The sequence below is a fragment of the Moritella dasanensis ArB 0140 genome, from assembly GCF_000276805.1.
GTDB lineage: Bacteria > Pseudomonadota > Gammaproteobacteria > Enterobacterales > Moritellaceae > Moritella > Moritella dasanensis.
Genome location: NZ_AKXQ01000001.1, coordinates 115344 through 173014, shown reverse-complemented (window position 1 = coordinate 173014; position 57671 = coordinate 115344). Strand labels below are relative to the sequence as shown.

Genomic DNA, 57671 nt, shown 5'->3' with positions numbered 1-57671 from the left:
CTGCACAGGCGCTGCTGGATAATCGGTTACTTTCGGGTTTTCACAGTCTTCAACAATGGTACAATTTTCAAATTCATCACGATCAAAACTAGTACCAAAATCAACACGCACCATATCGTATTTATCCATGATTGCCGTTGGTGACCAATAATAACCAAACCACGCTTCTTTATTTTCATACGCTTTAACCATCGAACCCGCTAAACCTGCGCCGGAACCTGGATCAACTAAATCAAAGCCGTAATCAGCAAGGTCCATCGCATTGAATAAGTTAGTCGTTGAGATCTGACAAGTCCAGCCAGCAGGACAAGCCATGAAAGCAGAACGCGTTGGATCTTCAGGGTGCTGGAATAACTTCGCATTGGCTTTAATACCCGCTAGCGTCGCTAAAGACGGATCTTTTTCAACCATATACTTAGGTACCCAAAAACCAGAAACTGCACCGTCAGAGAGTAAATCACCTGCCACAACAATGCGCCCTTCTTCACCGCCTTTTGCTAATGTCGCTCTGATCTGATTAGTCCAAAATTCAGGGGCAATATCAGGGGTATTTTTTTCAATCATCGACGTTGCTGTGATCGTTGAGTTACCTGGCACAATTTCAACGTCGCAAGCGTAGCCATGTTCTAGAATAAACGCATCAATATTAGCAACCAAGGTAGCGCTACCTAAGTTCATATCGGCGATGGTCACTGAACCGCATTCAGCAGTAAGCGTATTGTCTACTGCAAAAGAATTAAAAGACGCCATGGTCAACAGCAATGCTAAGGGTGCTTTTTTAAGCATCATAAAACCTCAAATTAAACTGGGTGTATTGAATATAGATGACGTTATTGTACTGCACTAATTTAAAGACCAGTTTAACCTTTAGTGAAAAATGTTAACTTGTCGCCAAAATTCAGCCAGTTAATTACTAATAGCAATATCGTTGGCGCTTATTCAAACATACACAATACTTAGATCAGCCATATGTATAAGGATGTTAAGTGTGAAGCGAGAATCAATGGAATTTGATGTTGTCATTGTCGGAGCTGGACCTGCCGGATTATCTGCCGCCTGTCGCTTACGTCAACTTGCACTAGACACTGATACAGAACTCAGTGTTTGCGTCCTCGAAAAAGCCGCCGAGATTGGCGGGCATACCCTTGCAGGCACCATCTTTGAAACCCGCGCATTAGACGAACTGTTTCCAGACTGGCAAAACTTAGACTCCCCCGTTACCTGCCATGTAAAGCGCGATGAAACATGGCTACTCAAAAATGCTACTACAGCCCGCCGCGTGCCAAGCATGTTAGTACCATCCAGTTTAGACAACAAACACAACTATATCATCAGCCTTGGCGACCTGTGTATTTGGCTAGCCAAACAAGCTGAACAACTGGGCGTCGAAATATTCACTGGTTTTGCCGCCAATGAATTCATCTTTGCTGAAGATAATAGCGTCAAAGGCGTGATCACCGGAGACATGGGACGTGATAAAAACGGCGAACAGAAAGAAAATTTCATGCCAGGGATGGAACTCATTGGCAAATATACATTAGTCACTGAAGGCTCTCGCGGCCATTTAGGCAAACAATTAATCGAGAAGTACCAATTAGATAAAGACGCCGATCCACAGCATTACGGACTCGGCATTAAAGAGTTGTGGCAGATAGACCCAAATATTCATCAACCGGGATTAGTCATTCACAGTATCGGCTGGCCATTAGCGGAACACGGTGCGACAGGGGGAGCTTTTTTATATCACGTCGGTAAAGATCAGGCTTATGTCGGTCTCATCACTGATTTGAACTATCAAAATCCTTATCTCAGCCCTTTCGAAGAATTCCAACGGCTTAAATTACACCCTGCAGTGAGTCGCTATTTAAAAGGCGGGAAACGACTAGCTTACGGCGCGAGAACTGTAACCAAAGGTGGTTATAACTGTTTACCGAAGATGGTATTCCCCGGCGGATTATTACTCGGTTGTGATGCCGGTACATTGAACGTGGCTAAATTAAAAGGCACTCATACCGCCATGAAAACAGGTATGGTCGGTGCTGAAGCCGTGTTTTCCGCAATGGCATTGACACGCTATAAAGCCAACGAAAGCACTGAACAAGCAACTGATAAAGCGACAGAAACCAGTAATAGCCTCGAACACTTCACCTTATTATATGAAGCATCTTGGGTTTACCAAGAGTTATATCAATCACGTAATTTTGCGCCGATCACGCATCGCTGTAATGCCATGCTAGGCGTCACCTGGTTTGAGCAAAACATATTGCACAAAAGCTTACCCTTTACCCTGCACGACTCAAAACCAGATCACAGCCAATTACAAAAAGTCACCCGATCGTCAGCCATCACGTATCCGAAACCAGATAACATCTTAACCTTTGACCGTTTAAGTTCGGTATTTTTAGCCAACATCCAACATGATGCCGACCAACCAAACCACCTTAAACTGACCGACCCGAGTATCCCTATGTGCACCAACCTGCCCCGTTTTGCAGAACCCGCGCAACGATATTGCCCTGCGGCAGTATATGAAATAGTCACGGTTGATAAAGAAGTTAAATTCCAAATAAATGCGCAAAACTGTATCCACTGTAAAGCGTGCGACATAAAAGACCCGTCGCAGAACATTGTATGGACACCACCAGAAGGCGGTAGCGGTCCCAACTATTCAGGAATGTAGAGCACATACTGGCGTATGAAAAAAAAGCGCTACTAATCAGTGATTAGTAGCGCTTTAATGTGAGTTGATCAATCAACGTAGTGAGTTACGCGATTAACCAACTTTATCTAACTTTACCGGATTAAGCTTTACGACTTGTGCATTGACGTAGTCAGCAACAGCGGCTTGTTGGGCTTTGTCTAAATACAAACCAAGCTTAGTACGACGCCACAATACATCTTCCGCTTTCTTGGCAAATTCTGTTTCAATCAAGTAATCAATTTCGCGGCTGTAAACACCGTGACCAAAGTTAATACCGAAATCAGCTTCAGATTTACAATCAGCGAATAATTTCCAAGTATCGGTACCAAACTGATTCACATAACGCTTCGCAATTTCAGGGTCTAGCCATAAGTGCTGTGAACAGATGTTGGCAACTAACTGTGTACGAGGGTAGTTAAAATCACCGCCCGGCAACGGCGTATCAGCTGTCCATGAATCACCTAACTTATCAAAGTACGGCGAAATTAGTTTCATTGCTGACTCAGCTAACTTACGGTAAGTCGTTAACTTGCCACCGAAGATAGATAGCAATGGCGCTTGTGTGCCTTCTTGCTCTAGTTCCAGTGTGTAATCACGTGTGATTGCTTGTGGAGATGAAGATTCGTCATCACACAGTGGACGTACGCCACTGTAAGTCCAAACAACATCGCTTGGCGCAAGTTGTTTCACAAAATGTTCGTTTACAACGTCAATCAGGTAATCAACTTCGTCATCAGAGATCGCGACTTTACGTGGGTCGCCAACGTATTCAACGTCAGTTGTACCTATGATTGAGAAGTCTTCCATGTAAGGGATCGCAAACACAATACGGTTATCTTTGTTTTGTAGAATGTAAGCTTGTTCTTCATCGTGGATACGTGGCACCACAATGTGTGAACCTTTAACCAAACGAATGTTACGTGGTGACTCTTCTTCCATGCTGTCATCGAAGAATTGCTTCACCCAAGGACCGGCCGCATTAACTAATGCACGCGCAGTACGCTCGAAACGCACGTTTGTTTGATCGTTTACAATTGTTACTTGCCATAAACCGTCTTTACGCACGGCTTTTTCTACACGGCAATAGTTTTCAACTTCAGCGCCGTTACGTTGTGCTGCCATCGCATTTAGAATAACTAAACGTGCATCATCAACCCAACAATCTGAATATTCAAAACCTTTGGTAATTTCTTTTTTAAGTAAACCTGATTTCGCTAAGTTAACTTGGTTACTACCGGGCAACGTTGTACGTTTACCCAAGTTGTCATACAAGAACAAACCCGCACGAATTAATAACGCAGGACGTAAGAAAGGACGATGTGGTAAACGGAAACGCATTGGTTTAACAATGTGTGGCGCTTTCTTCAGTAATACTTCACGCTCTGCAAGTGATTCTGATACCAGACGAAACTCGTAATGCTCAAGGTAACGTAAACCACCATGTATCAACTTAGAACTTGCTGATGACGTTGCTGAAGCAAAATCGGCTGCTTCATATAAACCCACAGTAAGCCCACGGCCTGCCGCATCTGCTGCAATACCAGCACCATTAATACCGCCGCCTACGACGATCAAATCTAGTACTTCACTGTTCACATTATTGGTCATTACTTTCTGGTTTCCATTATTCATACTTAACTCACTTTAATACATTCTTGTCTGAGCGAACGACCGCTTTCGAACATCTGCAACTAATATAGAACACTTCGGTATTAAAATCACCATTTACTTTCGCAATCGCGCATTTATTTTTACATTTCGAACATTTACTTTTGATTTAAAGCCTAATTCAATGCTCGAATAGCTATTAAACATGAAAAACATGTCAAGTTGATGACAAAAATAGCCTACTTTTATCAAAACGCACAAAAAAAAGAGCGCCACGACATAAACATTGCTATTTATATAATGGCGCTCTTTGTATTTAGATTAAGATGATGGCCTATTGGCAATCAAATTTAAACACGATTACAGTAAATCGTCTTCTTCGTCATGTCCTTCAGACCATGATTGTGCTGCTTTAACAGCACGCTTCCAACCACGGTAACGACGTTGACGTTTAACATCATCATCATGTGGTTCGAATGATTTTTCGATAACGGCTTTATCAGACAATTCATCGAGACCATCCCAGAAACCAACAGCTAAACCAGCAAGATAAGCCGCGCCTAATGCTGTTACTTCAGTGACAGCTGGACGTAATACAGTTGTATCTAATACGTCAGATTGGAATTGCATTAGGAAGTTATTCGCTACCGCACCGCCATCGACACGCAGCTCAGCCAATTTAATGCCTGAATCCGCTTGCATCGCATCAAGTACGTCACGTGTTTGATACGCAATACTTTCTAATGTTGCGCGGATAATGTGGTTTGCACCAACACCACGCGTTAGACCAACAATCGTACCACGAGCATATGCATCCCAGTACGGTGCGCCTAAACCTGTGAACGCAGGCACAACATAAACACCGTTTGATGAATCTACTTTAGTTGCAAAATATTCAGAATCTTTCGCATCAGAAAGTAATTTCATTTCATCACGTAGCCATTGGATAGAAGCACCACCCATGAATACCGCGCCTTCTAGTGCGTATGCGACTTCACCACGTGGACCACATGCCAAGGTAGTTAGTAGACCGTTTTTAGACGTTACTTTTTCTTTACCCGTGTTCATTAATAAGAAACAACCAGTACCGTAGGTGTTTTTCGCTTGACCTTGTTCTACACACATTTGACCATAAAGTGCAGCTTGCTGATCACCGGCGATACCAGCGATTGGGGTACGCGTACCGCCTTTACCACCTAAGTTCATTTGGCCGTATACTTCTGAAGACGATTTCACTTCAGCCATCATTGATAGTGGAATATCAAGGATCTTAAGTAGTTTTTCGTCCCACTGTAGCGTATTGATGTTAAACAACATTGTACGTGATGCGTTAGTGTGATCAGTTACATGTACGCGTCCTTGTGTCATTTTCCAAACTAACCAAGTATCAACAGTACCGAATAATAGTTTACCGGCTTCAGCGTCTTCACGAGCACCCTCGACATTATCAAGGATCCATTTAATTTTTGTACCTGAGAAGTACGGGTCAACAACAAGACCGGTATTTTCACGTACGTACTCTTCGAAGCCTGCATCTTGTGCTTTTAATTTGTCACAGATATCAGCAGTACGACGACATTGCCATACGATTGCGTTGTAAACCGGCTTGCCTGTTTCTTTGTTCCAAACAATCGTTGTTTCACGTTGGTTAGTAATACCGATACCGGCAATTTCAGCACTGGTGATACCTGTTTTCGCTAACGTTTCAACGAGTACTGAGCTCTGAGTTGCATAGATTTCAAGTGGATCATGCTCAACCCAACCGGCTTGCGGATAGATTTGCGTAAACTCACGTTGAGATACACTGACAATATTTGCATCGTGGTCAAGAATAACGGCACGAGAACTAGTTGTTCCTTGGTCTAAAGCAATAATGTATTTTTTCTCAGTCATTACGAAGTCCTTTTAATTTCATTTGGTATGAGTACTTCATCGTTAATTTAACATGAGTACTTATGTTTAATTATATACCTAAGCGATAATCAAAGTCGCTCAGGCGTTATTCAAAATTTATGCGGTATTATGTTTCAATGTCGCGAACTTATACTTCAGCCGCTTTAGCTTCAACTGATTCTTCATCACACTGGTTTGGAATAGTGCAACCATGACCTGCTGATGGTAGGTATTGACCAATCACTTTTGGATATAACCAACCGCCGAAACATGCACCTACAATTGGACCTAAGATTGGTACAATGAAGTAAGGAATTTCTTTAGCGCCAGTTAATGCAAAATCCCAACCCGCGAAGTAAGCGAATAATTTAGGACCAAAGTCACGTGCAGGGTTCATTGCGAAACCAGTTAGTGGACCTAAAGAGCCACCGATAACCGCGATTAGCACACCGATAAGCACAGGGTTCATTGCGCCACGTGGTTCGCCGTTGCTTTCATCACCTAATGCTAAGATAGCGAACATTAATACCGCAGTAATCACAAATTCAACCGCAAATGCGCCAATGAATGTTAATGATGGGTGTGGATAAGTTGAGAAGATACCCGCTGTCGATAATGCTGCTTCACTATTACGTAGGAAACCGTTAGCAATTTCGTAGTCAGTAAATAAGTTGCTATATAAACCGTATACTAACGCTGCAGAGCAGAAAGCACCCGCGAGTTGCGAGAATATATAAGGTAATACTTTGCTTTTATCAAATCCGTGAAATGCTGCAAGCGCAATCGTCACGGCTGGGTTAATGTGAGCACCAGAAACACCAGCAGTACAGTAAATAGCAATTGCTACACCCATACCCCAGATAATACTGATTTCCCATTGACCAAAACTAGCGCCAGTTAATACCAGTGCGGCTACGCAGCCAACACCAAAAAAGATTAACAGTCCAGTACCAATAAACTCAGCAAGGCATTCGCCCATCAGAGTATGCTGTTTATTGTTAGCCATGATTCATTCCTTTGTTTTATTTTATGTAGGGTGTACACAATGTTCGTGTGGATTTGAATTTACACTTTTAATACATAATTAAAACAAATAAAGAATAAAAGTGAGCGTTCGAGCACGAAAATATGTTCAAATGAGACAGCCTGTATCATATTCACTAACAAAACACGCTATACAGCGTTGGTTTGACCAAGATCAAAGCATACTTTATTTATCATTAAACGATAGTTTGCAACATAAATTAACACTTTATTGGTAGTAAAGTAGTGTTTTATATAAAAACAAGCTAATACAAGAGTATGGGAAATAATAGCGGATGGCGTAAATGTAATAAAGCGAACATCTGTAAGGTGAAACAATTAAAACGAACAAAATACGGTTAAACCAGTAACTGGCTTAACCGTATCAATCACACCGCGATAAAAGCAGCGGGCCCTTATTTACAGTAACCCGATTGCTGTAACCCTATTGTGGGATAGCAGAGTGATCGCTTGGCTTTGATGTCGCAGTTTTAATGAGCATATAAATACACATAGTTAACATGCAAACACCAAGGTACATAATCAAGCCATTATTATAGTGCTTAAAGCCTTGTGCCAAAACCGGACCGGCCACAGAACCGGCGCTATAACTCAACAGCATGATCTCTGTCGCCGCTACAATTTTACTCACGCCTAAGCTGTCACACGCTAACGAGATAGCAACTGGATAGAGTGAAAATACACTCGCACCCAATAACATATAGCTTGAGTTCAACAATACCGAGTTATGCGCCTTTAATATGCCGATAACACCAAGCAAACCGACTAAGCAAAATAATGACATTAATAATGTCTTACTCATTTTAGGTGATAAGTAGCTCACGATTGGTTGTACTAACATGCCGCCCAAAATAATAATCGCCATTAGCATACCCGTTTGTTCTGCACTGCCCGTTTGCGCTTTGATATACAAAGGCATTAACCCATAAATAGGTGCCATTAACATGCCAGAAACTAAACAACCCAAAATTGCAGGACGGCTTAATGCCTTTAGCTCTGCGAATCTGATCTTTTGGTGTCCAGTGCAATCAGGTTGCCCGGCCTTGATTAATAACGGCGGTAAAATGGCTATCAACAACACACCGATAACCACGCTGTAAGGAAATATGCCTTCTACACCGATTGGCACAAGTCCCAATTGGCCTAGTGCATTACCACCGTATAAAGACGTCATGTATAAACCCAAACGTTTCGCACGTTGTTTTGCGGTATCAGCCATTAATAACCAAGACTCAACAACAACGAATACTCCTGCAACCGCGATACCGGCAATAAAACGCGCCGCCAACCAAGTTGCAGCACTTGGCATTGCGATCATCAAAAAGATCGTCAATAACAGCACACTTAAAAACAAAATAAACGCAAGGCGATGGCCTATTCTTGCCACTACACCTTCTATCTGTAATGAACCAATCAATAGCCCCAAATAAAAGATACTTGCCAACCAAGGTGTCAATGTAAGACTGAGTCCAAATGATTGCAAAGATAACGGAATTAGGCTCATTAAAAAGCCAGATGCAATAGCAAAAAATGACAAACCAACAACAGGTACAAAAGTACTATTTCGTGAGTTTGTGCAGGCGAATGTTCCCACCTTGTATCCTCGAGTTAAATTGTTAAAATATAGGTTAAGCCGCTATATGTGTACCAGACACTGGTTACTGCATATTTCGGCGAGACTTTAATCCTAAATCAACTGGAAGTAAAGATTATTCTTATTAAAATATAAAATACTTTATGAATGGTAAACCCGTGTTTAACGACTACATTTCAAACAGTTACGGGAATGTTAATGTTTTTCATTATCTACTTTCATTACTTACCCTAAAATGAAACCCATACAATGAACAATAAAATGTCAAAGCACTGTTTAAACAACACTACTTCGCATTAAAGCGACATAACAACACAGTTAACATCAAGTTATAGACGTTTTATAATATGCATTTAAAATGAATGAGTTAAGGGTTTTCAATATAAAACCTTGATGCACAGCTATCCCTACAGATGATATTTTTGTTGTGTCAGCGATTCAAGCTATATTGGGCGAGGTAATAGAGTTCAGGTAATAAGTGAGGTCGAGGTGACGAGGAATAGTGACGATGACGATGAATAGTAACGGTGAAAACCGACTGCCAGCATATCATAAATGGCTGACAGTCAAAATCATCGGGAGGTTAACAAATATAGCGAAGCACTGACTGACTCAGCAGCGTGAGAAACTAAGCATCCAACGGTTCATTACTACTAAAATCAGCATAGAGCACGCGATTCTTGCCCGCGACCTTCGCCGCATACAAGAGTTCATCAGCCTGTTTAATCACGCTTTTTATGGATTTAATTTGATCAATTGATGACGTAGTTACAGCCCCACCAGACAGGGTTACATGAAATTCAGTTTCGTCACTATAATGCGGTAAGTTAGCGACCGCATCACAGATACGTTCAAAGATATCGATTTGTTTATTGTCGTTGTTATACGCAATCAACAAACCAAACTCTTCCCCCCCAAGGCGAACTAACACGTCTTTATCACGGATCTGCTGCTTAATCGCTGTCGTAACACGAACCAGTACATCATCACCGACAAGGTAGCCATAAGTATCGTTAACATGCTTAAAGTTATCTAAATCGATAATCAAGAAAGAATAAAACTGATGGCGTTCGACATTTTTCAGTTTAGCCATAAAGCCGCGGCGGTTTAACAGTCCAGTCAAAGGATCATGGCATGATTCTCTCGCTAATATCTTAGACGTAATGCGTAGTTTCAAGGTATATAAGAACCAAGCAGCAAGGACAATGGCAACAAAATAAAACGTAATATCAACAAGACTGTTTTTAATTAAATATCTGAATTTATCACTCACACTGTCGGGCATAACCAAACGTAAATGCGTGTTGAAACCATCATAACTTAGCGGTTCACTGAGCATGCCAAGATCGGCACTCGGATTTTCGTCATTAATAATATCGAAATCAGAGTGAATACCGGCAACTAATTCTGCCCATAAGATATCCATGTTAAGCACACCATAGAAGGTCTTGTCCATGAAAATGGCAATCGAAAAAGTTAATACCTGTTTATTTAGATTCAGGTCTGCATAAGGCCCAGTAATGAAGATTTGATTACCGCGGTCTTCGACATCCACGTTCAATATTTTTTGCATATATGGTCGGGTAAATAGCGCTGTTTCAAACCCGTCACGTTTTAGCACTAAGCCATTATATTTCGGAGAGCTAATAACAAATTTATCCATCGAGATGAAATACAAGCTAATGACATCACTTGAACGTCCAGCAAGAAAGGTCATCATCGGTGCAATTTTGATGGTTTCTTTGATCTTATGATGAAGAGTAGAGTTTGCCTCACAGCCCGTTTTATCGCTGACAACTAAGAAGTTAGTTTCAAAGTCATACATTTGCTCACGCGTTGGCTTCTTCGCTATCTGGCAAATATCATCATCTGCATAGGTGAATGTTAGCTGGTTATCATCGATTAATTCAGCATTTGAACGGCTCAGCTGCGACATTCCATATTGAATCGCTTGCAGTTGATAAAACAACTCCCCTAAGCGTCGTTCTGCGATCTGAAATGATTGATTGAAGTTATCTCGTTGTTTTATTTCAGAGCGGTTAACCTGATAAGAAATGATAGCGCTAATGATAACAACTAAATAAAGAGTGACTCTAACTTTCACAATACATCCGTTAACCACATTTTTTATGCGGATTATTTTGGGATAGTGATGATATACCCATTCAATTGTTATTCCTAGCGTTAACAATGTAAGAGTATGTCACTGATATAGGATGTTAGCTAAAACTGTATATTAGAAGCGCAATATAGTAAAAACAAGGCCTCCCTAGAGAGTATAGTAGAGGCCTTGATATGATTAATTCATGTGTTATGACCAGAATAGCCAAGCCACGATTGACAAGATAAAGATACAAATCAAGTTAAGGTAGATACCGACACGCATCATCTCGGATTGCTTAATATGCCCGGTACTAAATACAATCGCATTAGGCGGTGTTGCAACCGGTAACATAAAGGCACAAGACGCCGCAATCGCAATTAATGCCGACAGCACGACGGGTGACATGCCCAGTACTTCAGCCACACCCGCAAACACCGGAATCAACAGTGCTGCACTGGCCGTGTTACTGGCAAACTCCGTCAACATGACCACAAACGCAACCACGGTTAAGATAACGATCACCATACCCGCCTGGGACAGTACATCACTCAGGCTTTCTGCTAAAAATACGCTGGTACCCGTTGCCTTTAAGATATTACTTAAACAAATACCACCACCAAATAACAGCAGTACGCCCCAATCCGTGGTTTTCTCGATATCCTTCCAGTTAACGACCCGCGCGACACCGACTAGAACAATCGCCATCAGTGCAACTAAGGTATCAAACTTCGAAAAACCACCGAGCATGGCATTAATCGGTTTACTGAATATCCATAAACTCACCGTCAACGAGAAGATAGCAAGGGTGACAATTTTACCTTTATCCCACGCAATTGGTTGATGGTCTAATTCAAAGACTTCATTCAAGTTAGGTTTCAATAACATGTACAGTACACCGACTGTCACTGGTAATAGGATTAGCGTAATTGGCACGCCGTAAGCCATCCACTCGGTGAAGCTTAAACCAAGGTGCGCTGCCGCAATCGCATTCGGTGGGCTGCCTACAATCGTGGCAATACCACCAATACTGGCGCAATAAGCAATACCGAGTAACACAAATACATAAGTATTGTGACCCGTTTTGGTATTCACTTTATTCAGTACACCCAGCACTAACGGCAACATCATTGCGGTTGTCGCGGTATTACTGATCCACATAGACAGACCCGCCGTTACGCCAAATAGCATAAACACAGCGACATCCATTCGACCTTTTGACAGCACCAATACTTTATCGGCAATGGCTTTATCGAGTTCTTGTCGATGTAAAGCAGCCGCAAGTGCAAAACCACCGAGGAACAAAAAGATAATCGGATTTGAAAAGTTATTGAGTGCCGTTTGAGTATTAAACACCCCAAAGACCACAGCAAGTACAGGCACTAAAATCGCGGTAATACTGACGTGTAAAGCTTCCGTTAACCACAATATGGCAATAAAACTGAGTATACTAAGCCCGAGCACTACGTCTTTTTCAAACGGTAAAAAGTTGTATAACAGGGCAAATAAAATAACATCTAAGATAATAATAATGCTGTTTTTATTTGTTAGCCACTCCATTGTGTTTGTGGGTAGCGGTAGACTTTCATTGTGGTTCATCTCGTTCCATCCTCCTAATGAATATGCATTTGCAAGTACTCCAATAGGGTTATTTTTACATACTATTTAATCAGATTGTTGTTATTCGGGCTAATAATCAGGGATGAAAGGACAGGAATATTCAATAAAGCGAGTTCACTCACAGTTTACATGGTTATTGCTATTTTTTAACCAGTAACGCTCAAATGAAAAACAAAAAATTAACACCGTTATATACATTTATTATGTAAATGAAAGTGTTCCTTCGACAAATATTTGACACCACATAGGTTAATATCACCTCATCATAACAATTCGTTCGCGCCATCATTGAGTTCCCGATGAACACACTCGCTTATGGATCGGTGAATGATACCGTAAATTATGATTACCCCACTTTCCATAAAGTAATTTATATACTGAGACAACCTTAACATCTTTAAGGTTGTTAAGTGCTTGTAATAAAAGAAATTGCATATAATACAGGCACTAATGACTATGTTACCGCATTGAAAACACAGCCATAAAGTGTTAGTTTAGCGCTATAATTTAATACCAATTTATTTTAATGGGATATTATCACTTTCAATGAATTTATCTTTATTTCGCAAGCTAGTGCTCTTTATTACAATGCTTGTTTCTTGCCACGTCAACGCTCTGGATACCGTTAATCTGGATCTAAGATGGGATCACCAATTTCAATTCGCCGGTTATTACGCCGCACTTGAGAAGGGTTATTACCAAGATGAAGGCATCAAAGTCAATTTGCGGGCTGGCTCTGCAAATAAAAATAATATTGACGAAGTTATTAGCGGCCGTGCCGACTTTTCAGTTAGCAACAGCGAACTTATTCTTGCACGCTTGCAAGGTAAACCGGTTGTCGCGCTATCAGCGCTATTCCAATACTCTCCAGAGATCTTACTTAGCTTAAAAAGCAGCGCTATTAATTCCCCCTCAGACCTAAAAAACAAGATAATTGCAACAAACAGTGGTCAACTAGAACCACATTTATTAACCATGTTAGAAATGCAGGGCGGCGCTCTAGGTAAATCCCTCTCGGTAATAAAAAAGTCTGACTTTGAGCTAGATTCGCTCATTACACGTAAGGTAGATGTGATAACGAGCTACTTAACCAACCAGCCTTATACGCTCAATAAAATGGGCATTGATTATAAAGTCATGGATCCGCAAGTATACGGTATTAATTTTTACAGTGATTTTCTATTTACCAGTGAACAATTCATTTCTAAAAACTATCGTTTGGTCAAGCGTTTTAAACGCGCTTCATTACGAGGCTGGGAATATGCACTGGCAAACCCAGATGAAATTATTACTGTCATCTTAGCTAAATATCCCACCTCTAAATCTGCAGCAGCCCTGCGTTATGAAGCGCAAATGATGGTCGCATTGATGCGTAATGATCTTGTCGAATTAGGTCATATAAACCCAGCACGCATTAACGCCATGGCAGAGTCAACGATTAAGTTCAGCGAGCAAAGTTATGACCTGACGACAATGGATGGTTTTCTTACCTCAACAGAAGATAAAAATATTCAACAGTTCCAATGGCGATTACGTTTTCTGCTCTTATTTTTCATTATTGCAGCCTGTATCATTGGCCTTTATTTTCGCTTGCATAAAAAATTGCGTCACGAAATCAAAGAACACCAATTGTTAACGCGTCAATTAAAGGCAGCTGTTAATACCGACCCACTAAGCGGTATATATAATCGTCGTAAATTTGCCAAATGCTACAAGCACGAAACAGAGCGTTCACTGCGCTATGGTGGTAAGTTTAGTATTGTCATGATCGACATCGATACCTTTAAGCAAACTAATGATACTTATGGTCATGAATTTGGTGATGAAGTCATTAAAAAAGTCGCGGGCATCCTTGCTGATGGCGTACGAGATATAGATACCTGTGCCCGTTATGGCGGCGAGGAATTTATCCTACTATTACCAAACACGGACGAATATGCATCTGGTATTTTAGCTGAGCGCTTGCGTAAAAAAATTGAACAATGTCTCTTTATCGCACCAAATAATGACACAGTTACGATCACTTGCTCATTCGGTGTCGCACAATTCCAAGGCAATTTAGACCCTACATCCCGTTTTGTCACACAAAGCAGCCAGCATGAAGGCACTATTGCCTGTGCCGATAAAGCCTTGTATTTCGCCAAGAAAAATAGCCGGAATCGTGTTTGTTATTGGACTGAGATCGCCGAAGCAGTGGATAAAATCGCATAATTTAAAATGTTATCGTATAGAAATATTAACTTTTTAACGAAAATTTGATGTGTAGCGTTGGTTTGGTCTATCTTAATGTGTAACATTCGACACTTGGGCCAGCATCCAGAATGCCTTGTATGTTAGTCAGTGTTTAATTTAATAAAGGATAGCAAGTTTGAATTTAATGTTCATTGAAATGGGTATTCTACTGTTTGTATTTTCAATGATTGTTTATGCAATTATCAGACAAACAAAAAAAATGATATCAACGAAAAAACGTAAAATTTTGTCGACATACTACAAACGTATAACAGACACCGAAGCGGTGTTAAAATATGCCACGCAGCTTTCTTTCAATACGCGTCTTATTATTCTATTACATGAACGCGTTATTTCATCACTGCATGCAGTTTTAGCCGTTGACCCTAAGCATGAACATGTAAAAAACAATATACATCACCATCGCAGTCGTATATCAACAGCCAAGATAACACCGCTAACAGGTATTTTTGTGGAACCTGCAGATGAACGTATCTCCATCGACTTGGCCCGTAGCATCTCTCGCCTTAAGGCTATATTACGTGATGAGTTAACAAACAAAAATATCACTTTAGAAGATTGCCTAGCTGAAGAAAAAAAGCTAGAACAGATACGTTTAAAATTACGACTGAGTAACTGCCTGGTTAAAGCAGAGCTATTCTTTAAGCAAGCGAAATACAGTATCACTGAAAAGATGTTAATCGATAATCTTGCGTTATTGGAATCGATTGAGGTGAAAGATGAATATCTCATCGACAAATTTAATAAGATGACTATTTTATCAAATAAAGCAAATTTTGAAGTGTCGTTGCTTGAACTTCAAAAAGAATCAGAAGAAACAAAACTAGATGAACTTACCTCGCTTGAGACCTTATTTGAGCAGCAACAAAAGCCTATGTAGATGTAGGTGTAGAAATCAAAATAAAAAGGCCCGTTATCTGCTTAAGATAACGGGCCTTTTTTAATAATAGTCTATTTTAAATAGGCTATTATTTATCTGCACGACTCATAAATTTATGGTCAGTCGTATTGATTTTAATTTTTTCGCCACTTGCGATGTATTCTGGCACTTGGATAGATAAACCAGTAGACATGATTGCAGGCTTAGTACGTGCACTTGCAGAAGCACCTTTAATTGAAGGGTCAGTTTCAGCAATAACCATTTCAACAGCAGAAGGTAGTTCGATTGATACAGGCTTGCCATCTACGATTAGCACTTGAAGACCTTGCGTATCTTCTGTGATGAATAATAATTCATCTGCAATTGCCGCTTTGTCTAAGCTGTAAGGTGTGTAGTCTTCGGTATCCATGAATACATACTCTTCGCCATCAGCGTAAGAAAATATAACTTGGTTACGTGTAAGATCAGCTAGGTTAAGATTGTCGCCGTCTTTGAATACTTCATCAATTTTTGCACCCGTTACTACATCGTACATGCGCATGCGGTAGATACTGCCACCAGCACGACCTTGTGGTACTGAGCGTTCGATATCACGGATGATGTATACGCCATTATTATATTCAACAGCGGTATTCTTTTTAACTTCACTTGCCTTTGGCATTGTCGTTATTCCTAATAGTAAATAGTGTTATAGAAAATAGCATAAAGGCTAAATCAGACCAAGTGCTGCAACAAGGAAGCGCCGACTTCTTCACCATTTTTAACCACTTTATTGTATTACTAAACAAATAAAGCGAATCCTGGTCGTCTTGACCAGCGATGTTCAATCTTCTATTGCTGAGTCTGATACGCAATTAACGATTCATCTTATAACTTAAACTGTGTTTTACCATCGGCCATTCATGATCTATGATTGAAAACACCACAGTATCGCGATAGAAACCATCCTTACCTTTTGTATGGTTACGCAATACCCCATCCTGCTTAGCACCTAAACGCGCGATTGCAGCACGCGAAACATGATTATGCCAATGGGTGCGAAATTCTGTCGCGATTACATTTAACTGTTCAAACGCATGTTGCAATAACAAGTACTTACACTCTGTATTTGCACCGGTCTTTTGATAGCGCTTCGCGTACCAGGTATAACCGATTTCAACACGATCATTTTCAGGCGTTATATTACATAATCGTGTCGATCCGATAATGTCACCCGACTTATTATCCAATATGGCAAAAGGTAATGCTTTACCCAATGCATGATCATTCAAGGCTTTTTCGATATAGCCGTCGATGGTGTCTATAGACGGTACACTGGTAAACCATAAATCCCACAAGTTACCATCCGCTGCGGCGTCGATTAATGCACTCGCATGTTTTCGTTGCAACGGAATAAGCGTCACTTTACTACCAACCAGTTTGGTTTCTTCTAACCACGTATGATGATCCATATTCAATATTCCTTCAAATTGTTCCACAAGCGATCTGCCTTATAAACAAGGTAATACCAACGACAAATAAACATAAAAACATAAAAACATAATTTATTCACAAATAGGTAGTTAATCTACATTAACACTAGCCATCTAATTAATATACATAGCATTTTAGAAAATATCGGAATATATAAATAGGCTTTAACCATATTAATGTGTATGATTTTTTATGGATTTATTGTTAGCCTTTTATCTCGTTTTAAATGCCATTTACATAGTGAATGTATTGACTTAAAGTGCTGTTACCAGTTTGAATAATAGATAAAATAGACTCGTTCTTCTAGGTTATATAATGAAAAGAAATGTAATAAGTAAAAAATGGATGTACTTCCCAATTGTCAGCATGTTGATTTCTACAATCATCGGGTTATTTATCTTCAATTTAACACTATCAAATTGGATAGAAGAAAAAATAGAAGCGGGTTTAGCAAGTGAAATAACGCGGATCACCCATAAGCTGCAAGCCTCAGACTTACCTTTTAACGATCTTGAAAAGCTTGATATCTACATCAAAACAGACATCGAGTTAAACCGTCAAAATCACATTACCTTAGTGGCGTTTGATGGTACCGTTTTAGCTGACAGTGATATTTCATTAGCTGAAGTAATGGACCTTGAAAATCACCTTAATCGTAAAGAAATTATAGATGCTAAAAATAACGGTCATGGTACAACGACCCGTTTTAGTACCAGTCGCTTTAAAGACTTACTTTACTCAGCAAATGCATTCTCTTACAAAGGTGAAAATTACATCCTGCGTGTTGCTACGCCGCTAACACGTATCGAATCGATGGCCGATGAATTAATGGCTATTTTGGCATTGCTAATGACCATTAGTTTAGGCTTAGTGACAGCATCGACCTTGCTTAGTAGCAAATTGATGAACCAACAAGTGCAGCATGAAAAATACTTACAAGAAAGCTTGATTGAACAACGTACTTTAGAAATTGAATTATTACGTCGTCTGACAAATATGCTAGCGGCTTGTAATTCGATTGATGAAGCACAAATGATTGTCGAGGATATCATCCCGCGTATCTTAGGTGATGTGAATGGTGTTGTATCGCTAATCCGTTCATCTCGCAATCAGCTATTAGTCAAACTAGACTGGGGCGGCGCTTGGCCAGGTAGTAAAACTTACGCACCTGAAGAATGCTGGGCATTGCGTAAAGGTAAATTCCACCTAGCGAATGATAAATATACCACGTTACCTTGCTCGCACATGGCAGAAGTGCAAACAGATTGCCCTGAAGCAAACCAAACACTGTGTATTCCACTTGTTGCGCACGGTAATACCATTGGTATGATGCACCTTTACTCTGGTGACAAAGATCTAACCGATGAGACACAACAATTAGCCTTTACCGTTGCTGAGCATTTAGGCTTAGCCCTTGCTAACTTGAACATTCAAGAAAAACTACGTGAGCAGGCAATTAGCGATCCATTAACTGGTCTTTATAACCGTCGCTACTATGAAGAAACAATTAACCAAGAGCTAATGAGAGCCAAACGTAATAAACAAGAGCTGTCATTGTTAATGCTCGATTTAGATCACTTCAAGTTGTTTAATGATAACTATGGTCATGACGCGGGCGATTACGTGCTTAAAACCATTGGTTCTCTGCTTATTGAGTCGATGCGCGGTGAAGATACGATTTGTCGTCTTGGTGGTGAAGAGTTCATCATTATTTTACCAGAGACAGGCATTGAAGCAGCAAGAACAATTGCCAACGCACTATGTAAGTCTATCAATGGTTTACATTTAGCGATGAAAGATTTGTCATTAGGTAAACTCAGTGTATCGATTGGTATTTCGACTTATCCGATTAATGGCATGCAGAAAGATGAATTAACCAAGCTTTCTGATGTGGCATTATATGAAGCGAAAGAACGTGGTCGTAATCAATCTTGTCACTACAGTGATTTAATCATCATGGGTGATGACTTAGACCTAAAGACCATTAAGCCAACTGAAAAAGTGATTAAACAAGATAATAAAAATCTAGAAACACACGTGATAGATATCTAATCTTGAAATGGGGGCCTTCGGGCCCTTAATCCCCCGCTCACCAGTCATAGCCACTACCCCATCATATATTACCACCACACATTGCCTGCTAAAATTGTCCGCTAAAATTATCTCGCCAAAAAACATCAGTAGACGGCACTAGCCTATTTCTCTAATATGTTTATTTTATATCGTATTAACATATAGATATTATAATTAAAGCACCACAATGTGACTGCCAATTAATTTAATAAGGAATTTATTTATGGGTCAAGAACGTCCTTCTATCTTTTATATCGACTTTCTTCGATTTATTGCAGCTTTTGCTGTAATAGCTATTCACGTACTGGGTCCTTTTCGCTTTCTATATGGCGATATACCGAATTCTGACTGGCTAGCCGCGAGTGGTATTAATAGTGTGACTCGCTGGGCAGTACCAGTATTCATGATGATCACCGGCGCGTTATTATTATCCACAGAACGTGCTTTCAATTGTGAAGATTACTTAGTTAAGCGTCTATCCAAAGTGGCTGTTCCTTTCATCGGTTGGACATTAATTTACGCTGTCATTGGCGGTTTTATGGTTAATGATTTAGTCACTAGCACTTGGTCTGTTAGCGAAACTATGAACATTATCTCTAGCGCGCCGAATGATCCTGTTTGGTATCATCTGTGGTTTTTCTATGACTTCATTCCCCTGTATTTTGTGATCCCTTTGCTTATTCCACTATTGAAAAAAGCCACGCCTGAGTTAATCAAACTGTTGTTAGTCGCTTGGATGGTACTGTTTTCAATGAAGTGGCTAAAGGTTGATAGCTTTTTACAAGAAAACTTAATTTTGTATACTGGTTACTTAATTTTAGGTTGGTATTTGTTTAATCGAGATAACAAACCGCAGTTAAAATACTGGGTGATTGCAGGTATCAGCATGCTCGTATTTAACTTCTTCGGTACTTGGCAGTTAGCGATAGATACAGGTAAATACAGTAGTTTATTCATGGGTTATAAAACCCTTAATACTGTTTTGATTGGTGGCATGCTGTTTGTATTGGCACAAACTTATGCCGATAATATTCAAGGCAAATTAAGAGCCTTGGTACTCATTATTTCAAAATACAGCTTGGGTATTTACTTACTTCATCCACTGCTATTAATTCCGGTCAGACAGCTAGACAACGGCTTTTACAGTGCCTTTGGCAGCAACTGGTTAGCGATACCAGCAATAACGCTAGTGACGATGATACTTTCATTAATGTGTACGATGATGTTAGTTAAAATACCAGTGATAAGGCGCTTAGTACCGTGATCTTAGGAGATATAGGTATACTTGTTGATAGGAATAGACGTTTTGTCCATTGAATATATTTTAGGGATAGCGTCGTTCTTTACATCTGTGGTTGCTGGTGTGCTGGGGTTTGGTGGCGGCATGTTGCTGATTGCCCTGCTCCCGTTATATTTACACCCGAGCACGATCATTCCGATTCATGGTATTACTCAGCTAGCCAGTAACTCATCGCGTATGCTTTTTTCCATTAAAGACGTGCAGTGGTCACTGTTACCTCAGTTTCTCGTTGGTTCCTTGGTCGGTACCATACTCTTTGGCTTATTACTGGTTAATATCTCAAGCACTTATATCCCTATCGCCATTGGCACCTATATCCTGCTAAACCTATGGAGCACGCGCTTTGCGGCCTTCATTAAAAAATATGAGAGTTATTATATTATTGGTTTATTGCAGACAGGTTTAGGTCTTATCGTTGGTGCAACAGGACCAATAGCAACGAGTGTATTAACCAAACAACTCACTTGCAAGAACCAGATAATAGCCACCAGCTCGATGTTCATGAGTATTAGTCACGTGGCTAAAATAGTAGTATTTGGCTTCATTGGATTTTCATTTTTTGCACACACAAGCTTACTCATTTACATGGTACTAGGCTCAATCATCGGCTCATATGCGGGCACTAAATTACGTAGTCTCGCAAATAATAAACACTTATTATTCATCATTAAACTATTACTGAGCCTATTAGCGATAAAAATGATTGCTGCGGTGATCACTCACTAACGAACAGGAAGTAATGTCAGCATATTTCTTTATTACGTTTCTTCGAAGTACGCTAATCTCAATTTATTTAATACTAACCCTAAACCAACAATTACGCATGCTCCAATCAACACAGGGTTAAATAAGAATGCCCAGCTTTGACCGGTGAGCATAATGAGCATTGGGTTAGCCCCAGCCGGTGGATGCGTTGTATTTGTTAGTAACATAACAGTAACCGCTAACCCAGTTGCAAGCGCCAGAGACCAAGGCGCGATGCCTACATATTCAACAAACAATACACCGATTAACGCCGTTAAAAAATGACCAACAATTACATTTCGGGGCTGAGCAAGCGGACTTTTAGGCACTCCAAACACCAAGACAACGGTGGCACCAAAGGGCGCCATTAACCACAATGTTGAATTAGTAACAGTGTCTAGATACGCCAAAATACCTATAGTCAGCGTTGCAAATGCTCCAGCAATAAACGGAAAGACAAATTTATTCATACAACCTCCTCTCTAAGTAGACCACTCTGTCTACACACTATGGTAGACAGAGTGGTCTACATGTGTCAACATATTTAATAATTAAGGAGCTATTCATGAATGAAAAAAAATTAATATTAATTCAAACGGCCTTATCGCTTTTTTATACTCATGGGATTAATTCTGTCGGTATTAATGAAATATTGAAGCAATCAGGTATCGCGAAGAAAACGCTATATAATCATTTTTCGAGTAAGGATGAGCTTGTTTTAGCCACTTTGATATATCGAGATAACATTTTTAATCAATGGTTTAAGGCTACCCTTGATAGTGAAGTGTCAGGTGAAAAATCCATACTCGCAATGTTTAATGGGTTAGATGAATGGTTTAATAACGCGGTGCCAGAACTGAGCCAATTTAGAGGTTGTTTCTTTATCAATACCGCGGCTGAATACAGTGAAGCCGACTCGCCAATACGTCAGTATTGTCGTGCACATAAACAAGAAATAAGATCATTTATAAAAAACAAAATTAGTTTATTTATAGACGATTCTGAAGAAGCTAACACGCTTACGGACATCATTTTCATGCTGAAAGAAGGGGCGATTGTTTCAGCGTTAGTCGAAGGAAATAACAATGCCGGAAAAGCATGTATCCCCGCTGTAACGAAACTGCTAAGTCTAAACTGACCTCTCATTCTCAATTTATAGTAACGTTAGCATCAATAATGCTATCTTCGAATTTGCAGACTAACTCAGTAACAGCTTAAGCACTGCCAGTAACTTAAACACGACTCGCGACATCAATAATTCAACATTTCCAGGGGGGATATCAGATGGCACACTTGAGCTTATTAAGGAACAGTTTTCCTCATCAATTCCAACTGTAGAATTGCCAGAAGCGGAAGGCTCGTTCCTAGAATTTTTGTTCGAGTTATGCTGAAATAATAATTAACCTCAATCACTTTCATAGTAGAATGCGGCAAAAGCTAAACCGTGATTTAAGGGATGAACAGTGATTGGAAAACATAAATTAGAATTAGATACACCCTGTCTGGTTATCGACAAGAACAAGCTGATGAATAACATAGAAACAATGCAAGCGTTCGCAACAGCAAAGTCGAAACAGGTTCGTCCGCATGCTAAGACACACAAATGCGTTGAGATTTGTCAGCTACAACTTGATGCCGGTAGCATAGGTATATCAATTACTAAACCGTCTGAAGCGTATGAACTCGCCAAAGCCAAAATTAGACATCTGCTAATTACGTCGCCAATTGTCACTAAACATAAATTAGCGACCTTAGCTAAAATCCTCAAGTTGGCACCAGAAACAATGCTCGTCGTTGATTCTAACGCTAACTTAACTCAGTTAAACCAATTGGGCTGCGAGCTTAATCTCAGTATTAACCTGCTCATTGATATTGACGCGGGTATTGGTAGAACGGGAGCATCCTTTGAAGCGGCGTTTGGTTTAGCGCTTGCAGTTCACCAGCATAGCAATACTGTACTTAAAGGCATTCAGTGTTATGCAGGGCATTTCCAACACATTGTTGATAATGACGAAAGAAAACAAGCGTCAGCAGCACTATTGAATAAAGCGGGCAAGCTAAAGCAAGATATAGAGCATGCGACAGGTTTAGTTAATCTGATCCAGTCAGGCTCAGGTACTGGTACCTATCAAATAGACAGTGATATAGCCTCTGTGACCGAAATACAGCCCGGTTCATACTCCGTAATGGATCAGGAGTATTTCGATATCGAATATAGTGTAGGTAATAGTGCAGATAATAGCGTCGGTCATTTCCAACCTGCAATGACGTTACTAACCAGTGTTATCAGTGCCAACCATTCCACGCATGTAACCGTAGATGCGGGCACGAAGGCCTTGTACAAAGAAACGACTCATCCACAAATCATCAGTCATGATGGTCTTAAATATGAATGGCATTATTTTGGTGATGAGCACGGCAAAGTATCGGGTGACAACTTACCTAACGTCGGTGGCATGATTGAAATGATAGTACCGCACTGCGATCCAACCATTAACCTGCATGACAAATTCTATGTTGTTGAAGATGACATTGTTGTCGAGGTTTGGGATATCGCCCTGCGTGGTAAACTCGCGTAATGATTTATGCTTAAACGAGCCTTTTATTAGCCGACATGACATTAGTCAATTACTTGAGTAAAACACTTGGTTATAGTGACTGGGTATTTTGCTTAACACTAAATTAATCGAAAAGAGGATATTATTATGAGTTGTTGTGGTGGCTGCGGCGGACAAGATCATGAAGAAACTAAAAAAGTTGAAGAAACAGAACAAGATTCAGAGTAGTTAATAATACTGACTCTTTAAATAAAGACCTTACTTATCATTAGTAGGGTTTTTTGCTATAAGGGCTAGCTAAAAGGGTTAGCTAAAAGGGGGTCGCTAATACTTGTGTCCAATAAATTCCGTAATAGGAATTTTTATTAGTATAAGACGCCATACCCATCTGTGAATACTCCGCATCCATAATATTCAAACAATGGCCTTTACTGCCTAACCAACCATTGATAACAACACTCGCTTCAAGCTGCCCAGCTGCAATGTTTTCCCCCGCAGCACGCCAGTTATACCCTGCTGCATAAGTACGTTCCCCGACTCGATTACCTTGTTTATCTCGATGATTAAAATAATCTCCTTCTGCCATATTTTGTGAATGCGCATAAGCAGATTGCTGTAATTCTTCATTCCAAATAACAGGTGCTACGGCAGGCATCTTGCGATTGCCGCAAGTATAACCGCTGACACGCGCAGCATTTACTGCAGCGAGCATCTTACGTTTAAAACCGGGCGTTGGCTCTGGACCAAGTCTTCGGTTTGGCTTTGATATAGCGGGTGTAACTTGGTCAATCGCTTTATCTGGTGATACAGCCTCGCTATTCGTATCACTATTGGTATCAGAGTTATCATATCGACCATCACTGACACAGGCTGTGAGCACTATAGCCATCGCAAAAGTCATGCCCCATTTAGACATAGCTTTCAATTGAAGTCTCACTTTAACTGGTCCAAAATTGATCATTCGCCCTCTCATTTTATCCAAATTACGGTATAGCTGCAGTATCGTTACGGTACCGTTACGACCTCAATGCCAATAGCTGCTGTAAACGCGCAGGCTCTCGTTCGATTTGCTTTAATGCTTGTTTAAAGTCACGTCTTAAATAACCTTTCAAGTTACGTGTTGCCTCCCCTGTTGGAATGCCTTTCAATCGGCAAAACAACGCTAATGCAAAAACCACATTATCTTCTGATAGGCTTGATTGTCGATTGGCTTGCGCATTATAACAACTGCCACAGCCGCCCTTAAAAGTATAAGCAGAGTTTGCCATCATCACACCAAAACCCATAAAAATAGCCACGATCTCGGTGCTGGTATTAAAATCTTCAGCGCCACCTGGTGGTAATTGCTGTGATTGTGCTACAGCATGTTGCGCTAAATGATGTGCATAACTTGAGGCGAGATCGCCGGGTTTAGATGCCTGCTGGGGGTTATAAGTCATTGCCAAAGGTTGAGATGCCACTAGCGCTGGTAAGGTGTTCGCCCCAGATGAATCTCGTTGCACGGCAGATAAATCAAGTAATGCAGGCGGTTGTGCACTGAAACACTGAGGAGCTTGTAGTTGTAGCGGCCAATGACTCAATCCGGCATATTTAACCACATGATTAAAGATGGTTTCTGCCATACCGTGACGGCTATCGATATTACCCGGAAAAAAATCATTGGTCGGTTGGATCAGCTGGCTGCGCTGAAAGAATTCTTGTTGATCAAAATGGGTTAATGCCCACTCAAAAGTGTCAAATATCCATTCACAACTGTCGTCATCAATAAGTGGCTTAGAACGAAAAAGATTCAGCATTGGTTGTCTTTAAAGTGATCATAAGATAACAAACATCATATCCTAACTATCATTAACGACCAATAAACCAATGCTAATTTTTCGTGACGGCGGGCTAATGACTAGCTGATTGTCCGCCTTATTAGCCTTATTTCTCCTTTTACAGTTGCTTGACGGTGTAACCAGCGGCTTGCAATTGCTGTAACAAGCCATCTTTACCGACTAAATGCAGCGTGCCAACCAATACCAGTTCCGTCTGTTGATTGTTAAACATCGCTTCAATTTGCGGTAACCAGTTATTATTACGCTGCACTAACAGTGATTGGTAGATGTCAGGAAAATCGGCAATTAAAGGGGTTATAGCAAGATCAACTAACGCTTGAGGATCACCAGCGCGCCACGCTGTTTTCATCTCAGTCATAAACGTTGGTAATGTTTTGATATCTTCAAGACTATAACGGATCAATTCGTCTTCTTTACCTTTGCCCAAACCCGCAATAAACGCTAATTGCTCTTCTACCGTCTCTAATTTACCTAACGCTTTACCATCAATAACCGCTTTATTATTATAGAATTTATCAACACCAATACCACTGAATTCAAGCCTCTGCAGCTCAACCATGGTTAACATTAACGAAACCATACTGGGCTTGAAATTATTAATAACCTGCATGCCAATACCACGCGACTCGCAAAATGCAGCCAACTTTTTATATGTATCAGGGCTTAAATCTTGGGTTAAATCTTGGCCTTTAGGATAACTCAGCTCGCTTAACATGCTTTGCTGAAATTCGGGGCTGTCTAATTTTGCCATATCCGTTTCTAATACCAATACATCCGTCAATGCATAAGCACGGTCAAATTCAACGGGTAAGGGATAATCATCTGCCGTTAAAACGTGTACAGTCCCACCTAAGTAGATAGTGTTTTTACCATTACTGTTATCTACCCGAGTATTGTTATCTACCCGAGTAATTTCCCAAACCGATGAGGTTGCGTGTGCGGAACTAGCAGCACCCAAAAGGAGAATCGAAAAGACATAACATAATTTAGCTATTTTCATTAAAACCTCTAATTTAAAATCGTGTTTATCGCCATGACCATAAGTTCAGGTATAAGTATTGTACAATTTAGTCTTTAATCGACAAAACAGGCTTAGTCGGCATCACCGGTTTGATCAGTGATAAGAAGAATGCAGCTGAAATAACCGATGAACCGAACAACATACACATGATCATGATTTGATATCGCACCGCAATAAAAGGCGAGACACCCGATAGGATCTGCCCAGTCATCATCCCCGGTAATGATACCAGTCCCACAGCAAACAACGCATTAGTGATTGGGATTAATGATGCCCTTAATGCAATGCGTCGTGCGACAAGATAATCTTCACCACGCGCCATTTCTGCCTGTAAACGTTCGGCTGACAAACTGACACTATTCATCGAGTTAGCAAATGCCATTCCCGCTAACGGCACCATGTATTGTGGGCTGTACCAAGGGTCTAACCCCAGCACACCCGCACTCATGACAAATAGGGTAAAGCCACCACCAAGAGTGACAGACAGTAATGCATACTTGTACATTTTCCAGCGTTGTTCTGGCACTGCACCCAAGGCGATCCAGCTGGACGCGAACACCATGACTAACAGCACTAGCACCACAATACCGGCACTGTGCGATTCGAAAATGTACGACAAGAAATACCCTATTAACAACAGTTGAATCAGCATACGAGATAACGCATACAAACCATTTTTAATCGGTAATCGCCACTGCATTAAAATACCCAGCGCCACCAGCACAGGAATAAACGCAAAGGCTAAATTAGAAAATGAGATCACCTGAACGGCGTTACTCACGACTTGCCACCAGTCACTGATTGCACGGGAATGTCAGAGGCGGCATACAAGGCATCAATATTGATAATACGAATATGGCCTCTTTTCTCTTCGATTAGACCTTCTTTCGCCAGTTTTTTAAGTAACCGCGAAAACGTTTCCGGTTGAATTGATAATAGCGAAGCCAGTGTTCGTTTCGGTATATCCAGTTCAATGACGCCTTCATTACCGTCTTTGTCTTGAATATTCTGCATCAAGAATAACAGTAAACGGTTTTTGGCATTCTCGACTGATAACATTTCAATTTCAGAAAGGTTATGGTGCAAACGAATACTCATGTTCGCCATAATCGCGATACCCGCTTCGGGATTACTTTTAAGTATTTTAAGATAAGTACCATTATCAAATGCAATTAATTCACTTGTCGATACCGCTTGTGCAGCAACAGGATAAAAAGGTTTATTCTTAAACATAAGCGCCTCAGCAAAGGTATTGCCTTCGCGCATCACTTCAACCACTTTCTCTTGCCCACTTGGACTGGTGCGGTAAATTTTAAGATGCCCCTGTAGCACCAGATAGAAACAACTGGCTTTATCTCCTTGGTGAAATACGTTATCTAAAGGCTCAACGGTATATGCTTTTGCAGTACTAAAGAGCTGTTTAAATTCAACATCGGTAAGGGCGGAAAATAGATGGTGAGCTGATACTGTATCGATGATATGAGTGTCGGTGATCATGAAATCCAACTTTTAATGCGGTTGTTATCTACCTATGACTGCTGTGTGCTCTGCATCGGTTAGAAGATAGGGTTAAACAAATGATAATGAGTAATATAATGCCATGATTTTGCTTTTAAACAAACTGAACATTATTGACTCGGTCACAGATAACAACCACAACATTGAGCTACTACCTAAAACGTTGTGGTTTTATTTATTTTTAATATCAATGACGTTTCCTTTATGCTACCGTCCAGCCGTTTATTTAAAAATGGAGATAAAATAATGCAAATTTTACAAGGTCTACAGATGCTATTCGTCGCATTTGGTGCCCTGGTATTGGTTCCCCTGCTTACAGGTCTGGATCCTAATGTCGCACTGTTCGGTGCCGGTCTCGGTACACTGGTTTTTCAAGTTGTCACTAAACGTTCTGTTCCTGTTTTTCTTGCTTCTTCTTTTGCTTTTATTGCCCCGATCATGTTCGGGGTGCAAACCTGGGGCATCGCGAGCACCATGGGTGGCTTAATGGCAGCTGGTTTCACCTATATATTATTGTCAGCGGTGATTAAATTCCGCGGCGTGGCGATTATTCATAAACTACTACCGCCTGTTGTTGTAGGTCCTGTGATCATGGTTATTGGTCTGGGTTTATCACCTGTAGCAGTCAATATGGCCATGGGTAAAACTGGTGATGGTGCAGTACAGTTGATTGATAACGAAATTGCTATCATCATTGCTGCGATTTCATTATTTACGACTATTGCAGTGAGTGTGTTTGGTCGCGGTCTGCTTAAGCTGATCCCAATCATGGCTGGCATCCTGGCTGGTTATGCCGCGAGTCTTGCCTATGGCATCATCGATTTCGCGCCCGTCTCACAAGCAAGTTGGTTAGCATTGCCAAACTTTACTTACCCTGAGTTTAATATCAGTGCAGTCTTGTTCATGATCCCAGTAGCATTAGCGCCTGCGATTGAGCATGTCGGTGACATTCTTGCTATCTCCAATGCAACCGGTAAAGATTACCTGAAAAAACCAGGTTTACACCGTACCCTTGCTGGTGACGGACTGGCTACAATGGCAGCGTCTATGTTTGGTGCGCCGCCAAATACCACATACAGCGAAGTGACTGGTGCGGTAATGCTAACGAAAGCATTTAACCCCGTCATCATGACGTGGGCCGCTGTTATCGCTATCGTGTTAGCTTTCGTCGGTAAACTCGGCGCGTTACTGCAAACCTTCCCTGTGCCGGTGATGGGTGGCATCATGATCTTATTGTTTGGTACCATCGCAACGGTTGGTCTTAATACCTTAATTACCAATCGCGTTGATCTGCACAAATCGCGTAACTTAATCATTGTAGCGGTTACTTTAGTATTCGGTATCGGTGGTATGGCATTTGGTATTGGCGATTTCAGCCTACAGGGTGTGAGTCTATGCGGTATCGTGGCAATTATCTTAAACTTAGTATTACCTGATGATTTAGGTGATAACCATGTTGTTGATAAAGTAGAAATAGACACTGAAATTAATGCTAAATAATAAGCGACGATGGTTGGTTGCTGGCTATTTACAGTTAATAGTTAATAGTTAATAGTTAATAGTTAATCAAAACAGGTGAGCACTGATACATATCAGTATTCACCTGCTTTTTTATTACGCTTTTAGTGGTTTAGATGTGTCGTAAACCAGTTCAAAATAATGATTGTTGTTATATTCAAACTCTTGAATAACCGTCAGCCCCAGTTTCTTGGTATGCGCCGCATAAGATCGTGGATTAATCTTATTAATAAAGGTCACGAGAATAGGAAAACGCTTCGCCATGTGTTCTCTAGCAAAATCAAAAATCGTTTCTAACGCGCCAGTACCACGAATACTTTTATCAATGCATACTGGACCGTACTGATAAGAGTTATCAGTCGAAAGCTGCTGCCCTAAATATGCTAAGTTATGCAAATCTTTGATCATGTGTGCAAACATCGGCCAGTTCGACCAAAACGACCAAGAAGCCGCCATCACATAAGCAACAACAGCGCCGTCTTTACGCGCAATAAATAACCCGCTCTCTTCAGTAATTAAGCGCGTTAACTCTTCCTTGGTAAACGGCGTCGTAACAAAACCATCCGCTTTGTCTTCAGCTACAATCGAATCCACTTGGTATTTATAATGAAGTATTAAGGTATCTTCAATATCGCTTAATTCAGCCACTTTTAACTGCATGCTTACGCTTCCTTTTTATTGCTACATTATATGCCCAATTAGTAGCATAAATATAACATCATCCTTATAAACGGATCCAGCGATAAACCAAGTCAACTCAATCAATTATCAACGCATTACTCTTGTAAATCGTTACTTTGGAAAGCCGGCAAAGGTCGGCGCATCTAAAGCGGCGTCATACCAAGGCGCACGTTCATGCCAAAAGATGTTATCTTGAGGCGCGACATTCAACACGGTATCTTCGTCCAATTCTAATGAACCGGCAGGAACGATTAAGGTTTTACCCTTATTGACTAAATACGGCACACCAGTACCACACTCGGTGCAAAATACCCGTGCAAAATATCGATTGGGATAATCAAAACGTTTAGTTTTATCTGTGCCTGACAACCAGGTAATATGGTCCGATTGACAGAAAAGATTAGCTGCATGGGCAGAGCCGGTGATCTTCTGGCACTGCGCGCAATGACACAAGTGGAACTGACTAAAGTCATTGCTCACTTCAAATTTAACCTCGCCGCATAAGCAGCCACCTGTTATTTTACTCATCTGTTATTTCCTTATAATGTAATACATCGTTGGAATAAATTAGCTATCGCCAATACGGAAACCTATTTTAAGTGTCACTTGAAAATGCCCTACCGCACCATCGACAATGTGTCCACGGGTTTCGACCACTTCAAACCAATCCATATTCTTAACCGTTTTATGACACTCGGCCAAGGCATTTTGAATCGCTTCTTCAATACTGGTTTTAGACGAACCGACCATTTCAATTTTTTTGTAGGTATGATGATTTGACATAGTTAACTCCAATTAAGCATAAAACAACCTAAGTGTAAATATAGCTTGGTATTGCTATGATGGTCATAACAAGGAGGTTTCATGTTCAAATCATTAAATAAACTATTAACGAAAGCTGTCTATGCACCAATCATCATTGCGCAAGGGCGTTATGTAAAAAAAGTAACACCAAAACTACCAGAAGCGGCAGGCAAGCGTACTGGTATAACTGGTGAGGGGAAAAAAATAAGACTGCTTATTATCGGAGATTCAGCCGCTGCGGGAGTCGGGGTAGATGACCAATCTCAAGCATTAGCCGGAAATCTGGTCGCAGAACTAGCCACTAACTATCAAGTTGACTGGTTGTTATTAGCCAAATCTGGCCATACCACATTAGATAGCTTAAAAATGCTATCCGCTCAACCACAGCAAACGTTCGATATCATCGTTACCTCACTCGGGGTTAATGATGTTACAGGCACCCTACCCGCCTCTGCTTGGATAGTACAACAACAAGATTTAATCACCCAATTACGAGAACAGTTTAACTGCCAGCAGATCCTTATCACTCAAGTACCACCCATGGGTCAGTTTCCTGCACTACCGCAACCATTACGCCGTTATTTAGGGGTTAGAGCCTCGCAATTTAACCGTAAGTTATCGACGCTAATTGACAGCCAAGTTGATTGTCAGTTAATTGATATCAATGGTCAATTAAATGCAGAAGACATGGCTGAAGATGGTTTTCATCCAGGCCCGAATATTTATCATCACTGGGCTGAAATTGTTGCCGAGAAGATTAAATCACAATACAGTTCCAAATAACGCCAGCAAAGTAGCCCTGTATCGACAGGACTACTTAATTTATGTTTATGACTCTGTATCGTATCAATTACACGCGGTTTGTCTGTTACTCATAATAAGCATCAGGGCGAGCACCGTCATAATAACGATACAATCGGGGTAATACTGTTGAAGTTTCACCTGCTTGCAACGCATAAGGGTTCGTTGTTTTATCGCTATCTTGAAGATAATCAGCTATACCAAACAGGTAATGTTGATTGAGTAAATGACCCCACGCATTACCCCCTTGTTTTTCGTATAAGGCACCATCAATCTCAATAATGTCACCATTCTCTCGTAACGGTGATAACACCCCTAACCTCGCAACCAAGTCGAATTGATTAGCAAAGTTTTCAATGTAAGGTAAACCAATCAGCTCCCCTTTATTGTTAGTGGAATGGCAAACATAATTCATCTTATCGGCACAATTAGCAAAGGTGTAAACCTCCAACTTTTTCATCATGCTAACCAAATAAGAATCCAGCTCTTCATCACTAAATGTGAAAATAGCCTCCATCCAAAATAACTCAAATGCCACGCGTTCCAGGTAGTTGAGCTGTAATGTTAATTTTAGTTCGGGTGCTTGATGTACCACTTTAATTTGACTCACACTTTTCTGCAGCGCACGTAATACGTTAGCAGTGATAATCGTGCCTTGAGAATGACACAACAATACAACTCTATCTTTAGCTGGATCTTTCAGCGCGTCCAACACAGCTACCGTAGCCTTGATGGCTGGCTCAGTCATTGACTGCTCATCATTAAGGTTCGGACTTGTTTTAAATACTTTCCCTGTCACACACTGCACCAGATCTAAAACCGTCGAATCAGTTTGGTTATGCACAACAGTTAACGGTCGTTTAAATAACTGACTCAGTAACTCAGAGTTCATCATCGCAACATCTTCGTTCGTGGCGATACCATTGACATAGATCCACTGTTCATTGATAAATGAAGTGACATTCAGTAACGGATCAGCTTGCTGAAAATAGTTACTTGGTCGCCAAAATAAGTTCTGAACAACGGGTGGAAGTAAGGTTCGAGTCCAAGGTCCAGGGGCATGCGAAAATGCCGGAACCAAGGTGTCTACTAAATAATTAGCGGTTCTGATCGGTCGCCAAAAATCAATAATGTTAAACTCGGACTCTTTTTTGTGTGGGGGGATCCAAGTTCGTATCGGGCCTAATATAGATTGTGCATAGAGAGGAGGAAAAAAATTTAATGCTTGAAATAACACCTTAGCGACAATTTCGTAATCGTTATACTCTGCTGGCTCATTAATTTTCAATACTGAATCTATAATTTTTGATATTTGTGGGTCTAAATTTTCCTGCTTTACCACGGTATGTTTAATACTATCTGGCATAATGTGCTCCTTGCAATGACTTATCATGTATTAGCACGTACAACATAACCGACACTATTCGTTCCCTCTAACAGCAGGGATAAATTCACTTTGTACGCTAACGGATATTGTTGACAGGTCCAAGTTATCCAAGATTTTTACTTACTTATTATAAAATTTTTTAATAGTTTGTGATCTATGACTTATATAAAAAGCTAAACTGTGAACTGGAAATTGTCATTTATTTAAACTCGCTATCAACACATAAATTCAGTAGTAACGACGGCATGCACCGCCCTTTGTCATATGAAAAATCAATTTCAAGTTAATATATGACGTGTCCCCAAAAAATAACACTGTATAAACACTGTATATCCCGCCGATAAAGATCAACCATTTACGTTAATCATATAAAACCATCGTTCATTGAAAATATCGCCCCACAACAATAAAACCACAAGGCATTGATAAATAACATTAAAATAAATAATCATCTATATTACTTAATATAAAAAGTAATAAATACTTGCAAACACCGGCCTAAAATACTACTGTATATAAAACCACTGGATGTAACAACAGGTAACGACCATGCAAACTAAATCTTTTACATATAACGCGAACACTTCTGCAGATAACAATAACTTCCTTAATGCTGATGACGCCGTAATTGAAGATAACCATGGTCAATGGACGGCTATCATTGCACCGCCAATGACGCTTACCGCCGCACTTTTGTCACAGCATGGTATTCGTGCTGATAGTGCATTAATCATTCATAAGGCTAAAATAAATAATAAATTCCATACATTATTGAAAGCAGCGCAAAGTCCGACTATTTCAACAGTCGTGACCTGGGATGACGAGCTAACAACAGATGAAATATTTCAAGTTAAAGCAACGATGAAAAGCTATAACACAGAGTGTGTGATACAGAGCAACAAAAAATTACACTAATGAAACAGATACTTGCTATATTTAGTTATTAGATTCGAATATTGAATAACGACTAGAAGAGCAAGGACTGCCGATGAAGATCCTCATAATCGATGATTCCAAGATTGAACGAGTAATTATTCGCTCATACTTACAACATCTTAATCACGAAGTCTTCGACGCTGAGAACGGTGAAACAGGTATCGCCCTTTTTGCCCAATGCAATCCAGATATTGTATTGCTTGGTGTGGTAATGGCTGGTATTAATGGCTATCAAGTCGCCACGCAAATTCGACAAGAATACGCTGACTGGGTACCAATCATTTTCCTTAGCGGTAAAACCGCACCAGAAGATGTCATGATTGGTATTGAAGCTGGTGGTGATGATTACCTACCAAAACCTATCCAAAAACAAATACTCATTGCAAAAATGACGGCAATGGAACGTATTGCAGCAATGCGAACCCAGCTATTAAAAACCAAAAGTGATTTAGAGTTAGCCAATGAAGAATTAGGGCGTCTTGCGACATTAGATGGTCTCACTGGTATTGCCAACCGTCGCCATTTAGATAACACCGCCGCGAAAGAACTCGCACGAGCACAGCGCCATCAACAACCTCTGACTTTTATTATTTCTGATATAGATTTCTTTAAAAAATATAATGATCACTATGGCCACATTCAAGGTGATGAATGCTTAAAAGCAGTTGCAACGGCACTTGATAATGCGATACGTAGGCCGTCCGAGCTGGTTGCACGGTATGGTGGCGAAGAATTTTGTATGCTATTACCCAATACCGATACAGAAGGTGCTAAATTAATTGCTGAAAAGTTAGTTAATGCGGTCCGCTCATTAGAACTGCACCATGCAGGGCTTCATAAACATGCCATTGTAACCATGAGTTTTGGTGTGGTGAGCCTGATTCCAGATCGAAACTTGACAGTCAAAGGGTTAATGTTACAAGCAGATGAAAAACTCTACCAAGCCAAAGAAAGTGGCCGAGATAAATGGGTCTTATAAACCAAAAAGGAAGCGATATCGCTTCCTTTTTGCATAACCGAATATACTTTCCTAGATAACGTCTAAAATAACGCCCTACAAACTCGCTTTAAAGTCTGCAAAAGCCATTTTAACGCGTTTAATTGATACCGGGTAACTTGTCCCTAATTGCTGAGCAAATAGCGATACACGCAACTCTTCAAGCATCCAACGTAGTTTTAATAACTCATGTTGTTGTGCCAGCGTTAATCGAGGCATTTTCGTTAGCTGAATATAACTTGCCAATAATGGTTGAACAGCAACTGCATTACCACGATCACGCACAGGGTCTGCTTTGAGTTTATGCAAACGATGTTCAATAGCACCAATATAACGCTGCACGTCAGCTAATTTCTTAGCACCACAGTGAGTCACAAAACCACTATAAATAAGGTTGCCTAATTGCGCTTTAATATCACCATTGGCGACGATCATATCTAACGATACTTTACCTTTAAGTTGCTTATGTACTTGATGCGCAGCGGTTAAAATTTTCTCAACCTGCTTTGCTACTTCAACGGTTTCATCACTAAGGTTCGCGCGCACCAATTCTTTTAATGCTTCAAAACTATCGGCATCACTCGGCGCGGCTTGTGTGGCGATAATACTATCCACAGCACAAGAAATACAATCATGGATCAAGTCTGTGACTTTACCAAACGGATTGAAATACAAGCCAAGTTTGGCTTTATTTGGTAGTTTTTGCTCAAGATATTTAATCGGTGATGGTACATTAAGTAAAATCAGACGACGTAAACCCGCTTTCGCGGCGACTGCAGCATCTTCTTGATGATCGAACAGCTTAATCTCAACTGAATTTTTGTTATCCACTAATGCCGGGTAAGCTTTAACTTCATAACCACCATGCTTTTGTTTAAATTCAGCCGGTAACTTACCAAAGTCCCAAGTAATAAGGTCTTTTTTCTCAATGCCTTTATCTGCAACTTTCACTAAGGTTTCTTGAATATGCCCTTGAAGTTGTTGCTTTAACGCACCGAGATCATTACCAAAACTAATTTGATTCAGTTTTTCATCTACAATCTTAAAATGCATTTTAAGATGCGTTGGCAGCGTTAATAGCTCCCACACATCTTGATCTAACCGTACACCAGTCATGCGTAATAATTGCTTATTTAAACTAGCCGCTAACTCACCTTGGCTAGGGTCCATATTTTCCAGTGCAGCATTGGCATAATTTGGTGCAGGTACAAAATTACGGCGTAATGTTTTAGGTAACGCCTTAATCATAGTAATAATCAATTCTTCACGTAAAGCAGGGATCTGCCAATCAAAACCTTGCTCATTAATTTGGTTTAAGATCGCTAACGGGATCATAACCGTAACGCCATCTTCAAGTGTACCCGGTTCAAAGTTGTATTCGAGTTTGAACTTAAAGCTGTTTTGAGTCCAAAACTCGGGATAGCTATGGGCAGTAATTGATTCCGCATCATGCTTCATCAAGCGGGCTTGCGTTAGCGTTAATAAATCCGGCGTTTGCAGGATCTCTTTTTTCCACCAGCTATCAAAGTGACGACCAGAACACACGTGCTCAGGAATAACGTCTGAATAGAAGCCAAATAGATCATCATCACTGACCAAAATGTCACGACGACGCGATTTATGCTCGAGTTCGTGAATACGTTCAACTTCGGCCATGTTGTGCTTAAAGAACGCATGTTTAGTATTGAACTCACCTTCAACTAAACCACTGCGAATAAAGATTTCACGACATATCACGGGGTCAATTTGGCTGTAGTTAACCATGCGTTTAGCCACAATCACCAGTCCGTACAAGGTCACCTTCTCGGCAGCAACAACCGCTGCACGGCGTTTTTCCCAGTGCGGTTCACTGTAGGTTGATTTGTTTAAGTGTGTTGCCAGCGGTTCAATCCATTCAGGTTGGATCTTGGCAGCAATACGACCAAATAAACGCGATGTTTCCACCAATTCAGCAACCATCACCCACTTAGGTTGTTTTTTAAATAAACCAGAGCCAGGAAAGATATTAAATTTACTGTTACGTGCACCGGTATAATCTTGGTCTTTATCTTTAAAACCAACATGACTTAACATACCTGATAACAGCGCTTTGTGAATATTATCACTGTTGCTGATCTCGCCTTCTTCGTTCACGTCAACAGGGTTCACAGTAAAACCAAGCTCTCTCACTACTTGCGACAGTTGCGAGTAGATATCTTGCCACTCACGTACACGCATGTAAGCCAGGTAATCTTTCTTACACAGACGGCGGAATTGCGATGATGATAGTTCATCTTGTTGCTGTTTGACGTAATTCCAAAGATTCAAGAAGGTAATAAAATCAGATTCTTTGTCATAAAAACGACGATGTTGTTCATCTGCCGCTTGTTGTTTTTCCATAGGACGTTCACGTGGATCTTGAATCGACAAGGCCGCGGTAATAATCATGACTTCGTTTAAACAACCATTAGTATTCGCTTCCATCACCATACGCGCAAGTCGTGGATCAATCGGCAACTTAGCCAAGGCGATACCAACCGGTGTCAGGCGTTTATTATGATCAGCATTGCTGATATCAATCGCGCCTAACTCTTCCAGCAGTTTCAGACCATCGGTAATATTACGGCTATCTGGCGGCTGCACGAATGGGAAATTAGCAACGTCGCCTAAGCCCAAAGCATGCATTTGTAAAATAACAGAAGCAAGGTTAGTACGCTGGATCTCTGGGTCAGTGAACTCTGGACGATTATTAAAATCTTCTTCACTGTAAAGGCGAATACAAATACCCGCACTTACACGGCCACAACGACCCATACGTTGATTTGCACTGGCTTGTGATACTGCTTCAATAGGTAGGCGTTGCACTTTGGTACGGTAGCTATAACGGCTAATACGCGCAGTACCCGGATCAATGACATACTTGATACCTGGCACAGTCAATGATGTTTCTGCCACGTTTGTCGCTAAGACAACACGACGGCCAACGTGACTTTGGAAAATACGGTTTTGCTCGGCATTCGTCAGACGGGCGTACAACGGCAGTACTTCAGTATCGCGAAGCTTTAATTTATTTAATGCATCGGCGGTATCGCGGATCTCACGTTCACCGTTAAGGAATACCAGAATATCGCCAAGGCCTTCGCTCTGCAGTTCATCGACCGCTTCAACAATGCCTTGGATTTGATCACGTTCATGGCCATCTTCTTGTTCTGCTAACGCGTTATAACGCACTTCTACAGGATAAGTACGACCAGACACTTCAATCATCGGCGCATTATTAAAGTGCTTAGAAAAACGCTCTGGATCGATTGTCGCAGAGGTAATAATCACTTTTAAATCAGGTCGACGATTAAGCAGCTGTTTTAAATAACCAAGAATGAAATCAATGTTTAAACTACGTTCATGGGCTTCATCGATAATGATGACGTCATATTTACTTAAGAAGCGATCTTGTTGGATCTCGGCAAGTAAAATACCGTCAGTCATTATCTTGATGTAACTTTTCTTACTGACGTTATCGCTAAAACGGATCTTATAACCAACGTGCTCACCGATTTCTGAATCCAACTCTTCGGCAATACGGTTAGCGACAGTACGCGCAGCAAGTCGTCTTGGCTGCGTATGACCAATCATGCCATCAATACCTAGCCCAAGGTCGAGGCATATTTTAGGGATCTGAGTGGTTTTACCCGACCCCGTTTCACCCGCAATAATAACGACTTGGTTATTTAAGATGGCCTCGGCGATATCGTTACGCTTCTGACTAATCGGCAGAGACTCAGGGTAAGAGACGACAGGCAAGTTATCGATACGCGACTGACGCAGACTTGCTGATGCAGCAATATCTTGCTGTAGTTTATCAACGGTTTTTTCTTGCTTGTCAGAAGGTAATTTTTGCGCTGCTTGCAAACGACGTTTAAAACGAAAACGATCGGAATGCATACAGGTAGATAGCTCAGCCGTCAGGGATTTTAAGATACTCTGCATAATAGTTAGAAAACGCCCATTAACTTTAGGTTAAAATCGAAATACTATGCCAGTATCTATCGAATTTCAAATGATTATTGGTTTTCAAATGAAATGCCTTCTTGTCATTACCCTATTATCACTTTTAGTCACAACTATGGGACACTTTTTAGACTACGGGCACGGCTTCAATAGAATATAAATTTGATTTTTAACGGCACAAATTATTTACACTTTATTAGACATAAAACGAACTAAGAAACAGAAGCACCACTAAATGAGTAGTGCCAACCTACTTTAGTAAGCTGTCACGATTAATTTACAAACACACTAACCACTAATTAATTTATGTATATTTATACCAATGTTTTATCCCTCTGATTTTAAACACATGTTTATTCGACCTGAGTCACATCAAAAACAGTCGAAAGAAAATAAAATCCACTCGATTTCGCTCGAACGAACATCACGCCCTATATAAATGGTTATTAAAAACCATCAACACGTTGAAACTCGAGGTTATAAATGTTTGGTATTTTCAAACCGAAAGAGCACATTGCTCGTTTACCCGCAGACCAAGTTGACTCCACCTATAAATTCTTACGCTGGCAGTTATTCTTTGGTATTTTCTTTGGCTATGCAGGCTATTATTTAGTCCGTAAAAACTTCAGTTTGGCCATGCCATACTTGATTGAACAAGGTTTTAGCCGTGGCGACCTTGGTGTCGCTTTATCCGCAGTCTCTATTTCGTACGGCCTATCTAAATTCTTGATGGGCAGTGTCTCCGATCGCTCTAATCCACGCTATTTCTTGACTGCTGGGTTATTAATGTCCGCTGCTGTTATGTTTACTTTTGGCTACATGCCTTGGGCAACCAGCAGTATTACCGCCATGTTTGTATTATTATTTCTAAACGGTTGGTTCCAAGGTATGGGTTGGCCAGCTTGCGGCAGAACCATGGTTCACTGGTGGTCAAAGAAGGAACGTGGCGAATTAGTCTCGGTTTGGAATGTCGCGCATAATGTTGGCGGTGGTCTAATCGGCCCGATGTTCTTGCTTGGTTTATGGGCCTTTAATGATGATTGGCATGCTGCATTTTATGTACCAGCCTTCTTTGCTGTGATCGTCGCTGTTTTTGTCTGGTTCACGGTCCGTGATACTCCGCAGTCTTGCGGGTTACCACCAATCGAAGAATATAAAGATGATTACCCAGATGACTACAGTAAAGATCATGAACAAGAAATGACGGCTAAAGAAATCTTCTTCAAATACGTACTCAACAATAAACTGCTTTGGTCTATCGCAATTGCCAATGCCTTTGTGTATATGATCCGTTACGGCGTTTTAGATTGGGCCCCTGTTTATTTAAAAGAAGCAAAAGGTTTCACGGTAGACGGTTCTTCTTGGGCTTATTTCTTATACGAGTGGGCAGGTATTCCAGGCACCCTACTTTGTGGTTGGATCTCTGATAAATTATTCAAAGGTCGTCGTGCACCAGCCGGTATATTATTCATGGTCCTAGTGACGATTGCCGTACTGGTTTATTGGTTTAATCCTGCAGGCAACCCAATGATCGATATGGCAGCGCTAATTGCGATTGGCTTCCTGATTTACGGACCAGTGATGTTAATTGGCTTATATGCTCTTGAGCTTGCGCCTAAGAAAGCGGCTGGTACAGCGGCTGGCTTAACAGGTCTATTTGGTTACCTCGGCGGCGCGGTAGCTGCAAATGCAGTACTGGGTTATACCGTTGACCATTTCGGTTGGGATGGCGGCTTTATGGTATTAGTCTGCTCTTGCTTCGCCTCAATCATTTGTTTAGGTTACGCATATGTCGGTGAAAAACGTTTTCACGAGAACAAAAACAAAAATAATGATGCAGTGGTTGCATAAATAACCGATATTGTTGGCAATAACTTTAGCGGCGACTTAATTATTCTCTTTAGACATAAATTCGCCGCTATCTTACTGCTAAATTAAAATTAACTAAAAGTAACCAAACGAGCAGTTCCTAAATTAAACTTAACTCAATATTAACGGCATTTTTCGTAACAAGATTGCTGTTGTTTATCCATTGCTTTGAGTACATCACGACGTGAAATAATCCCAACTACCACGCCATGTTCGTCAATCACAGGGTAGCTCTTAGGTTTTGCTGATACCATTTTCTGTGCTAATTCAATAATACTGTCTTCAGACCTAGCGGTGAGCACATCAGATCTCATCAAGTCACCGACAATCGCGACCTCTTCGCAGTAATAACTCGATTCCAATAGCGTTGCTAAGCAATCTTGTTCGGAGACCCATCCCACAAGCGCATCATTATCATCCACCACAGGGGCACCAATATGAGTCGATTTTAATAGCTTATCGACAGCAGTCGCGACAGGCATATCTACAGTTAACTTAACTGGCCGTAACTGCATATAATCAGATACTTTTAAAGAATTCATTCCCTTACCCCTTTAATATGTTAACCAATTGAAATAATGCATGGCTATTACTTAACCTAAGCATAGGTTATATGGATATTTCTACCATCAAGACCTTAAAATGGCTGAAATTACTTTATTTACAACATTGATAAGCAGTAATGCAAAAAAAACTAACATATTGTAAAAAATAAATAACCCCAAAAAAAGCAAAACACACAACATCTCAAACTGCTTTTTGACATGATATCGATATTTATGACCAATTAAACACTGTTTATTGAAGTTATAGGAAAGTGGGTAATTATAATTACAACTTTTTATGAAATTATGTTCTTGAAGAAGGTCACACTATTGTCATAGTATCGAGGGATAAGAAATATTAATATCTCGCTTGATGAGAAGGGAAGCAAAGCAATGAAAAAAACAATGTATGAAAAGATTTGGGATTCTCACTTAGTTCATGAACCAGAGAATGGAACTCCAATACTTTATATCGATCGTCATTTGATGCATGAAGTAACAAGTCCTCAAGCGTTTGAAGGTTTAAAGATTCAACAACGTCCAGTACGTAACAAACATAGTATCCTAGCAACAATGGATCACTGCGTACCAACGGTTGACCGCCACTTACCAATTAAAGATCCAATTGCCGCAAAACAGATCCAAACAATGGCGGATAACTGTGAAGAACACGACCTACTAATTTATGACATGGATAATGCTAACAACGGTGTTATTCATATTGTGGTACCTGAACATGGTTTTATCCACCCAGGTATGACTGCTGTATGTGGTGATTCTCACACAGCAACACACGGTGCATTCGGTGCGTTAGCATTCGGTATCGGTACGTCTGAAGTTGAGCATGTAATGGCAACGCAAACGTTACAACAGAAAAAATCTAAAACAATGCTAGTAAGCGTTGAAGGTAAACTGTCTCAGTTTTCTACTGCTAAAGACATTGCACTTGCTGTAATCGGTAAAATCGGCACAGCAGGCGGCACCGGTCATGTTATTGAATTCGCAGGTTCAGCAATCCGCGACTTAACAATGGAAGGTCGTATGACCCTTTGTAACATGGCAATTGAAGGTGGCGCTCGTGCAGGTTTAATCGCACCAGATCAGACTACTTTCGATTACATTGAAGGCAAAGAATTTGCGCCTAAAGGCGATCACTGGGCTGCTGCACTAGCATACTGGAAGTCGTTACCAACGGATGATGGCGCTAAATTCGATACGATTGTTGAATTAGTCGCAGAAGATATTGCACCACAAGTAACGTGGGGTACATCACCAGAGCAAGTTTCACCAGTAACAGCAAACGTTCCGTCTCCAACAGATTTTGATGACGTAATTAAATCGTCTGCATGTAAAGGCGCATTGTCTTACATGGGTATTACTGCTGGCGCACCAATCACCGATATTAAAATTGATTTAGTATTTGTTGGTTCTTGCACCAACGGTCGCATTGAAGATTTCCGTGCGATTGCAGAAATGACGAAAGGCAAAAAAGTAAGTGCAGCAGTACAAGCGATAGCGGTACCGGGTTCTTACCTAGTGAAAGAACAAGCGGAAAAAGAAGGTCTAGATAAGATTTTGATGGATGCAGGTTGGGAATGGCGTGAACCAGGTTGTTCAATGTGCTTAGCAATGAATGGCGATCAACTTAAGGAAGGTCAACGTAGTGCATCTACGTCAAACCGTAACTTTGAAGGTCGACAAGGTAAAGGTGGTCGTACGCACCTCGTATCTCCAGCAATGGCTGCCGCTGCAGCAATTGAAGGCCATTTTGTTGACATCCGTAACTGGGCGTAAGCTTTAGCACATTAGTGATCAAGGAATTAAAATGAAAGCATATAAAAATCATACTAGTGTTGCTGCATTAATGAATCGTAGTAACGTAGATACAGATCAAATCATCCCGAAACAGTTCTTGAAAAAAGTAGAACGTACCGGCTTTGGCATTCACTTATTTCATGACTGGCGTTTTCTTGATGACGGTTCAGAAAACCCTGAATTTGAATTAAATAAACCCGCATTCAAAGGCGCTAAAATTTTAGTGGCTGGCGATAACTTTGGTTGTGGTTCATCACGTGAACATGCGCCGTGGGCGATTGAAGATTTTGGTTTCAACACCGTTATTTCAACGAGCTATGCCGACATCTTTTACTCAAACTGCTTTAAAAACGGTATTTTACCAATCCGTGTAAGTAAAGACGAGTTAGCCGCATTAATGGCTGAGATTGAAGCGAACGAAGGTGTTGAATTTACTGTTGACCTACCAGCGCAAACAGTAACAACACCAGGCGGTATTGTTATTAACATTGAAGTTGATCCATTCCGTAAACAAAGCCTTATCGAAGGTGCTGATGATATCTCATGGACATTAAAGCATGAAGGTAAAATCACTGAATTCGAAGCTAAAAATAAGCAACAGTTCCCATGGTTATGGACTGAAGCGAACTAACTTTTGGTCGTTTTGTTATAGACAATACAAATGCTCTGTCATCGCTATATAAAAAGCTATAACAGGGCATACCAAAAGGCAGTTTAAAGCGGGTAGCCATCTTCTATCCGCTCTTTCCCTACAATTTGAAGCAGGTAGCCATCTTCTATCCGCTCTTTCCCTACAATTTGAAGCAGGTAGCAAATATGGAAATCATGCGCCCTCGAGTCCAGTTGATGGACACTACTCTTCGCGACGGAGAGCAAACCCAAGGTGTCTCCTTCACGCCCGAAGAAAAAGTCAGCATTGCCAAAGCCCTACTCCAATCACTTAATGTTGATCGCATTGAAGTTGCGTCTGCACGTGTGTCACTCGGTGAAAAAAACGCCGTATCCTCATTAATGCAATGGGCTGAACAAGAACACCTAGCTGACCGAATTGAAATATTAGGCTTTGTTGACCATACCAAAAGCGTTGACTGGATTAAATCCAGTGGTGCTAAAGTCATTAACTTATTAACCAAAGGCAGTGAGAAACACTGTACTGAACAATTACGTAAAACCCCTGCGGCACATATTGCAGATGTCAGAGAAACCATCCATTATGCACTGGAGCAAGGTTTAACCGTTAACATCTATCTTGAAGATTGGTCTAATGGTTATAGCGATAATCCTGACTATGTTTATCACATGATCAGTGCGCTAGCAGATTTACCTATCCAACATTATATGCTCCCCGATACGCTTGGTGTTATGTCGCCGGATGAAGTGCACACTAGCCTGTCGGATATGATCAGTCGTTTCCCGCAATTGCAATTTGATTTCCATCCGCACAATGATTACGGCCTGGCAACAGCAAATGCATTAGCGGCAGCCAAAGTTGGGATTAGTGCCATCCATTGTACGGTTAACTGCTTGGGTGAACGTGCTGGTAATGCGTCACTGGCAGAAGTGGCGGTAGTATTAAAAGACAAACTCGGCATCGAATCATCAATCAACGAACAGCGTATCCATCAGATAAGCCAAATGATTGAAAACTTCTCAGGGAAAATAACCCCAGCGAATGCCCCTATCATTGGCGCTGACGTGTTTACCCAAACGAGTGGTATCCATGCTGATGGCGATAATAAAGGCGGCTTATATCAAACGGTATTAGGTCCTGAGCGATTTGAGCGTACACGCACCTATGCACTCGGTAAAATGAGTGGGAAAGCATCGCTAGAGAAAAACTTAGCAGACTTAAACATTGATTTAACGGCCGAGCAAAAAACCAAATTACTCGAACGGATTGTGACACTCGGCGATCAAAAAGCCATTATCACGCCTGAAGACTTGCCTTTTATTATTGCGGACCTATTGGAAAGTAAAGACTACTCGCATATTGAACTGCTTAACTGCTCAATAACATCTGGGTTAAATGTAGATTCGACAGCCAGTATTCGTGTTCGTATTGGTGATGACATATATAAATCTGCCGGTTCTGGTAACGGTGGTTTTGATGCATTCAGTATGGCAATACAGGCGCTTATGCCAAAGGTTGGTTTTGAGTTCCCTAATTTAGAAAACTACCAAGTACGTATTCCACCAGGCGGCAAGACCAGCGCCCTAACCGAAAGTTTCATTACTTGGGAACAAGATAACAAAACCTTCCGAACCCGTGGCGTCAGTTCAAACCAAGTATTTGCAGGGGTACAAGCAACAATGCGCATGCTCAATAAACTACTCCACGAATCCATCACAGCATAACCATACAGTAATCCAGACTTGCGTTATTCGCATTTAACGTAAGTCTGTCAATCAGTAGAATACTGCAATTAAGCTGCTAATTAAACTATGCACGTCCGCAATCTAATCTCCCGTAATATTTAATTATATTTTCGTAAGCTATACTTAACGTATATATCGCTACAGCGACAACTTGCAATATAAAGACCCGCTAAACAACTCTAGTCACATCTAACTCACTAAAAAATGACTTTTATAAATTCAAACATAACGCATTATTTAACATTACAAGAATAATAAAATGCTTATAAAACCGCAATTTAATTGCGCAATTTTGAAATCAAAGTCTAAATTTAGAAAAGAAGTGAGAAAAACTTCAGACTTGTAGATGCCAATTCCTGCAGATGCAAGTAATTAAATTTTGGGGGTTACCTATGGGTATTTTTGAACATTATCAGCAAAGATACGAAGAAAGTCGCGAAGAAGAATATACGATCCAAGAGTTTTTGAATTTATGTCGTGACGACAAAACTGTATATGCATCTGCTGCTGAAAGATTACTACACGCAATCGGTGAGCCAGAAATGGTTGATACCGCGACTGATTCTCGCCTGAGCCGATTATTTTCAAACCGCGTTGTTGCACGCTATCCCGCGTTTAAAGATTTCTATGGCATGGAAGACGCCATTGAACAGATCGTTGCTTACCTAAAACACTCGGCGCAGGGATTAGAAGAAAAGAAACAAATCTTGTATTTATTGGGGCCTGTTGGGGGTGGTAAATCATCTTTAGCAGAAAAACTCAAAGACCTGATGCAAAACGAATCTATTTATCGCATTAAAGGTTCACCAGTCAACGACCATCCATTTAGTCTGTTTGACGTCAATGAAGATGCCAATATTTTACGCACTGAATACGGCATTCCAACACGTTATCTTGGTCATGTGATGTCACCTTGGGCAGCGAAACGCTTAAAAGAATTTGGTGGTGATATAAGTCAGTTCAAAGTGGAAAAAGTTCGTCCATCGATTCTCCATCAGATTGCGATTGCTAAAACCGAACCTGGCGATGAAAATAACCAAGATATTTCATCGCTCGTGGGTAAGGTAGATATTCGTCAGTTAGAACATTTCTCACAAGATGATCCTGATGCATACAGTTACTCTGGCGCACTCTGTAAAGCAAACCAAGGTGTGATGGAGTTTGTAGAGATGTTTAAAGCACCGATTAAAGTGCTTCATCCCCTACTTACCGCAACACAGGAAGGTAACTATAACAGTACCGAAGGTCTCTCAGCCTTGCCTTTCGAAGGCATAATCCTTGCTCACTCGAATGAATCTGAGTGGCAAACATTCCGTAACAATAAAAACAACGAAGCGTTTTTAGACCGTGTTTATATTGTTAAAGTACCCTACTGCTTACGCATCAGTGAAGAACAAGCTATTTATCGTAAATTACTGGAAAACAGTGCGCTGCATAATGCTAAATGTGCACCAGGAACACTTGATGCGCTTGCGCAATTCACCGTGCTATCACGCATTAAAGATCCTGAAAATTCATCAATCTACTCGAAAATGCGGGTTTATGATGGCGAGACCTTAAAAGATACCGACCCGAAAGCTAAGTCGTATCAAGAGTACCGTGATTATGCGGGTGTCGATGAAGGTATGTCAGGGCTATCAACCCGTTTTGCCTATAAAATTTTATCCAAAGTATTCAACTTTGATCATGTTGAAGTTGCCGCTAACCCTGTACATCTTTTCTATGTACTCGAACAACAAATTGAACGTGAGCAATTCCCTCAAGATATTGCAGACCGTTATTTAGAGTTCTTGAAAGGTTATTTGATCCCGAAATATGCTGAATTTATCGGCAAAGAAATTCAAACCGCGTATTTAGAATCTTACTCTGAATATGGTCAAAACATTTTCGACCGCTATGTCACCTATGCTGATTTCTGGATCCAAGATCAAGAGTTTCGAGATCCTGATACAGGTCAACTTTTTGATAGAGAAGCATTAAATAACGATCTGGAAAAAATTGAGAAACCAGCGGGTATCAGTAACCCGAAAGATTTCCGTAATGAAATCGTCAATTTCGTATTACGTGCCAGAGCCAATAACAGCGGTAAAAATCCAGCTTGGGTCAGTTACGAAAAACTCCGTACGGTTATCGAGAAGAAAATGTTCTCCAACACCGAAGAGTTGTTACCCGTTATCTCATTTAACGGTAAAACATCCACCGATGAACAACAAAAACATGACAACTTTGTAGCCCGTATGATGGAAAAAGGCTATACCAAAAAACAAGTTAGACTGTTGTCAGAATGGTATTTACGTGTACGTAAATCATCATAATAGATTTTGTTAGGGGGTATGAGATGGCACATTTTATTGATCGCAGATTAAACGGTAAGAATAAAAGTACCGTTAATCGACAACGCTTTATGCGTCGTTATAACTCACAAATAAAAAAGGCGGTATCTGATGCTGTAAACAATCGCAGTATCCAGGATATTACATCTGGAGAAAGTGTCAGTATTCCAACTCGTGACATCTCAGAACCTATGTTTCACCAAGGCAAAGGCGGTGATCGCACCATCGTTCACCCAGGTAACGATCAATTTATTACCGGCGATAAAATTAATCGCCCACCACCTGCAGGCGGTTCTGGTGCTGGCGGCGGTGAAGCCAGTGATAGTGGCGAAGGTAATGATGAATTTAATTTTCAAATATCCAAAGACGAATACCTTGATCTATTATTTGAAGATTTAGAATTACCTAATTTACAAGAAAACCAATTCAACAGTATTGTTGAAATGAAAACCCACCGCGCCGGTTATACATCTAACGGTAACCCAGGTAACATCGCGATTGTTAAATCATTACAAAATTCACTCGCAAGACGTACCGCATTATCCGGTAGTAAGAAAAGAAAAGTAAAAGCATTACAACTTGAAGTTGACGAGTTAACCCAGCGCGGCGACGTTGAAGGCCAATTTGTCGATGAACTCAAAAAAGAAATTGCAGAGCTTAAAAAGCGCATCAGTAAAGTACCTTTCATTGATACCTTTGATTTACGCTATAACAATTTTGAGCAATACGCAGTACCCAATAGCCAGGCGGTGATGTTTTGTTTGATGGATGTATCAGGTTCAATGGATCAACCGACTAAAGACATGGCGAAACGATTCTACATTTTACTCTATTTGTTTTTAACCCGAACTTACAAAAAAATTGAAGTGGTTTACATACGTCACCATACACAAGCAAAAGAAGTTGATGAGCATGAGTTTTTTTACTCGCAAGAGACAGGTGGTACGATTGTATCGTCAGCCTTAAAACTCATGGATAAAATTGTCACTGATAAATTCCCAGCCAATGAGTGGAATATTTATGCAGCACAAGCTTCTGATGGAGATAACTGGGCTGATGACTCGCCTTTATGTCGCAAGATATTAGTGGATAAGATCATGCCCAGAGTGCGTTATTTCAGCTATATAGAAATAACTAATCGAGCACATCAGACATTATGGCGTGAATATGAAAAAGTAGCAGAAGACTACTCACAGTTCGCCTTGCAACACATTCGTCAGCTCGAAGATATTTATCCTGTATTCCGTGAACTATTCAAGAAACAGGCCGCTTAGGGAGAGTCTATATGTTAAAAGATGAAGTAAAGCAGCTTAGCGATGGTCCTGATTGGAACTTCCCATTACTTGAAGAATATCATGTCGAAATAAAACGTATTGCCGAGCACTACCGACTTGATACTTATCCCAATCAAATAGAAGTGATCACCGCAGAGCAAATGATGGATGCTTATTCTTCAGTAGGGATGCCGATTGGCTATAACCACTGGAGCTTTGGTAAGAAATTCATTCAAACCGAGCAAAGCTACAAACGCGGGCAAATGGGACTGGCGTATGAAATTGTGATTAATTCTAGCCCTTGCATTGCCTACTTAATGGAAGAAAATACCATCCCGATGCAAGCGTTAGTGATCGCACATGCCTGTTATGGTCATAACTCTTTTTTTAAAGGCAATTATCTGTTTAAGTCTTGGACCGACGCTGAATCAATTATAGATTACTTACTATTTTCCAAAAACTATATTGCCGAGTGCGAGCAAAAATACGGTATTGATGCTGTCGAAAATATAGTCGATTCATGCCATGCATTAATGAGCTATGGTGTCGACCGTTATAAGCGGCCGAGTGAACCTTCATTAAGTGAAGAGAAACGTCGTCAACAAGAACGTACTGATTATTTACAGACCCAAGTTAATGAACTGTGGCGCACCCTGCCCCAAAGTAATGAAAAAGCAGAACCTGTTGAACCTAATTTCCCAGCAGAACCACAAGAAAACATGCTGTATTTTGTAGAGAAAAACGCCCCTTTATTACAATCTTGGCAGCGTGAAATAATTCGAATCGTGCGTAAGATAAGTCAGTATTTTTATCCACAAAAACAAACTCAAGTAATGAATGAAGGCTGGGCAACATTTTGGCATTATACCATTACCAATCACCTGTATGACGAAGGTTTAGTCTCCGATAATTTTATGTTAGAGATATTACATAATCATACTAATGTTGTTGCGCAACCAGCGTATAACAGCCCTTACTACTCAGGTATGAACCCTTACGCGCTGGGGTTTGCGATGTTTACTGATATTCGTCGAATCTGCGAACACCCGACAGCTGAAGATAAAGCCTGGTTCCCTGATATTGCCGGCAGTGATTGGTTAGACACATTGCATTTTGCCATGCAGAACTTTAAAGATGAAAGCTTCATTAGCCAATATTTATCGCCAAAAGTAATGCGTGATATGCACTTATTTTCAATCGAAGATAATGACAGCAGTAAATATATTGAAGTATCGGCTATTCATAATGAAGAAGGCTACCAACAACTGCGTAGTAAGTTATCTGCCCAATATAATTTAAGTAACAATGAACCTAACATTCAGGTATTTAATGTTGATAGAAAGGGTGATCGTTCTTTAACACTACGTTATGTGCCGCATCAAGATATACCGCTGGAGGGTAAATCTGCACAAGAAGTAATGAAACATCTACATCGATTATGGGGCTTTGATGTTAAGTTAGAACAAGTTCAAGCCAATGGTAATATTGAGCTGCTCTGTCAAAGTATAACGCCTACGCCTTAATGAGAAAAACCAGTCAATGACTGGTTTTTTTATATGATATGGTTGCGTCAGTATTATTTAATACGTTGTTCGAAAGCGACGCAAATATCATCCCATGTTTCGTCACGGTATTGCTGCCAAAGTAGGCCTGAGTTCATACCGTAATTACGAATAACATTCAAACAGTCATCGGCTTTATTTTCTTCCGCTACCGTTTTCAATTGTTTGTAAAAATCTTGAGCCAATACACGCGCTTCAGGGTAATCAAAATAAATTTTTCCCAGAATACGATACATATTATCAAAGCCGTTTAGAATCAATGCATACACTAAATTACCCGATAAAAAGGCTAATTTGTGTAACATACGATAATCATATTCGGTGTAAGCATCTTTATTATCCGCTAATGCTTCAGCTTCATTTAAGATCTCAACGACTCTTTCAGGATCACGTTTTATCGCAGCACGAACAAAAATAACACTGATATTGGTACGCGCAGATAATAAGTCACGCACTAACTCAGGTAGGCGCTCAGGATCTAATCGGACTAAATCTTCTAAAATTGAAAGACTCGAGGTTTCCCAGAAATTATTAACTTGAGTCGGTTTTCCGTGACGAATAGTGAGCCACCCATCACGTGCTAAACGTTGCAGTACTTCTCGTAGCGTCGTTCGGGTAACACCAATAAGTTCAGAAAGCTCTCTTTCTGCAGGCAGAATTGAACCTGGAGGAAAACGGTTTTTCCAAATTGATTCGATAAGGTATTCTTCAGCAAAGCCAGCAGGGCTTTTAGCCTTAATAATACCGTCATTCTGACGCTTTTTAATTGTTGTTTTACTATTAGTAATATCCATTTAACTTCTCATATCGGAAATATAACAGGTTGTATCTTTTTGAATGTTAGCATCCACAGGCTCGTCCGACCAGATTTAAATTAGATCCTATCAACAGAATAATTAATTTCCGACATAAATATTAAAATAACTTTATTCGCAATAACAATAATCTGTATCAATAAAAATGATGGCGTACGTCACAGAAAATGCTTAGAATGTCGCAGTTTTATTTTTCTTTAAACCAAATACTGGACACTTCTAATGGACATTAGTCTTACCACGGCTGCAAAGCTTAACTTCTTAGGTAACTCACCTCAGTGGTACAAAATTGCAATCATTGCCTTTCTTATTATAAACCCAATTATCTTTGCTATTGACCCATTTATTGCTGGTTGGTTATTAGTTACTGAGTTTATTTTCACTTTAGCAATGGCGCTTAAATGCTACCCGCTTCAACCTGGTGGCTTACTTGCAATCGAAGCGGTTGCGATTGGTATGACGTCTGCAGATCAAGTACAGCATGAGCTTGTCAGCAATATCGAAGTATTATTGCTGCTAATATTCATGGTTGCTGGTATCTACTTCATGAAGTCATTATTGCTTTATGTTTTCACAAAATTGTTGATTAACATTAAATCTAAAGCACTGCTGGCTTTGTCTTTCTCTGTAGTATCTGCATTCCTATCTGCATTCTTAGATGCGCTAACGGTGATTGCCGTGGTAATTAGTGTGGCGATTGGTTTCTATAGTATCTACCACAAAGTCGCATCCGGTAGTGATGTTAAAAATGACCATGATCATACTAATGATGCATCGGTTAATGAATTGAAACGTCAAGATTTAGATGATTACCGTGCGTTCTTACGTAGCCTGATGATGCATGCCGGTGTTGGTACTGCGCTAGGTGGCGTATGTACTATGGTTGGTGAACCACAAAATTTAATCATTGCTGAACAAGCGGGTTGGGAATTTGTTGAGTTTGCATTACGCATGTCACCGATTACAGTACCGGTATTTTTCTTTGGTCTACTAACATGTTTCCTCGTTGAGAAGTTTAAAGTATTTGGTTACGGTGCTGAACTACCACCAGCGGTACGTACTATTCTGGTTGATTTTGATAAACATGAAGATGCGAACCGCAGCCAACGTGAACGAGTGAAACTTTATACCCAAGCAGCAATTGGTGTTTGGTTAATTATTGGTCTCGCAATGCACTTAGCGGCTGTCGGTCTGATTGGTTTATCTGTAATCATTCTTGCGACTGCCTTTAACGGTATTACTGAAGAGCACGCACTGGGTAAAGCATTTGAAGAAGCACTGCCGTTCACTGCGTTACTCGCGGTATTCTTCACTATTGTTGCGGTGATCATTGATCAACAACTGTTCATTCCACTGATTAATGCCGTACTTGCTGCTGACCCACATCAGCAGTTACCGCTATTCTATTTAGCAAATGGTATCTTATCGATGGTCAGTGATAATGTATTCGTTGGTACTGTTTATATTACCGAAGTAAAAGCGGCATTGGTCAATGGTACGATCACACGTGATCAGTTCGATTTACTTGCTGTTGCAATTAACACCGGTACTAACTTACCTTCTGTTGCGACGCCAAATGGACAAGCAGCATTCTTATTCTTGTTAACATCGGCTGTTGCGCCACTGTTACGCTTATCATATGGCCGTATGGTTATCATGGCATTACCGTATACGATTGTGATGACGTTGGTTGGTCTCGGCTCACTGATGTACTTCTTAGAACCAGCAACTACGATGATGCTTGATATGGGTTTAATTAGTGCACATGTCGATAGCGCCGCTGAAGTCGTTAAATCTGCTGCTCACTAGGATAAGTAACAGTAGTTAATCACTTAGTACAAAAAACGTCGCTCTATGCGGCGTTTTTTTATGCTTAATATAGCTTAATACCGACATAAGTTTTATTCTTACATAGCTTTACACTCGTGCGACAATATCAAAACTAACAATATGATATAACAGCAAGTAATCATTACATTCACTTGAGATAATATATGTACCAGTTTATTTCTAACCTTCCAAAACAACGCCTACCTTGGGTTTTGCTTGCGCTTACCGGCATGGGATTAGAAGCATCAGCGCTGTTTTTCCAATATGTGATGGAACTACAGCCTTGTGTATTATGCGTTTATGAACGAGTCGCCATGATGGGGATTATTTTAGCGGGCTTAGTGGGTGCAATAGCACCAGCGAATCCATTCATACGTTTCAGTGGTTTTACATTATGGTTTGTCAGTGCTATCTACAGTTTGCGCATTTCTATGGAACACGTGGATATTCAGCTTAATCCATCACCATTTTCGACATGTGACTTCTTCCCTAATTTCCCAAGCTGGGCACCATTACATGAATGGGCTCCGTGGTTGTTTAATCCAACCGGATTTTGTGATGAAATTAGCTGGCAGTTCTTGTCTTATACCATGCCACAATGGTTAATTGTAACCTCAGTAATTTACTTAGCTGTTGCAGTTGTGGTATTTAGTTGCCACATTGTTGGCCTAATTAGACCAGCGAAATAACAAAGGAATCGTAATGAGTAAATCTGAATTAACGCAAGCTCAACAAGATCAACTGGACGCAAAAGTATTACAACGTTTATTAACGCATTTAGATGATAACAAACAAGTTCAAAATATTGATTTAATGATCCTTGCTGATTTTTGCCGAAATTGCTTAGGTAAATGGTATAAATCTGCAGCGGATGAGCTTGAGCTAGATATCTCTGCCGATGAAGCAAGAGAACGTATCTACGGTATGACGTATGCGGAATGGAAAGAAAACCATCAGCTACCAGCAACTGAAGAACAGCTTGCTGCGTTTAACGCTAAACCGAAAAAGTAATCGAGTTTCCATACGTTAAATGGTGAACTTGTGATACTAAAAAGGGCGAATAAACTTAACGTTTACTCGCCCTTTTCTATAATGACGGTATTAATCGACGTGATTAACCATATTGACAAAGATACGCAGTTTCTTGCACGACTTTAACTTGAAACTTACTGTCGCTAGGTACATTAAATTGCTCGCCAGCATTGAATGTTTGCCATTCAGATTGTCCAGGTAACAATACTGCTAGCGCACCAGTAATCACGATCATCACTTCAGCTAAGGCCGTACCGAATTCATATTCGCCAACAGCCATCACGCCAACACTTGCTTCTTTATCCGCTTCTTTAAAACCAATTGAAGCAACTTGACCATCAAAATACTGATTTATCTTAAACATCTAAAATCCTTTTATACGATTAACTAATCTCTTAGTCATCAGAATAACTGAAAAAATGTCTGATTAACAGTACCCCTAAATCAAAGGTTCAATAGCCTAAGGCAAAGCGCCATCCGCTAAGCAAGATAATTGGATAGCGTTAAAAGTTATAATAACCAGTAAGCTGGATCATATTATCATCATTGTAGGTTTTATTGGCGTAATCATCATCGCTCACGTTAAACCACCAACCTTCAATACCCACTGAAAGTTTTTTAGTGACATTTACTTTGGCCTGAACAAAACCATGCTGAGAACTAAAGTCAAAGTCATAGTTATGACCGAGCAGTATTTCGCTATCATTTAAGCCAAACAAGGTGATTCTTGCACCCGCAAATAGGTCATTTTGAAAACTATTATCAAAGGCGTCAACACCATGTTGATCCCAGCTATATTCAGCAAGTAAGTTAACACCCACATTTTTATTTTGTATTAGCTTAAACTCAGTTCCTAACACCATAGCGCGCGTAGATTGGTCTTCAACAACCTTATATAGTACTTCCGCTTTTAATTCGATCCGACCCAAATCAGCGTTAACCTCTACCGATACTTGGTCAACTAAATTAACATACCAAACTGGATCGCCGACGGTTTGACTCCGTAATTCCGGCGTACGAGTATGTCCGCCAAAGTAGCTCACACCAAGATCAATATTTTTAATACTCTTACTATAACGCAAGGCAATATCAGGATGGTATTCTTCACCCCAACCTTCATACTCATAGCTATTATCATTCTCAAAACTAAAACGAGCACCAGGTGTTGGCATCGCAGCCTCACGATAGCCAATCAATAACATAGCTTCAAGTAATGCATCGTTTAAATTAATGCCCAACCTAAGCATGGGCTGACCCAGCTTATCTTCTCCGTTAGGTGATTCGTTATAATCGGTTTGATTAACAATATCGACTAAATGGTGGTTTTCCATCACTCCCCAATAAACTTGGTCAAAACCGATAGACGCTTGCCATTTTTTAGTCACAAGAGCCGCTTTGAACTCTCTTAAGTCAATATGCGTACGTTCATCATCACGCTCATCAATCCGAATAAACGGGTGCACTGTATACACCATATTATTACGCTCTGAAGAAGCTTCAATATGCGGAGATAACGCTATCGATACTTGATGATATACTGGATAAGGATAACTACTATCCACTGGAACCACCAACTGTTCAGGTCGATCTAAGAAGATGCGTTGCTCCAAGCTTGCACTTCCCTGTACTTTTATTTCAGCGTTAGCACTTGTGATAACGCTCGACGTTATAAAGCCTAAGGTTATTAACCCACAGCATTTTATTAATGATTTCAATTCTATTCCCCATCCAAGAAACCAGTAACTAGGGCGAAGTAATAAACAACGGTCCTTGTTGTCTTATTTATATATATAAATATATATAATCCTCCTTAGTATGTCTTTGTATGCTTATACGAAGCAATTTTTTTAGTTAAAACCATGCTTACCTGTATCTCAAGTCTAATTCGACATAGTTATTAATAATGAGCACCAAACAAACTTAAGCATTAAATATATCTATAATGTGATTTATTGGTATAATTTATGCTTAAGATTGTTTGTTGATCCACAAGACAAGTAACGACGTAAAAATGACACAAGGAAAATTCATGCGCTTTAAGTTATGCGGCATTATTTTATTGGCTTTTAGCCAAATCAATTATAGTTTTGCCAGCGGCTGGTTATTTGGCATGCATAATGACGTGATCTCGAATGAAGATGGCAATTATACCAATGCTGTATTTATTAATTACACCTCAGAAGCTCCGGCTTTAAATAATCAATTTTGGCAAGCATTAACCGCTTTTGATCCCAATGCCCTTAAATACGCAGTGAATTATCAATTCGGTCAGCAAATGTGGACGCCTAGTGATATATCGGCAACAACCCCACAACCTAACGAACGTCCCTATGCCGGATTGTTATTTGGCGAAGCAAGCGTATTAGGTTACAGCACCGTAAGTTCTTATCGCCTGTCATTATTATTTGGCGCGGTTGGCGAACAATCAAGAGCAGGTGATACTCAAAAATATATTCATGAATTAATCGATGCAACGACACCACAAGGCTGGGACAATCAAGTTGAAGATGAGCTTGTGTACCAAGTTACAGCTGAGGCAGATCAACTCATAGGCCGCCCTCTCATGCTCATTGGTGAATCAGACCTGTCTGTTTACCAACGTCTTGCAGTAGGTAATTATCAAAGTGAAGCAGCATTCGGCAGTACTGTGCGCTGGGGTGTTGATTTAGGTGCCAATTATAACAACCTCAGTCTGCACCCTCACCGCTTGCAAGGTATGTTATTAGCACCAAATAGTTCTGGCATCATGCTTTATGCGACAGCAGAGATTCGTTATCGTTTTAATGATATAACTATCGAAGGTGATACGCCCGATGTTGTACCTGAGGTAACGTTAAACAACCTGCAAGGTACACTTGCTGCAGGTTTACTCGCTTATTATCATAATGTG

General features: G+C 40.4%; 47 protein-coding genes (2 of these 47 cut by a window edge). 23 read left to right on the top strand and 24 right to left on the bottom strand.

The genetic code is table 11. The features are described from left to right. A protein-coding gene (locus A923_RS0100760) for an ABC transporter substrate-binding protein (RefSeq protein WP_017219722.1) crosses the window boundary here: on the bottom strand, positions 1 to 786 show its 5' portion. 231 nt of this gene lie to the left of the window's left edge; only the first 786 of its 1017 coding nucleotides appear in the window; it begins with the start codon at positions 784 to 786; its stop codon lies off the left edge, out of view. Between the two features lie 193 nt (positions 787 to 979). Here A923_RS0100760 and A923_RS0100755 point away from each other — a divergent pair, with 193 nt between their 5' ends. After that, positions 980 to 2680, top strand: a complete 1701-nt coding sequence (locus A923_RS0100755; RefSeq protein ID WP_083849943.1) for an electron transfer flavoprotein-ubiquinone oxidoreductase — start codon at positions 980 to 982, stop codon at positions 2678 to 2680. A 93-nt stretch (positions 2681 to 2773) separates the two neighbouring features. Here A923_RS0100755 and glpD read toward each other — a convergent pair whose 3' ends face one another. The 6 genes from glpD to A923_RS0100725 all read right to left on the bottom strand — a co-directional run bounded on the left by glpD (position 2774) and on the right by A923_RS0100725 (position 12540). Continuing rightward, complete coding sequence (glpD, locus tag A923_RS0100750) at positions 2774 to 4333, bottom strand: glycerol-3-phosphate dehydrogenase (RefSeq protein WP_026005992.1); 1560 nt, start codon at positions 4331 to 4333, stop codon at positions 2774 to 2776. A 336-nt stretch (positions 4334 to 4669) separates the two neighbouring features. After that, positions 4670 to 6202 (bottom strand): glycerol kinase GlpK, encoded by a 1533-nt coding sequence (gene glpK / locus A923_RS0100745; RefSeq protein WP_017219719.1) that lies wholly within the window; start codon positions 6200 to 6202, stop codon positions 4670 to 4672. Between the two features lie 148 nt (positions 6203 to 6350). After that, positions 6351 to 7208, bottom strand: a complete 858-nt coding sequence (locus A923_RS0100740) for an MIP/aquaporin family protein (protein ID WP_017219718.1) — start codon at positions 7206 to 7208, stop codon at positions 6351 to 6353. A 462-nt stretch (positions 7209 to 7670) separates the two neighbouring features. Then, positions 7671 to 8840 carry an MFS transporter gene (locus tag A923_RS0100735; protein WP_017219717.1) on the bottom strand — a complete coding sequence of 390 codons (1170 nt, stop codon included), beginning with the start codon at positions 8838 to 8840 and terminating at the stop codon, positions 7671 to 7673. 628 nt (positions 8841 to 9468) lie between these two features. Beyond that, positions 9469 to 10944: a diguanylate cyclase gene (locus A923_RS0100730; protein WP_017219716.1), complete on the bottom strand. Its 1476-nt coding sequence runs from the start codon at positions 10942 to 10944 to the stop codon at positions 9469 to 9471. 207 nt (positions 10945 to 11151) lie between these two features. Further along, on the bottom strand, positions 11152 to 12540 hold the full coding sequence (locus tag A923_RS0100725; protein WP_017219715.1) for an SLC13 family permease: 1389 nt from the start codon (positions 12538 to 12540) through the stop codon (positions 11152 to 11154). A 567-nt stretch (positions 12541 to 13107) separates the two neighbouring features. On the opposite strand from A923_RS0100725, the gene A923_RS0100720 reads away from it, so the two are divergent. After that, a complete protein-coding gene (locus A923_RS0100720; protein ID WP_017219714.1) occupies positions 13108 to 14772 on the top strand; it encodes a GGDEF domain-containing protein in 1665 nt (554 codons plus the stop codon). 166 nt (positions 14773 to 14938) lie between these two features. Further along, positions 14939 to 15694, top strand: a complete 756-nt coding sequence (locus A923_RS0100715; protein ID WP_017219713.1) for a hypothetical protein — start codon at positions 14939 to 14941, stop codon at positions 15692 to 15694. A gap of 88 nt (positions 15695 to 15782) precedes the next feature. On the opposite strand, the gene efpL is transcribed toward A923_RS0100715, so the two are convergent. Both efpL and A923_RS0100705 read right to left on the bottom strand, forming a co-directional pair. Continuing rightward, entirely contained in the window at positions 15783 to 16355 is a 573-nt protein-coding gene (efpL, locus tag A923_RS0100710) for an elongation factor P-like protein EfpL (RefSeq protein WP_017219712.1), read from the bottom strand. 193 nt (positions 16356 to 16548) lie between these two features. Further along, complete coding sequence (locus A923_RS0100705) at positions 16549 to 17145, bottom strand: GNAT family N-acetyltransferase (protein WP_017219711.1); 597 nt, start codon at positions 17143 to 17145, stop codon at positions 16549 to 16551. A gap of 337 nt (positions 17146 to 17482) precedes the next feature. On the opposite strand from A923_RS0100705, the gene A923_RS0100700 reads away from it, so the two are divergent. The 3 genes from A923_RS0100700 (at position 17483) to A923_RS0100690 (ending at position 21266) form a co-directional block, all read left to right on the top strand. After that, positions 17483 to 19219, top strand: coding sequence for a sensor domain-containing diguanylate cyclase (locus A923_RS0100700; RefSeq protein WP_237716147.1), 1737 nt, complete (start codon positions 17483 to 17485; stop codon positions 19217 to 19219). A 244-nt stretch (positions 19220 to 19463) separates the two neighbouring features. Continuing rightward, positions 19464 to 20504 carry an acyltransferase gene (locus A923_RS0100695; protein ID WP_017219709.1) on the top strand — a complete coding sequence of 347 codons (1041 nt, stop codon included), beginning with the start codon at positions 19464 to 19466 and terminating at the stop codon, positions 20502 to 20504. A 42-nt stretch (positions 20505 to 20546) separates the two neighbouring features. Further along, a complete protein-coding gene (locus tag A923_RS0100690; RefSeq protein ID WP_017219708.1) occupies positions 20547 to 21266 on the top strand; it encodes a sulfite exporter TauE/SafE family protein in 720 nt (239 codons plus the stop codon). A 32-nt stretch (positions 21267 to 21298) separates the two neighbouring features. Here the strand turns inward: A923_RS0100690 and A923_RS0100685 are convergent, their stop codons facing one another. Next, a complete protein-coding gene (locus tag A923_RS0100685; RefSeq protein ID WP_017219707.1) occupies positions 21299 to 21754 on the bottom strand; it encodes an HPP family protein in 456 nt (151 codons plus the stop codon). A 95-nt stretch (positions 21755 to 21849) separates the two neighbouring features. Here A923_RS0100685 and A923_RS0100680 point away from each other — a divergent pair, with 95 nt between their 5' ends. Then, positions 21850 to 22422: a TetR/AcrR family transcriptional regulator gene (locus A923_RS0100680; RefSeq protein WP_017219706.1), complete on the top strand. Its 573-nt coding sequence runs from the start codon at positions 21850 to 21852 to the stop codon at positions 22420 to 22422. Positions 22423 to 22747: 325 nt separating this feature from the next. Beyond that, positions 22748 to 23863 carry a DSD1 family PLP-dependent enzyme gene (locus A923_RS0100675; RefSeq protein ID WP_017219705.1) on the top strand — a complete coding sequence of 372 codons (1116 nt, stop codon included), beginning with the start codon at positions 22748 to 22750 and terminating at the stop codon, positions 23861 to 23863. Positions 23864 to 24152: 289 nt separating this feature from the next. On the opposite strand, the gene A923_RS0100665 is transcribed toward A923_RS0100675, so the two are convergent. From A923_RS0100665 to A923_RS0100645, 5 genes are all read right to left on the bottom strand, one after another. After that, positions 24153 to 24803: a CAP domain-containing protein gene (locus A923_RS0100665; protein WP_017219704.1), complete on the bottom strand. Its 651-nt coding sequence runs from the start codon at positions 24801 to 24803 to the stop codon at positions 24153 to 24155. 55 nt (positions 24804 to 24858) lie between these two features. Beyond that, entirely contained in the window at positions 24859 to 25638 is a 780-nt protein-coding gene (locus A923_RS0100660) for a hypothetical protein (protein WP_017219703.1), read from the bottom strand. A gap of 139 nt (positions 25639 to 25777) precedes the next feature. After that, on the bottom strand, positions 25778 to 26680 hold the full coding sequence (locus A923_RS0100655; RefSeq protein WP_017219702.1) for a TraB/GumN family protein: 903 nt from the start codon (positions 26678 to 26680) through the stop codon (positions 25778 to 25780). Between the two features lie 67 nt (positions 26681 to 26747). Next, a complete protein-coding gene (locus A923_RS0100650; RefSeq protein ID WP_017219701.1) occupies positions 26748 to 27482 on the bottom strand; it encodes an ABC transporter permease in 735 nt (244 codons plus the stop codon). Continuing rightward, on the bottom strand, positions 27479 to 28198 hold the full coding sequence (locus A923_RS0100645) for a Crp/Fnr family transcriptional regulator (RefSeq protein WP_017219700.1): 720 nt from the start codon (positions 28196 to 28198) through the stop codon (positions 27479 to 27481). The genes A923_RS0100650 and A923_RS0100645 overlap by 4 nt, the downstream gene beginning before the upstream one ends. 267 nt (positions 28199 to 28465) lie before the next feature. Between A923_RS0100645 and A923_RS0100640 the strand changes: the two genes are divergently transcribed. Further along, on the top strand, positions 28466 to 29719 hold the full coding sequence (locus tag A923_RS0100640) for a uracil-xanthine permease family protein (RefSeq protein ID WP_017219699.1): 1254 nt from the start codon (positions 28466 to 28468) through the stop codon (positions 29717 to 29719). Positions 29720 to 29833: 114 nt separating this feature from the next. Here A923_RS0100640 and A923_RS0100635 read toward each other — a convergent pair whose 3' ends face one another. The 3 genes from A923_RS0100635 to A923_RS0100625 all read right to left on the bottom strand — a co-directional run bounded on the left by A923_RS0100635 (position 29834) and on the right by A923_RS0100625 (position 31201). Then, positions 29834 to 30397: a hypothetical protein gene (locus tag A923_RS0100635; protein ID WP_017219698.1), complete on the bottom strand. Its 564-nt coding sequence runs from the start codon at positions 30395 to 30397 to the stop codon at positions 29834 to 29836. Positions 30398 to 30529: 132 nt separating this feature from the next. Then, positions 30530 to 30946 (bottom strand): GFA family protein, encoded by a 417-nt coding sequence (locus tag A923_RS0100630; RefSeq protein WP_017219697.1) that lies wholly within the window; start codon positions 30944 to 30946, stop codon positions 30530 to 30532. A gap of 39 nt (positions 30947 to 30985) precedes the next feature. Continuing rightward, positions 30986 to 31201 (bottom strand): dodecin, encoded by a 216-nt coding sequence (locus A923_RS0100625; RefSeq protein ID WP_017219696.1) that lies wholly within the window; start codon positions 31199 to 31201, stop codon positions 30986 to 30988. A gap of 81 nt (positions 31202 to 31282) precedes the next feature. Between A923_RS0100625 and A923_RS0100620 the strand changes: the two genes are divergently transcribed. Next, a complete protein-coding gene (locus A923_RS0100620; protein ID WP_017219695.1) occupies positions 31283 to 32005 on the top strand; it encodes an SGNH/GDSL hydrolase family protein in 723 nt (240 codons plus the stop codon). Positions 32006 to 32090: 85 nt separating this feature from the next. Here the strand turns inward: A923_RS0100620 and A923_RS0100615 are convergent, their stop codons facing one another. Continuing rightward, positions 32091 to 33389, bottom strand: coding sequence for a hypothetical protein (locus A923_RS0100615; RefSeq protein WP_017219694.1), 1299 nt, complete (start codon positions 33387 to 33389; stop codon positions 32091 to 32093). 570 nt (positions 33390 to 33959) lie between these two features. Here A923_RS0100615 and A923_RS0100610 point away from each other — a divergent pair. After that, on the top strand, positions 33960 to 34325 hold the full coding sequence (locus tag A923_RS0100610; protein WP_017219693.1) for an aldehyde dehydrogenase family protein: 366 nt from the start codon (positions 33960 to 33962) through the stop codon (positions 34323 to 34325). Between the two features lie 73 nt (positions 34326 to 34398). Further along, entirely contained in the window at positions 34399 to 35325 is a 927-nt protein-coding gene (locus A923_RS0100605) for a GGDEF domain-containing response regulator (protein ID WP_017219692.1), read from the top strand. A gap of 75 nt (positions 35326 to 35400) precedes the next feature. On the opposite strand, the gene hrpA is transcribed toward A923_RS0100605, so the two are convergent. Continuing rightward, positions 35401 to 39309, bottom strand: a complete 3909-nt coding sequence (gene hrpA, locus A923_RS0100600; protein ID WP_017219691.1) for an ATP-dependent RNA helicase HrpA — start codon at positions 39307 to 39309, stop codon at positions 35401 to 35403. Positions 39310 to 39813: 504 nt separating this feature from the next. Here hrpA and glpT point away from each other — a divergent pair. Continuing rightward, positions 39814 to 41181 (top strand): glycerol-3-phosphate transporter, encoded by a 1368-nt coding sequence (glpT, locus tag A923_RS0100595; protein WP_017219690.1) that lies wholly within the window; start codon positions 39814 to 39816, stop codon positions 41179 to 41181. A gap of 140 nt (positions 41182 to 41321) precedes the next feature. On the opposite strand, the gene A923_RS0100590 is transcribed toward glpT, so the two are convergent. Further along, positions 41322 to 41741, bottom strand: coding sequence for a CBS domain-containing protein (locus A923_RS0100590; protein ID WP_017219689.1), 420 nt, complete (start codon positions 41739 to 41741; stop codon positions 41322 to 41324). A gap of 396 nt (positions 41742 to 42137) precedes the next feature. Between A923_RS0100590 and leuC the strand changes: the two genes are divergently transcribed. The 6 genes from leuC (at position 42138) to A923_RS0100560 (ending at position 51065) form a co-directional block, all read left to right on the top strand. Further along, positions 42138 to 43538 carry a 3-isopropylmalate dehydratase large subunit gene (gene leuC / locus A923_RS0100585; protein WP_017219688.1) on the top strand — a complete coding sequence of 467 codons (1401 nt, stop codon included), beginning with the start codon at positions 42138 to 42140 and terminating at the stop codon, positions 43536 to 43538. Positions 43539 to 43569: 31 nt separating this feature from the next. Continuing rightward, complete coding sequence (leuD, locus tag A923_RS0100580) at positions 43570 to 44190, top strand: 3-isopropylmalate dehydratase small subunit (RefSeq protein ID WP_017219687.1); 621 nt, start codon at positions 43570 to 43572, stop codon at positions 44188 to 44190. A 185-nt stretch (positions 44191 to 44375) separates the two neighbouring features. Continuing rightward, the gene (locus tag A923_RS0100575; RefSeq protein ID WP_017219686.1) at positions 44376 to 45914 is read left to right on the top strand and encodes an alpha-isopropylmalate synthase regulatory domain-containing protein; all 1539 of its coding nucleotides are present in this window, start codon (positions 44376 to 44378) and stop codon (positions 45912 to 45914) included. 413 nt (positions 45915 to 46327) lie between these two features. Beyond that, entirely contained in the window at positions 46328 to 48250 is a 1923-nt protein-coding gene (locus A923_RS0100570) for a PrkA family serine protein kinase (RefSeq protein WP_017219685.1), read from the top strand. Positions 48251 to 48273: 23 nt separating this feature from the next. After that, complete coding sequence (locus A923_RS0100565) at positions 48274 to 49542, top strand: YeaH/YhbH family protein (protein WP_017219684.1); 1269 nt, start codon at positions 48274 to 48276, stop codon at positions 49540 to 49542. A gap of 11 nt (positions 49543 to 49553) precedes the next feature. Beyond that, complete coding sequence (locus A923_RS0100560; protein ID WP_017219683.1) at positions 49554 to 51065, top strand: SpoVR family protein; 1512 nt, start codon at positions 49554 to 49556, stop codon at positions 51063 to 51065. A gap of 53 nt (positions 51066 to 51118) precedes the next feature. Here the strand turns inward: A923_RS0100560 and fadR are convergent, their stop codons facing one another. Further along, on the bottom strand, positions 51119 to 51898 hold the full coding sequence (gene fadR, locus A923_RS0100555; protein ID WP_017219682.1) for a fatty acid metabolism transcriptional regulator FadR: 780 nt from the start codon (positions 51896 to 51898) through the stop codon (positions 51119 to 51121). Between the two features lie 243 nt (positions 51899 to 52141). Between fadR and nhaB the strand changes: the two genes are divergently transcribed. From nhaB to A923_RS0100540, 3 genes are all read left to right on the top strand, one after another. Beyond that, the gene (gene nhaB / locus A923_RS0100550; RefSeq protein WP_017219681.1) at positions 52142 to 53728 is read left to right on the top strand and encodes a sodium/proton antiporter NhaB; all 1587 of its coding nucleotides are present in this window, start codon (positions 52142 to 52144) and stop codon (positions 53726 to 53728) included. A gap of 185 nt (positions 53729 to 53913) precedes the next feature. After that, positions 53914 to 54438, top strand: coding sequence for a disulfide bond formation protein DsbB (dsbB, locus tag A923_RS0100545; protein WP_017219680.1), 525 nt, complete (start codon positions 53914 to 53916; stop codon positions 54436 to 54438). A 13-nt stretch (positions 54439 to 54451) separates the two neighbouring features. Beyond that, on the top strand, positions 54452 to 54760 hold the full coding sequence (locus tag A923_RS0100540) for a DUF1244 domain-containing protein (RefSeq protein ID WP_017219679.1): 309 nt from the start codon (positions 54452 to 54454) through the stop codon (positions 54758 to 54760). A gap of 103 nt (positions 54761 to 54863) precedes the next feature. On the opposite strand, the gene ppnP is transcribed toward A923_RS0100540, so the two are convergent. After that, positions 54864 to 55145: a pyrimidine/purine nucleoside phosphorylase gene (ppnP, locus tag A923_RS0100535; protein WP_017219678.1), complete on the bottom strand. Its 282-nt coding sequence runs from the start codon at positions 55143 to 55145 to the stop codon at positions 54864 to 54866. A gap of 139 nt (positions 55146 to 55284) precedes the next feature. Then, entirely contained in the window at positions 55285 to 56496 is a 1212-nt protein-coding gene (locus A923_RS0100530) for a hypothetical protein (protein ID WP_237716146.1), read from the bottom strand. 314 nt (positions 56497 to 56810) lie between these two features. Between A923_RS0100530 and A923_RS0100525 the strand changes: the two genes are divergently transcribed. Continuing rightward, positions 56811 to 57671: the 5' portion of a lipid A deacylase LpxR family protein gene (locus A923_RS0100525; RefSeq protein ID WP_017219676.1), read on the top strand. 99 nt of this gene lie beyond the right edge of the window; the window shows 861 of its 960 coding nt (coding positions 1–861); it begins with the start codon at positions 56811 to 56813; the stop codon falls past the right edge of the window.

What these genes read in the sequence shown, in the direction of transcription:
- efpL (WP_017219712.1), bottom strand. Translation starts at nt 16,355, where the DNA reads ATGCCAAAGGCAAGTGAAGTTAAAAAGAATACCGCTGTTGAATATAAT.
- A923_RS0100645 (WP_017219700.1), bottom strand. Translation starts at nt 28,198, where the DNA reads ATGATCACCGACACTCATATCATCGATACAGTATCAGCTCACCATCTA.
- A923_RS0100640 (WP_017219699.1), top strand. Translation starts at nt 28,466, where the DNA reads ATGCAAATTTTACAAGGTCTACAGATGCTATTCGTCGCATTTGGTGCC.
- hrpA (WP_017219691.1), bottom strand. Translation starts at nt 39,309, where the DNA reads ATGCAGAGTATCTTAAAATCCCTGACGGCTGAGCTATCTACCTGTATG.
- leuD (WP_017219687.1), top strand. Translation starts at nt 43,570, where the DNA reads ATGAAAGCATATAAAAATCATACTAGTGTTGCTGCATTAATGAATCGT.
- A923_RS0100755 (WP_083849943.1), top strand. Translation starts at nt 980, where the DNA reads ATGTTAAGTGTGAAGCGAGAATCAATGGAATTTGATGTTGTCATTGTC.
- dsbB (WP_017219680.1), top strand. Translation starts at nt 53,914, where the DNA reads ATGTACCAGTTTATTTCTAACCTTCCAAAACAACGCCTACCTTGGGTT.
- A923_RS0100660 (WP_017219703.1), bottom strand. Translation starts at nt 25,638, where the DNA reads ATGCTGAATCTTTTTCGTTCTAAGCCACTTATTGATGACGACAGTTGT.
- A923_RS0100665 (WP_017219704.1), bottom strand. Translation starts at nt 24,803, where the DNA reads ATGATCAATTTTGGACCAGTTAAAGTGAGACTTCAATTGAAAGCTATG.
- A923_RS0100605 (WP_017219692.1), top strand. Translation starts at nt 34,399, where the DNA reads ATGAAGATCCTCATAATCGATGATTCCAAGATTGAACGAGTAATTATT.
- A923_RS0100570 (WP_017219685.1), top strand. Translation starts at nt 46,328, where the DNA reads ATGGGTATTTTTGAACATTATCAGCAAAGATACGAAGAAAGTCGCGAA.
- ppnP (WP_017219678.1), bottom strand. Translation starts at nt 55,145, where the DNA reads ATGTTTAAGATAAATCAGTATTTTGATGGTCAAGTTGCTTCAATTGGT.
- A923_RS0100695 (WP_017219709.1), top strand. Translation starts at nt 19,464, where the DNA reads ATGGGTCAAGAACGTCCTTCTATCTTTTATATCGACTTTCTTCGATTT.
- A923_RS0100615 (WP_017219694.1), bottom strand. Translation starts at nt 33,389, where the DNA reads ATGCCAGATAGTATTAAACATACCGTGGTAAAGCAGGAAAATTTAGAC.
- A923_RS0100630 (WP_017219697.1), bottom strand. Translation starts at nt 30,946, where the DNA reads ATGAGTAAAATAACAGGTGGCTGCTTATGCGGCGAGGTTAAATTTGAA.
- glpT (WP_017219690.1), top strand. Translation starts at nt 39,814, where the DNA reads ATGTTTGGTATTTTCAAACCGAAAGAGCACATTGCTCGTTTACCCGCA.
- A923_RS0100560 (WP_017219683.1), top strand. Translation starts at nt 49,554, where the DNA reads ATGTTAAAAGATGAAGTAAAGCAGCTTAGCGATGGTCCTGATTGGAAC.
- nhaB (WP_017219681.1), top strand. Translation starts at nt 52,142, where the DNA reads ATGGACATTAGTCTTACCACGGCTGCAAAGCTTAACTTCTTAGGTAAC.
- glpK (WP_017219719.1), bottom strand. Translation starts at nt 6,202, where the DNA reads ATGACTGAGAAAAAATACATTATTGCTTTAGACCAAGGAACAACTAGT.
- A923_RS0100740 (WP_017219718.1), bottom strand. Translation starts at nt 7,208, where the DNA reads ATGGCTAACAATAAACAGCATACTCTGATGGGCGAATGCCTTGCTGAG.
- fadR (WP_017219682.1), bottom strand. Translation starts at nt 51,898, where the DNA reads ATGGATATTACTAATAGTAAAACAACAATTAAAAAGCGTCAGAATGAC.
- A923_RS0100725 (WP_017219715.1), bottom strand. Translation starts at nt 12,540, where the DNA reads ATGAACCACAATGAAAGTCTACCGCTACCCACAAACACAATGGAGTGG.
- leuC (WP_017219688.1), top strand. Translation starts at nt 42,138, where the DNA reads ATGAAAAAAACAATGTATGAAAAGATTTGGGATTCTCACTTAGTTCAT.
- A923_RS0100620 (WP_017219695.1), top strand. Translation starts at nt 31,283, where the DNA reads ATGTTCAAATCATTAAATAAACTATTAACGAAAGCTGTCTATGCACCA.
- A923_RS0100680 (WP_017219706.1), top strand. Translation starts at nt 21,850, where the DNA reads ATGAATGAAAAAAAATTAATATTAATTCAAACGGCCTTATCGCTTTTT.
- A923_RS0100540 (WP_017219679.1), top strand. Translation starts at nt 54,452, where the DNA reads ATGAGTAAATCTGAATTAACGCAAGCTCAACAAGATCAACTGGACGCA.
- A923_RS0100720 (WP_017219714.1), top strand. Translation starts at nt 13,108, where the DNA reads ATGAATTTATCTTTATTTCGCAAGCTAGTGCTCTTTATTACAATGCTT.
- A923_RS0100635 (WP_017219698.1), bottom strand. Translation starts at nt 30,397, where the DNA reads ATGCAGTTAAAAGTGGCTGAATTAAGCGATATTGAAGATACCTTAATA.
- A923_RS0100705 (WP_017219711.1), bottom strand. Translation starts at nt 17,145, where the DNA reads ATGGATCATCATACGTGGTTAGAAGAAACCAAACTGGTTGGTAGTAAA.
- A923_RS0100685 (WP_017219707.1), bottom strand. Translation starts at nt 21,754, where the DNA reads ATGAATAAATTTGTCTTTCCGTTTATTGCTGGAGCATTTGCAACGCTG.
- A923_RS0100590 (WP_017219689.1), bottom strand. Translation starts at nt 41,741, where the DNA reads ATGAATTCTTTAAAAGTATCTGATTATATGCAGTTACGGCCAGTTAAG.
- A923_RS0100715 (WP_017219713.1), top strand. Translation starts at nt 14,939, where the DNA reads ATGTTCATTGAAATGGGTATTCTACTGTTTGTATTTTCAATGATTGTT.
- A923_RS0100610 (WP_017219693.1), top strand. Translation starts at nt 33,960, where the DNA reads ATGCAAACTAAATCTTTTACATATAACGCGAACACTTCTGCAGATAAC.
- A923_RS0100700 (WP_237716147.1), top strand. Translation starts at nt 17,483, where the DNA reads ATGAAAAGAAATGTAATAAGTAAAAAATGGATGTACTTCCCAATTGTC.
- A923_RS0100655 (WP_017219702.1), bottom strand. Translation starts at nt 26,680, where the DNA reads ATGAAAATAGCTAAATTATGTTATGTCTTTTCGATTCTCCTTTTGGGT.
- A923_RS0100565 (WP_017219684.1), top strand. Translation starts at nt 48,274, where the DNA reads ATGGCACATTTTATTGATCGCAGATTAAACGGTAAGAATAAAAGTACC.
- glpD (WP_026005992.1), bottom strand. Translation starts at nt 4,333, where the DNA reads ATGAATAATGGAAACCAGAAAGTAATGACCAATAATGTGAACAGTGAA.
- A923_RS0100575 (WP_017219686.1), top strand. Translation starts at nt 44,376, where the DNA reads ATGGAAATCATGCGCCCTCGAGTCCAGTTGATGGACACTACTCTTCGC.
- A923_RS0100625 (WP_017219696.1), bottom strand. Translation starts at nt 31,201, where the DNA reads ATGTCAAATCATCATACCTACAAAAAAATTGAAATGGTCGGTTCGTCT.